This is a genomic window from Variovorax sp. J2L1-78 (assembly GCF_030317205.1).
Lineage (GTDB): Bacteria > Pseudomonadota > Gammaproteobacteria > Burkholderiales > Burkholderiaceae_C > Variovorax > Variovorax arabinosiphilus.
Genome location: NZ_JASZYB010000003.1, coordinates 394,114 through 451,784 on the forward strand (window position 1 = coordinate 394,114; position 57,671 = coordinate 451,784).

47 protein-coding genes (2 of these 47 only partly in view) are annotated in these 57,671 nt (G+C 63.5%); 37 read left to right on the plus strand and 10 right to left on the minus strand.

Features of this window, described 5'->3' with window-relative positions; translation table 11 throughout:
- Both QTH86_RS20400 and radC read right to left on the minus strand, forming a co-directional pair.
- Nucleotides 1–1,619, minus strand: the 5' portion of a protein-coding gene (locus QTH86_RS20400; protein ID WP_286621170.1) for a ParB/RepB/Spo0J family partition protein. The gene continues 388 nt to the left of window position 1, outside the view; 1,619 of the gene's 2,007 nt are visible here — the first part of the coding sequence; the start codon lies at nt 1,617–1,619; its stop codon lies off the left edge, out of view.
- Nucleotides 1,620–2,259: 640 nt separating this feature from the next.
- Nucleotides 2,260–2,769, minus strand: coding sequence for a RadC family protein (gene radC, locus QTH86_RS20405; RefSeq protein ID WP_286621172.1), 510 nt, complete (start codon nt 2,767–2,769; stop codon nt 2,260–2,262).
- 402 nt (nt 2,770–3,171) lie between these two features.
- On the opposite strand from radC, the gene QTH86_RS20410 reads away from it, so the two are divergent.
- The 4 genes from QTH86_RS20410 to QTH86_RS20425 all read left to right on the plus strand — a co-directional run bounded on the left by QTH86_RS20410 (nt 3,172) and on the right by QTH86_RS20425 (nt 7,034).
- Nucleotides 3,172–4,035, plus strand: a complete 864-nt coding sequence (locus QTH86_RS20410) for a DUF5131 family protein (RefSeq protein ID WP_286621173.1) — start codon at nt 3,172–3,174, stop codon at nt 4,033–4,035.
- Between the two features lie 34 nt (nt 4,036–4,069).
- Complete coding sequence (locus QTH86_RS20415) at nt 4,070–5,350, plus strand: three-Cys-motif partner protein TcmP (protein ID WP_286621175.1); 1,281 nt, start codon at nt 4,070–4,072, stop codon at nt 5,348–5,350.
- Nucleotides 5,347–6,087, plus strand: a complete 741-nt coding sequence (gene tcmP / locus QTH86_RS20420; RefSeq protein ID WP_286621177.1) for a three-Cys-motif partner protein TcmP — start codon at nt 5,347–5,349, stop codon at nt 6,085–6,087. Before QTH86_RS20415 ends, tcmP begins: the two co-directional genes overlap by 4 nt.
- A 251-nt stretch (nt 6,088–6,338) precedes the next feature.
- A complete protein-coding gene (locus QTH86_RS20425) occupies nt 6,339–7,034 on the plus strand; it encodes a helix-turn-helix domain-containing protein (protein ID WP_286621179.1) in 696 nt (231 codons plus the stop codon).
- Nucleotides 7,035–7,107: 73 nt separating this feature from the next.
- Here QTH86_RS20425 and QTH86_RS20430 read toward each other — a convergent pair whose 3' ends face one another.
- Genes QTH86_RS20430 through QTH86_RS20440 form a run of 3 tightly spaced genes read right to left on the minus strand, consistent with a single transcriptional unit; the run spans nt 7,108 to nt 11,759 of the window.
- A complete protein-coding gene (locus tag QTH86_RS20430; protein ID WP_286621180.1) occupies nt 7,108–7,983 on the minus strand; it encodes a hypothetical protein in 876 nt (291 codons plus the stop codon).
- Between the two features lie 48 nt (nt 7,984–8,031).
- Nucleotides 8,032–10,428 (minus strand): type I restriction enzyme HsdR N-terminal domain-containing protein, encoded by a 2,397-nt coding sequence (locus QTH86_RS20435; protein WP_286621181.1) that lies wholly within the window; start codon nt 10,426–10,428, stop codon nt 8,032–8,034.
- A 14-nt stretch (nt 10,429–10,442) separates the two neighbouring features.
- Nucleotides 10,443–11,759 carry a DUF5623 domain-containing protein gene (locus QTH86_RS20440; RefSeq protein WP_286621182.1) on the minus strand — a complete coding sequence of 439 codons (1,317 nt, stop codon included), beginning with the start codon at nt 11,757–11,759 and terminating at the stop codon, nt 10,443–10,445.
- Nucleotides 11,760–12,225: 466 nt separating this feature from the next.
- Between QTH86_RS20440 and QTH86_RS20445 the strand changes: the two genes are divergently transcribed.
- From QTH86_RS20445 to QTH86_RS20465, 5 genes are all read left to right on the plus strand, one after another.
- Entirely contained in the window at nt 12,226–12,948 is a 723-nt protein-coding gene (locus QTH86_RS20445; RefSeq protein WP_286621184.1) for a hypothetical protein, read from the plus strand.
- Nucleotides 12,949–13,039: 91 nt separating this feature from the next.
- The gene (locus QTH86_RS20450) at nt 13,040–13,627 is read left to right on the plus strand and encodes a restriction endonuclease subunit S (RefSeq protein ID WP_286621185.1); all 588 of its coding nucleotides are present in this window, start codon (nt 13,040–13,042) and stop codon (nt 13,625–13,627) included.
- On the plus strand, nt 13,620–15,092 hold the full coding sequence (locus QTH86_RS20455) for a type I restriction-modification system subunit M (RefSeq protein ID WP_286621187.1): 1,473 nt from the start codon (nt 13,620–13,622) through the stop codon (nt 15,090–15,092). Before QTH86_RS20450 ends, QTH86_RS20455 begins: the two co-directional genes overlap by 8 nt.
- Nucleotides 15,093–15,215: 123 nt before the next feature.
- Nucleotides 15,216–16,202 (plus strand): Abi family protein, encoded by a 987-nt coding sequence (locus tag QTH86_RS20460; protein ID WP_286621188.1) that lies wholly within the window; start codon nt 15,216–15,218, stop codon nt 16,200–16,202.
- A gap of 377 nt (nt 16,203–16,579) precedes the next feature.
- Nucleotides 16,580–17,683: a tyrosine-type recombinase/integrase gene (locus QTH86_RS20465; RefSeq protein WP_286647981.1), complete on the plus strand. Its 1,104-nt coding sequence runs from the start codon at nt 16,580–16,582 to the stop codon at nt 17,681–17,683.
- Nucleotides 17,684–17,918: 235 nt separating this feature from the next.
- Here QTH86_RS20465 and QTH86_RS20470 read toward each other — a convergent pair whose 3' ends face one another.
- Entirely contained in the window at nt 17,919–18,161 is a 243-nt protein-coding gene (locus QTH86_RS20470) for a helix-turn-helix transcriptional regulator (protein WP_286647982.1), read from the minus strand.
- 442 nt (nt 18,162–18,603) lie between these two features.
- On the opposite strand from QTH86_RS20470, the gene QTH86_RS20475 reads away from it, so the two are divergent.
- Genes QTH86_RS20475 through QTH86_RS20600 form a run of 26 tightly spaced genes read left to right on the plus strand, consistent with a single transcriptional unit; the run spans nt 18,604 to nt 40,407 of the window.
- Entirely contained in the window at nt 18,604–18,870 is a 267-nt protein-coding gene (locus tag QTH86_RS20475) for a flagellar biosynthetic protein FliQ (RefSeq protein WP_286647983.1), read from the plus strand.
- Between the two features lie 51 nt (nt 18,871–18,921).
- Nucleotides 18,922–19,737, plus strand: coding sequence for a flagellar biosynthetic protein FliR (gene fliR / locus QTH86_RS20480; RefSeq protein ID WP_286647984.1), 816 nt, complete (start codon nt 18,922–18,924; stop codon nt 19,735–19,737).
- Nucleotides 19,737–20,831 carry an EscU/YscU/HrcU family type III secretion system export apparatus switch protein gene (locus QTH86_RS20485; protein ID WP_286647985.1) on the plus strand — a complete coding sequence of 365 codons (1,095 nt, stop codon included), beginning with the start codon at nt 19,737–19,739 and terminating at the stop codon, nt 20,829–20,831. The genes fliR and QTH86_RS20485 overlap by 1 nt, the downstream gene beginning before the upstream one ends.
- Nucleotides 20,828–22,915, plus strand: coding sequence for a flagellar biosynthesis protein FlhA (flhA, locus tag QTH86_RS20490; protein ID WP_286647986.1), 2,088 nt, complete (start codon nt 20,828–20,830; stop codon nt 22,913–22,915). Before QTH86_RS20485 ends, flhA begins: the two co-directional genes overlap by 4 nt.
- Nucleotides 22,916–22,937: 22 nt before the next feature.
- A complete protein-coding gene (locus tag QTH86_RS20495) occupies nt 22,938–23,720 on the plus strand; it encodes a flagellar hook-basal body protein (RefSeq protein ID WP_286647987.1) in 783 nt (260 codons plus the stop codon).
- Between the two features lie 52 nt (nt 23,721–23,772).
- Complete coding sequence (gene flgG, locus QTH86_RS20500; RefSeq protein ID WP_286647988.1) at nt 23,773–24,561, plus strand: flagellar basal-body rod protein FlgG; 789 nt, start codon at nt 23,773–23,775, stop codon at nt 24,559–24,561.
- Nucleotides 24,545–25,597: a flagellar basal body P-ring formation chaperone FlgA gene (flgA, locus tag QTH86_RS20505; protein WP_286647989.1), complete on the plus strand. Its 1,053-nt coding sequence runs from the start codon at nt 24,545–24,547 to the stop codon at nt 25,595–25,597. The genes flgG and flgA overlap by 17 nt, the downstream gene beginning before the upstream one ends.
- Complete coding sequence (locus QTH86_RS20510; protein WP_286647990.1) at nt 25,594–26,196, plus strand: flagellar basal body L-ring protein FlgH; 603 nt, start codon at nt 25,594–25,596, stop codon at nt 26,194–26,196. The genes flgA and QTH86_RS20510 overlap by 4 nt, the downstream gene beginning before the upstream one ends.
- On the plus strand, nt 26,196–27,323 hold the full coding sequence (locus tag QTH86_RS20515) for a flagellar basal body P-ring protein FlgI (protein WP_286647991.1): 1,128 nt from the start codon (nt 26,196–26,198) through the stop codon (nt 27,321–27,323). Before QTH86_RS20510 ends, QTH86_RS20515 begins: the two co-directional genes overlap by 1 nt.
- A gap of 47 nt (nt 27,324–27,370) precedes the next feature.
- Nucleotides 27,371–27,751: a flagellar basal body rod protein FlgB gene (gene flgB / locus QTH86_RS20520; protein WP_286647992.1), complete on the plus strand. Its 381-nt coding sequence runs from the start codon at nt 27,371–27,373 to the stop codon at nt 27,749–27,751.
- A gap of 2 nt (nt 27,752–27,753) precedes the next feature.
- Nucleotides 27,754–28,197: a flagellar basal body rod protein FlgC gene (gene flgC / locus QTH86_RS20525; RefSeq protein ID WP_286647993.1), complete on the plus strand. Its 444-nt coding sequence runs from the start codon at nt 27,754–27,756 to the stop codon at nt 28,195–28,197.
- Nucleotides 28,194–28,535 (plus strand): flagellar hook-basal body complex protein FliE, encoded by a 342-nt coding sequence (gene fliE, locus QTH86_RS20530; protein WP_286647994.1) that lies wholly within the window; start codon nt 28,194–28,196, stop codon nt 28,533–28,535. Before flgC ends, fliE begins: the two co-directional genes overlap by 4 nt.
- On the plus strand, nt 28,532–30,019 hold the full coding sequence (fliF, locus tag QTH86_RS20535) for a flagellar basal-body MS-ring/collar protein FliF (RefSeq protein WP_286647995.1): 1,488 nt from the start codon (nt 28,532–28,534) through the stop codon (nt 30,017–30,019). Before fliE ends, fliF begins: the two co-directional genes overlap by 4 nt.
- Nucleotides 30,020–30,048: 29 nt before the next feature.
- Nucleotides 30,049–30,648, plus strand: coding sequence for a hypothetical protein (locus QTH86_RS20540; RefSeq protein WP_286647996.1), 600 nt, complete (start codon nt 30,049–30,051; stop codon nt 30,646–30,648).
- Nucleotides 30,645–31,463: a FliH/SctL family protein gene (locus QTH86_RS20545; RefSeq protein ID WP_286647997.1), complete on the plus strand. Its 819-nt coding sequence runs from the start codon at nt 30,645–30,647 to the stop codon at nt 31,461–31,463. The genes QTH86_RS20540 and QTH86_RS20545 overlap by 4 nt, the downstream gene beginning before the upstream one ends.
- Entirely contained in the window at nt 31,460–32,848 is a 1,389-nt protein-coding gene (locus tag QTH86_RS20550) for a FliI/YscN family ATPase (RefSeq protein ID WP_286647998.1), read from the plus strand. The genes QTH86_RS20545 and QTH86_RS20550 overlap by 4 nt, the downstream gene beginning before the upstream one ends.
- Before the next feature lie 11 nt (nt 32,849–32,859).
- On the plus strand, nt 32,860–33,342 hold the full coding sequence (locus QTH86_RS20555) for a hypothetical protein (RefSeq protein WP_286647999.1): 483 nt from the start codon (nt 32,860–32,862) through the stop codon (nt 33,340–33,342).
- A complete protein-coding gene (locus QTH86_RS20560; RefSeq protein WP_286648000.1) occupies nt 33,342–34,094 on the plus strand; it encodes a hypothetical protein in 753 nt (250 codons plus the stop codon). Before QTH86_RS20555 ends, QTH86_RS20560 begins: the two co-directional genes overlap by 1 nt.
- A complete protein-coding gene (locus QTH86_RS20565; protein WP_286648001.1) occupies nt 34,095–34,496 on the plus strand; it encodes a flagellar hook assembly protein FlgD in 402 nt (133 codons plus the stop codon).
- A gap of 33 nt (nt 34,497–34,529) precedes the next feature.
- Nucleotides 34,530–35,720: a flagellar hook protein FlgE gene (locus QTH86_RS20570; protein ID WP_286648002.1), complete on the plus strand. Its 1,191-nt coding sequence runs from the start codon at nt 34,530–34,532 to the stop codon at nt 35,718–35,720.
- Nucleotides 35,717–36,661 carry a FliM/FliN family flagellar motor C-terminal domain-containing protein gene (locus tag QTH86_RS20575; RefSeq protein ID WP_286648003.1) on the plus strand — a complete coding sequence of 315 codons (945 nt, stop codon included), beginning with the start codon at nt 35,717–35,719 and terminating at the stop codon, nt 36,659–36,661. The genes QTH86_RS20570 and QTH86_RS20575 overlap by 4 nt, the downstream gene beginning before the upstream one ends.
- On the plus strand, nt 36,658–37,083 hold the full coding sequence (locus QTH86_RS20580) for a FliM/FliN family flagellar motor C-terminal domain-containing protein (RefSeq protein WP_286648004.1): 426 nt from the start codon (nt 36,658–36,660) through the stop codon (nt 37,081–37,083). Before QTH86_RS20575 ends, QTH86_RS20580 begins: the two co-directional genes overlap by 4 nt.
- 4 nt (nt 37,084–37,087) lie before the next feature.
- A complete protein-coding gene (locus QTH86_RS20585) occupies nt 37,088–37,510 on the plus strand; it encodes a flagellar biosynthetic protein FliO (RefSeq protein ID WP_286648005.1) in 423 nt (140 codons plus the stop codon).
- Between the two features lie 56 nt (nt 37,511–37,566).
- Nucleotides 37,567–38,286 carry a flagellar type III secretion system pore protein FliP gene (gene fliP, locus QTH86_RS20590; protein WP_286648006.1) on the plus strand — a complete coding sequence of 240 codons (720 nt, stop codon included), beginning with the start codon at nt 37,567–37,569 and terminating at the stop codon, nt 38,284–38,286.
- A 12-nt stretch (nt 38,287–38,298) separates the two neighbouring features.
- Entirely contained in the window at nt 38,299–39,099 is an 801-nt protein-coding gene (locus QTH86_RS20595; RefSeq protein ID WP_286648007.1) for a sigma-70 family RNA polymerase sigma factor, read from the plus strand.
- 48 nt (nt 39,100–39,147) lie between these two features.
- Nucleotides 39,148–40,407 carry a tetratricopeptide repeat protein gene (locus QTH86_RS20600; protein ID WP_286648008.1) on the plus strand — a complete coding sequence of 420 codons (1,260 nt, stop codon included), beginning with the start codon at nt 39,148–39,150 and terminating at the stop codon, nt 40,405–40,407.
- Between the two features lie 14 nt (nt 40,408–40,421).
- Here the strand turns inward: QTH86_RS20600 and QTH86_RS20605 are convergent, their stop codons facing one another.
- Both QTH86_RS20605 and QTH86_RS20610 read right to left on the minus strand, forming a co-directional pair.
- Nucleotides 40,422–40,859, minus strand: a complete 438-nt coding sequence (locus QTH86_RS20605; protein WP_286648009.1) for a hypothetical protein — start codon at nt 40,857–40,859, stop codon at nt 40,422–40,424.
- 42 nt (nt 40,860–40,901) lie between these two features.
- Nucleotides 40,902–41,483, minus strand: a complete 582-nt coding sequence (locus tag QTH86_RS20610) for a tetratricopeptide repeat protein (RefSeq protein ID WP_286648010.1) — start codon at nt 41,481–41,483, stop codon at nt 40,902–40,904.
- Nucleotides 41,484–41,679: 196 nt separating this feature from the next.
- On the opposite strand from QTH86_RS20610, the gene QTH86_RS20615 reads away from it, so the two are divergent.
- Nucleotides 41,680–43,599: a glycosyltransferase gene (locus QTH86_RS20615; protein ID WP_286648011.1), complete on the plus strand. Its 1,920-nt coding sequence runs from the start codon at nt 41,680–41,682 to the stop codon at nt 43,597–43,599.
- Nucleotides 43,600–44,301: 702 nt separating this feature from the next.
- Complete coding sequence (locus QTH86_RS20620) at nt 44,302–44,433, plus strand: hypothetical protein (protein WP_286648012.1); 132 nt, start codon at nt 44,302–44,304, stop codon at nt 44,431–44,433.
- 102 nt (nt 44,434–44,535) lie between these two features.
- On the opposite strand, the gene QTH86_RS20625 is transcribed toward QTH86_RS20620, so the two are convergent.
- Together QTH86_RS20625 and QTH86_RS20630 are read right to left on the minus strand one after the other, a co-directional pair.
- Nucleotides 44,536–44,832 (minus strand): hypothetical protein, encoded by a 297-nt coding sequence (locus QTH86_RS20625; protein WP_286648013.1) that lies wholly within the window; start codon nt 44,830–44,832, stop codon nt 44,536–44,538.
- Between the two features lie 3 nt (nt 44,833–44,835).
- Nucleotides 44,836–57,671: the 3' portion of a LysM peptidoglycan-binding domain-containing protein gene (locus tag QTH86_RS20630; protein WP_286648014.1), read on the minus strand. 2,059 nt of this gene lie beyond the right edge of the window; the window shows 12,836 of its 14,895 coding nt (coding positions 2,060–14,895); its start codon lies beyond the right edge, outside the window — the gene reads right to left on this strand; it ends in the stop codon at nt 44,836–44,838.

Sequence of the window (57,671 nt, forward strand, 5' to 3'; positions counted from 1 at the left end):
AGCTGTTCCTGTTGTGGCATTGCCAGCAACTCAGCGAACAGCGCATTCGGGTCGTGGGGCAGGCGTTCAGCCCAAGCCTCTCGCACCTGCCGCATCCCCACAGCAGCCGGTGCCTCGGCCACGTCTGGGGCGTACTGCTCCAGCCTGTCTTGCGGATTGGCGGTGATGTTGATGGGCGAACCGTAGTGCGCGTCATGAATGACGCGCAATGCAAGCCGATGCACCACGGCGACCAAGGCCACCTGCGGGTGCCGAGCAACTTCCGCCTGAAGGGCGGCGGTTCGATGGGCACTCAGACGCTTGACCAGCCTCTCAGAAATGGTTAGTTTGGCTTCCTGCTGTTCGCCGCCCCCTTTGGTTTCGTCATCCGGACTGTGCCCATCACGCTCCTGCTGCCGCAGCGTCTTGGCCTGCTCTTCGCGCAGCAGCCCACGATGCACGATCACACCGCCCATGTGGTCGAGCGACACCACAGCCCCCGCCGCCGCCATCGTGCGTGGCGGATAGACCACCAGCGTGCGTTCGATGGCTTCGAGTTCGTTGCCCAGACCGTCCATCTCGTCCTGCGCAGCCTGCGCCTGCTCGTCCGTCATGTCCTCGTTCTCGTCGTCGAGGCGGTCTTGCAGCTTACGTTGCAGCGCTTCGAGCTTGGCGATGCGCTTGGTCTCGGCCTTGCTCGGCTCGCGCCGCTTGCTGCGCATGCGCTGGAACTGGTGCAGGTCGGCGTAGGTGGCACGCGGGGCCACGTCCACCCAACCCCAGCCCTCTGCCTGTACCTGCTCGGCCATCGGCGCGAGCCGGTCTTTCGCCAACGACTCAAGCAGGGCCGCGTCCGTGAGAAAGATGCCGTTCTGTTCATCCGCGAACAAGTCACGCCGCACAGCGCCGCCAGCCTGCTCGTAGACCGGAACCCCTACGAACTTCGCCAGCGCATCGCGGTTCGCATCGATTTCCTCGTGCGTGAGGTGATCGCGCAGCGCCTCCGGACTGCGCTGCCACTGCGGGGACGCATAGAACGCCGCTTCCTGTGCCGCATGGTCGTCGGTGATGGCAAGCGCCATCAGCTGCTCCAGCGTCACTGCATCAATCCGGTAGTCGGCCAGCAGGCGCGGCGAGACGTTGGCGAGCTTCAACCGCCGCTGCACAACCAACGGGGTCACGCCGAAGTCGGCGGCAATGTCCTCGATGGGCCGTCCCTCGGCCACCAGATCGGCGAAAGCCTCGAACTGGTCGGCCGGGTGCATGGCCTCGCGCTGCACGTTCTCGGTCAGGCTTACCGTGCGCGCCGCCGCATCAGACCCCAGCAGGCAGGCCACCTCGAAGTCCTTGGCGAGCTTGCGCCGCTTGACCAGCAGCTTGAGCGCGGCGAGGCGACGGCGACCGGCCACAACCTCGTAGTGCTCGCCATCAGCGGCCAGCACCACATTGAGGTTTTGCAGCAAGCCCACACGGGCGATGCTCGCGGCCAGTTCGGGAATCGACGTGCCGCCGCTCTTGCGCACGTTGCGGCTGGAAGGCCGCAGCTTGGACAGCGGAATCAGCAGCAGTTCCTGCGCAGCCGTGACGGCTGCGACAGCAGCGGCGACGGCAGTGGTTTCGTGAAGGGTAGCGGTGTTCATATTTGAAAACTCCTGTCCCGTGTCGGGACCTTGAAAATGAAGAAAAAAAAAGCGGAAGGGGGTTCAAGATGTCGGTGTCTGCATGCGCGGCTCTCCTGTGGTTCCCCACCCCAGCCGGATTCCAAGATTCGGAGCCCGGTGTTGGCTTCGGTGGGTTCGGCGCAGTGACCTGGGCTGGTCGCCGTTGCCGCCGTCTTTCCTGAGTTCATCGCCCGCGAAAAACCGGGCCGGCGGGGACTGGCCGTCAAGGAAACAAGCGCAGGGTTGGGGCGGCCCGCAGCCGAAGGCGAGGACACGGCCCTGCGCGCCTTGACGGCCAGGCCTCGGTGGCTACGGTCGCGGGATCAGCGATGAGGGAAGGGAAAGACGGATTCCCGGCCAACGGCCAGGGAAGCGACGGACCCACGGCCGCGCGGCGAGCGCCACCGCGTGTCGTGGGCACGCCTAGCTGGAGGTGAACAAGCGCGGAGCGCGCTTCGGCAATGTGCGCTGGCCGATCAGGCGCCGCCTGTTCGGCGGCATCGAGGGGCGCCAAGCTTGCGCGGCGGGGATTGGCTTTAGCCAGTCCCCTGGAGACCCCCGACCACGCGCGCAGCGCGCACGACAAAGAAAGAATCAAAGGGCCCGCAGGCCCTTTGTGTCACAGCAACCCGCGCTCCGCAAAGCTCAGCACGTCGCGGCCCGCGACGATCAGGTGGTCCAGCACGCGCACGTCCACCAGCGCCAGCGCCGCTTTCAGCGTCTGCGTCAGGTGCTCATCGGCCCGCGAAGGCTCGGCGACCCGTGATGGATGGTTGTGCACCAGGACCAGCGCCGCCGCATTGCGCGCCAGCGACTCCTTGACCACCTCCCGCGGATAGACCGACGCCTGGCTCACCGTGCCGCGGAACAGTTCGACGTATTCGATCAGCCGGTTCTGCGCATCGAGCAGCAGCACCGCGAACACCTCATGCTCCAGCGCTCCGAGCTTGACGCACAGGAAGTCGCGCACCACCTGCGGCGACGACAGCACCTCGCGCCCCTGCAACTGCTGCCCCAGCAGCCGCTGCGCGGCCTGCAGCACCTCGCCGGTATCGGCCGGCCGGTAGTCGCCCGCGACATCGCGGACCAGAAGAACGGAAGAATCAAAAGAAAAGAGATCGTGTGCCATCGTCGGCTCCGTGAATCGGGCGGGATTGCCCGAGACCGGCACCAGCACGGCGCAGCGCAGTGGTCAGGGTTCGAAGACGGCCGCCAGGACGCAAGCGCACAAGGTGCGCGCAGACCTTGACGACGAGAACGGCGTGCTACGGTGTAGGGAACAGCAAGCCAGCCCACCCCCTCACCCATCGGCAAGCGGAGCGCGCAGGCGGGAACGCAGAGACGGCCGGAGGCGTCAGGGATCAAAGCCGAATGGCCGCGACTCGGCACGAGGCGCGGGGCAACGCCCGCGAGCCCGGCGGCATCCAGTGCCGTGACGCCAAAATGGCGCCGCCGAGCAACCAGTTCCCGCCCACGCCGAAGCTGGATAAAACTACAGTAGTCCGTTACAATACATCACAGCGAGTTGCCAATGGGAAAAGAAACAAGCATCGAGTGGACACACCACACCTTCAACCCCTGGTGGGGTTGCGTGCGCGTGTCCGCTGCTTGCGACCATTGCTACGCGGAGACTTGGGCCAAACGCTTGGGCGAGGATGTCTGGGGTGCGAAGTCCGAGCGCCGGTTCTTTGGCGACGCCCATTGGAAAGAACCACTGAAATGGGATCGCGAAGCCAGGGCTCAAAACGTCCGGCGACGCGTGTTCTGCGCGTCCATGGCGGATGTCTTCGAGAACCGCAAAGATCTGATCCCGCACCGGCTGCGTCTCCTCGAACTCATCGATGCAACACCGCATCTGGATTGGTTGCTGCTCACGAAGCGAATCCATCTGGTTCGCAAGCAATTGCCGAAGGGCTACCAACTGCCGTCAAACGTTTGGCTCGGCGCAACCGTAGAGAACCAGGCTGCCGCCGGCAAGCGCTTGAAGTACCTTATGGAATTCACGACGCCATCGGTTCGCTTCCTCTCTTGCGAACCATTGCTCGGCCCCCTGGATCTGCGAGAGTGGCTTCAAATCGGCGCCACAGGAACGCGAGTGGACTGGGTCATCGCCGGCGGCGAGTCCGGTCCAGGTTCACGGCCTATGGAACCCCAGTGGCCTGAGGACCTACGCAAACAATGCAACTCAGCCGGCGTAGCATTTCACTTCAAACAATGGGGCCACTGGGCCCCCATTGAACAAGCCGCAAATGCTTTGACGGCGCGCACCGCGATCCATATCGTTCGGCGCGATGGCTCGGAGGTCAAGCTGGCTGCAGTCGGAAAAGGGAAAGCCGGACGCTCGCTGGGTGGTCGCCACTGGGACCAATTTCCAAGTCCAGGCAGGCCGGTTTAGCAACCACCGCCCAATACCGCAGAAAGGCTCGCTCTTGGCACAGAACCACTATGACTGGGCAGACGGACCTGCGGAGCTTGACGCGCACAGCCTGACAAAGCATGAGGTACTGGTCGGATATCTTCTTCGCTATTTCGAGCAGCGGACGCTCAATGCGCGCGGCCGGGAAAGACTGCGCATCACGCTTGTGGACGGGTTCTGCGGTGGTGGTCTCTACACGATCCGGGGAAAGCAGCAGGAAGTCCTTGGCTCCCCGCTTCGCATGTTGGCAGCTGTCGAGGAAGCTCGCGTCCTGATCAACCTGGGGCGGACCAAACCCATCGAACTGGATGTTCAGTACGTGTTCATCGACAAGGATGCACGCGCGCTTTCTCACCTCACCAAGGTTCTCAACGATCGAGGATACGGTGCTGAGATCAATCGCTCCATTCATCTCATGCGGGATGAGTTTGCAGCGGCATCGCCCGCAGTTCTGAAACTCGTCAAGGACCATACACCGCGCGCGACGACGGCCCTCTTCTTTCTGGATCAGTACGGCTACAGCGATGTGCCTGCACCGCTGATCCAGCGAATCTTCTCGGAGCTTCCTGGTAGCGAGGTGGTACTGACCTTTCACGTCTCTTCGTTCGCGACATATACCAACGACGAATTCACGGACCATGTCTCCGGAAAACTGGCCATAGATATCCGATCCGCGCTGGGCGGAAAGTCGATCGAGCAGATCAAGGAGGATGATGCCGATTGGCGCCGCTTCATTCAGGCAGCGCTGTACCAGGCATTGGTTCGCAATTGCGGCGCAGAGTATTTCACCCCGTTCTTCATTCGCGGCGAAGGAAGCGGTCACGGCGAGTACTGGTTGGTTCATCTTTCGCGGCATCCGCGCGCGCAGGATGTCATGAAGCAGGTGCATTGGAAGCACCAGAACCACTTTATCCACTACGGCGGCCCCGGCTTGGACATGCTCGCGACCCATACCATGGGTTTCAGACAGGAGTTCAATGGTGGCTTCTGCTTCGATGACGTTGCGCAGCGGCAGTCGGCCGAGGCACTGGTTCAACAACTCGCTCAAAATATCTTCAAGCGCGATCAGCCAGTCCGTATGGGAGAACTGTTTTCCTCTACCTGCAATACCTCACCCGGCACTTCGACTATGTACAAGGAAGCCCTCGAAGTGCTGGTCGGTGATCAGGACATCGTGATCAAGTCAGAAGATGGAACCGCGCGGAAGCGAGCTAGGTACATAAGCGATACCGACTGGATCGAACGCAGCCGTCAGTCGGCGCTGTTCAGTCGTCCGTCGGGAGATCAGGCATGAGTTTTCAGCTCGCGCAGGACGCCGATCCGCTGCCATTGTTACCTGTGGAACTGGGACGCGCTGGGGAAGGCGTTGGCCGTTGGGTTCCGGAGATGAAACACACCTTCCTGGCCAAGTATGTCGAGGGCACTCGGCGGGCCAGAGAGAAATTCAAGCAACGTGTGTACGTGGATCTATTCAGCGGTCCCGGTCGTATTCAGGTCAAGGGAGAGACGATGACGCGTCCTGGTGGCGCTCAGATCGCTTGGCAACACTCTCGTCGCGATGGCGCAGATTTCACGGCGTGTCTTGTCGGCGATCTAGACGCCGCGCGAGCATCGGCATGCGCCGAGCGATTGCTCGCCATGGGTGCACCAGCGCGCGCATTTCCGGGCGCCGCGGAAGCGACCGTCGATCAAGTGCTCAAGGTCATTCCCAGCAACGCGCTGTGTCTCGCCTACCTGGACCCGTACAACCTTGAGTACCTTTCATTCAGCGTCATCGAGAAGCTGGCGCGCCTGACGTACATCGACTTCGCCGTGCACTTCAGCACTATGGACCTGAGACGCAATGTGCTGATGGAATACAACCCGGAGCGTGCGCGCTTCGACGCTGCGGCACCGGGCTGGCGACAGCATGTGGATCCCGCCGCCTTCGTGCGCGGCGACGCCGACGAAGCATTCTTCGACTACTGGTGCGGCTTGGTAAGAGGCCTTGGCTTCTCCATCAGCCAACGTATGCCCCTTGTCCGCGACTAGGGAAATCGGCCCCTTTACCACCTGGTTTTCTTCAGCCGCCACGAACTTCCGAACAGGATCTGGGGTGATGTGGCGCAAGGTGTCAATCGTGAGTTCGACTTCTAGGGTTCGACTTGCCTTTCAAGCTGCTCGATGACGCGGCGGCGGTCCGCCGAGACGCCAGGACGGGTTGCTGTCGGGCCGCTGTCGTGGTGACGATGGTCACCCATTCCCATACTGCATTGCACCGACCAACGACAATGGAGCTGCAAATGAATGCCACCGAACAAGCGCCACAGGCGCGCCTGCTGACCCCTGCAGAACTGGGCCTGTGCGTCCGGCTGTTCCGGGAAGTGCGCCAATGGTCTCAGGAGCAACTGGCGGAAATTTCCGGCCTGAACGTCCGCACCATCCAACGGGTCGAGCAGAGCCAGGCGGCGAGTCTGGACACGCGCCGAGCACTGGCCCGCGCGTTCGATTTCGAGGACGTGGACGTTCTGAACAAGCCCTTCACGATCCCGACCGAAGCGGAACTCAAGGCTCAGAAGGAGAAGTTCGACCGCGAGCACGTCACACTGACCGCATTGCCCCTCACGACGGGCAAGCAGTTGGCGAAGCTTGTCGAACTCCACATGATGGATCTGTCAGAGCCCGGTTTCGAGCTCAGCCGCGAGGCCGACGAGACGTTCGCCGAGCTGGTGGACTACTTCCGCGACTACCGCGACTGCGCAGACGCGTACACCGAGACGACGAAGTTCGAGGTGTATGACGAGCTGCAGGCGCGGATCGACGCGCTGAAAACGCTCGGCGTCTCGCTGCGCTATGCCGAGCGCAAGATGCAAGTGAAGTGGGGGACGGATTCGGACGCCAAGCCCATGCCGGTCAGCGTGCTCTACGTTGTCGCGTTCCCGCTCGGCAAAGAGCCGGAGCAGTTCGCGACGCCGAAATCTGGCGGGATTCGGCTTTAGCCGAAGTCTCGCATTCGCAACTGGTCGCGCGAACGCCTCGTCGAACCTGGTTCATGGGGCTCACACGCACTGGTCATGGCGCGGCCAAGTTCAGTCCATGTCGCTGCCACGTGTTGACCGGCGAGCGAACGTAGTCACAACCATCCGCTCCCAGCAGCGCCACGACAAACCGGCAGACCAGTGCCCGCATTTCGAGCGTGAGGTTCTGATTGGCTCCCGCCCCATGGACGGCGAAGCCCAGGGGCTCTCCCATGAACAGGGCTTCATGCACCGTCTCGTTGCGCAGCGACGCGACTTCAGCGCCGGACGCGGGGTCAGCCCAGGCCGGAGTGGGCATGCCGAACGCATCGCACATCCACTTCACGCGGCCAGCATGACGAACGGGCCGGGTAGGTCTTTTGACGGCCTTGGCGAGTGCGAAACACACATCGATCGCCGTGTACAGCAGGATGAACCGCCCGAATTCAAGATGCCGCGGGTTCTGGCCCAGAAACAGAGCGTGGACGGCGGCCGCGATCAACCTGGCGCGGTCCGGGGACGACCGATGGAGCGTCCAGTAGGTCTCGGCCAGGTCGAGCGCGTCGGCGAGTCCCCGACCGAGCATCACGAAGTCGACGAGCTTGCCCGGCTTGATGGGCGTCGCGTCGACGAAACCGGCTTCCGTCGCGGTCAGCCGCATTCCCGTGAAGAACGACAAGGCCCACAGGTGGAAGGTGAGGTGGTCGTGTCCCTCGCACAGCGCGTGCGCAATCACGTGCGTTTTCGGGAGTCCGAAGACGCGAGTCGAGTACGGGCGTTGGTGGACGCCGCCGCCCAAATTGCTAACGAGCTGCGGCGGCGCATAGATCCAGTCCTGGTCCAAGGTCTCGCTGCTTTCGATGTCCGCTTTCGCCGAGGCGATGCCGGGCAGCGCCGAAATCGAAACCGGTCCCGATGACAACGCGATCAAGTCAGGGTGATAGCCAAACTCCATGCGGCATATGGACGTCATACGCAACTATGGAGCTTCCTCGGCTGGTCCCGCGAGCGTTGCTCGAAGAAGAGCACTGAGGGCGGGAAGAACATGCTGCGAGAGCTTCTCGTCAGCCCATTCGGACAGGCGGGGGATGTTGCGCATCCGTACCGTGCGCAGCGCGATCGTCAATCGGTGCAGCAGCGGCAGCGAGCCTGTCTCGAGTGCGGCATCGACCCAGGCATCGGCATGCGCCCAACGACGGGACAACAGGTCGGCCATGGCCTGTGTCGCTGCTTCGATCGGACCTTGATCCTGGCACAGGACGCGGCCGCCGTCGCCAAGATCGTGTTCGAGGTGGCCCAGCCCTTCTTCATTCACCCGGAGCAAGGGAAACTTGCATTGGCCAATTTCCAGAAGTACCCAGGCGTCCATCCGCTGGCTGTCGTCGCCGACCACCGCCGTAGGAAGTCTGGCAAATTGCCCCAGGATCATCCACGCGGTCGCATTCCCATAGGTGCGCGAGCGCTCCGCCCCGAGGTCCACGGGCTCGCCGCTGATGTCGCCATGGCGGTTGGACAGCCACACTTTGCCGTCTTCGATCTTCAAGTGAATCAGTCGACCGTTAGGCGCGGCCATCGCGATCAATGCATTCTCCATGAGCTCCTCCGTGGGCTCGCTGGAGAGTAAGCCTTCGATGATTCCAGAGCTGAATCCGCCCGTCCTGTCCGCCATGGCGCGGATCGCTTGAGCGCCGACCAGGTCACCGAGATATGTCGCGCCCAGGCGATTGCCTAGCCAGACTCCAGCCTCACGGGGATCGAGTTCCGCGCGCCGCTCAAGCTCTTCACCCGCAGCATCCGCCAGCTCCTTCAGAAAGGCGGCGGGAACGGTCGGCACAACCACGTCCTCACCCCCGGGGTGCCGATAGACACGTACCGCTCCAATCGAACTGAGTTCGCGCAGCGCGTCGCGACCCTCGGAGGACAGTGCGTCCTGCCGCACGACGAAGCCGTTGGCGGCTGCCAGGGAAAGTTCGGCGGAACGGGCGCCTGTGTCCGCAAGGGCGCAGCGTGCGAGCACGCGGTAGCCGCGCATGAGGTCTTCTTGCCCGGCAAAGCTGCGACGCGCCGCATCCACGAGTTCCATGCCCAGAGCCGGTGGAAGAAGCAGGCTGCGGTTCGGGTCCTGGTGCCGCGGATCGCGCGCGGCGGCGTCGTAGATCGTGCGCAGCACCCAGGGCGCGCGATAGTCCTCCGCGTACTCGGCGCCTTGCTGGAACATGATCTTGTGATTGGCCAAGTTGCGCTGAGCCGCTTGAAACTCCTCCAAGCCCAGGGCGCCAATCTCGATCGTCTCCGCGTTGGTTCCCAACGCCGTTGGCGTGCGGCCGTTACGGCCTTTGGCCAGCCGATCGGCAGCTTCAGTCGTCACGATGACATTGAGCTTCTTGCCAGGGCGCAGGCTCGCCAATTCCTCCAGGTCTGCGGCCATCGCCGTGCCGGGCTGGACATCATCGACGGCAAGTACAAGTGCCGGGCCGGCGAGCCCATTGGACATGCGCCGCAGCCACTGGCGAGCGTCGTTGGCAGTCAGGTTCCACTCCAATTCCGCGGCGAAGAGATTGGCCAGCGACTGGAACAGTCCAGGGCCTGAGCCCCGCAACATCAGGACAGCCAGGTCGTCGCTTTCTTGCGTGCGCAGCGCGACCTCACGCAGGCAACTGCTCTTGCCGCTTTGGGCCGCTCCCTCGATCAGCGTGAAGCCGGTGCCGGCGCGAGCCGACTTGATTGCGGCGAAGCTGCTCAGGCGGGGAAACAGCAGGAGCTGGGCGAAGGGCCGATCCGACGCTCCGGGAGGGTCGGTCATTTCAGCCAGGAGTGTGGCGGTGGCGGAGCGCACGATGGGCACCCAGACGCCGGTTTCCCTGCCCATCAAGGCCTCGGTCGCCCAGCGCATGTCGGCCGCAGCCAATTTGGCTGCGTTGACCAGCAGGCGCTGCACCTCTTTTGCGGCGTCTTCTGCGCCAGACCACAGCTGGCCCGTGTTGGCGTCGTACACGCGTGTCTCACGACCATTGGTCACCACGACAAGGGGTGGTCGCGGCGTCAACTGGTTCGCGTAGCTTTGCGCTTGTTCGTAGTCCGCGAGCGTAAGCGGAAGATCCTCCCGCTTGAGTTCCACCACGGCGAGCGGGCGTCCGCCGTGCCAGATGATCACGTCCGCCCGCCCGCTCTTTTCCCATTGGGCCGCACTGTCGAAGTCGTGCGTTTCATGCCCAAGGCGCACCGTGAAGCGCCTTTGCTCGGTCAGTTGTTCGCGCGGGATGTTTGGGAAGGCAGCGGACAGCGCCGCTGCCAACCGGCTCTCCAGCTCGGCCTCGGGACGAACGGAGGACGACGCGGTCGGCTGTGCTTGTTGGTCTTGTTGTGCGCGAGACATTGCGATGGTTTCCTTCAGGTCCAGGTCTGCAACGACTTCTGCGCAGCGTCGATCTTCTTGAGCAGAGATCGCAACGGGGGGCAATCCGGGTAGTGCGCGCTGAGCATTTGCTTCGCCTGGGCCAGACTGTCATCGTGACGCGCGCGTTCGGCCACCGGCAGTGCGCGCTCGAACGTCGAGCCCGACTCGTGGTAGTACAGCTCGAAGAACTGCTCGGAGGCCAACTCGGCACGGTTGTATTCGCGCTGCGTCCACTCGTCGAGTTCGCTGCGAACGGCGTTGACCCGGTTGTACACACCCTTGCGCTGGTAGGTGGCTGTCAGCACCGACTTCAGCAGGCGTCCCACCTCGGCATGCGCTTCGATCGGCATGCGCCCCTTCGGACGGCGCTGCGGACCAACGAAGGTCTGCACGTAGCCGACCGAATTGCGGGGCACTGCGGCCTTGCGCGTGGCCGGCGGCTTGTCCTTCGCGGCCGCCAGCTTGGCCAGGGCACCAGGGCTCACGAAGAACGGCAGCATGGGGGCTGATTCGCCGCGCCACGCCTCCTCGACGATGGGTGGCGGCAACCGGTCCAGCGCAGCGGTGATGGGCTCCAGCGCGACGCCCTTGGCGGTATCAGCGACCAGGTACAGGCGCGAGCCCCCGTCGGGGGCGTACATGCCCGGCCACGTCGACTTGATCACCGTGAATCCGTGCTTGTCCGCCCAGGCCTGGCGTTCGGCCAACTTCCCCTTTGCTGCTTCCTCGTAGGGTTCGTCGACGAACAGGTAGCGCTTGGTGTCGCGGTCGTACCAGACGCTGTAGTGGTCGCGACCCGGAATCGCGTTGCTGGATCGACCGCCCGGGAAGGCGCGGCTGTGGCTCTTCGAGGGCCGCAGCCGCGTGGCCCCCATGAACTGCAACGCGCGGGCTGCGGTGCAGACGGCGCGACGCGCCTCGGACTGCGTGCGCTGCAGGTGTTCGCGCGCCAGGTGGTCAGGGCCTTCGGCGCGAAAGTGCACGAGGGCGCGATGGTTCTCCAACTGGGCCAGGGTGATCAGTTCGTCCCAGGGACACGGCAACTCCAGCGACAGGGTCTCGCGGCCACTGCTGCCGCTCTCCTTGTCCTTCCAGTACGCCGTCAGGTAGACGCGGTGGCGAGGACGCCGAGCTTCCGTGGCCGGCCGGCCGGACAACACATTGTTCGCGTGGCGGATGTTCTGGTAGCCCGCGGCCTGAGCAGCGGCGTCCAGCGCCTGCAGATGGCGCACCCCGCGTTCGACCTTGAGGGACTTGGCGAGGCGTTTGATGCCGTCCAGGGTGGACGGACGAATAGCTTCACTCGACATGACAATGCTCCTGAGTTCATGACGAAACGTCACCCGTCTGCCGCTTCTCGAACCCGAACATGACATGCGGGAAGAGAGGGAGTGTCGGCAGTGCTGTCAACAGCTTTGCTATGACGGGTGGCAGGCTCCTGCCCGAAGCCTTGGCACCATTATCGCACCGGGCGCGCCGGTGTGCGATGCGACCCACTACCCGAGCGGCGCCGTGGCCGACTTACGGATCGGCCAGCCGACGCACAACTTCACTGCGCAGTAAACAAGGCCATTCGACCGAATATGGGCAGGGCTGGCGCAGGCGTTTGCGGCGCCACGCCGCCAGGCGTAAAATTGCGCCCGGCGCCCGCCAAAGCTCTGGACAGCTTGAAAAAGGCTCTCGTCAGTTCCTGTACATCGCTTCTGAACCCTCCGGGATACCGGCTGTTCGACAGCGACAAAACGTCCAGCGCTCGAACAGCAGTGGAGTATTCCCATGAGCAACTACGCTCGCTCGGCCGTCTACACGGCCTCCCAAGCACTCGTGGCGCAAGGCCTGACGGTCAAGCGCTCCCATCTCACCGAAGTCATTGCAGCATTGCTGGGCTACCGCACCCATGCCGCGCTGACGGCGGACGAGGCGGATACCACGCGCGAGTACCACCTCGATGACGCCGAGATCTACGTCCTCAACGTCCCGCTGGGAACAGGACGCGCGGTCGAATTGGGCCTGCAGAACGGTCCTGTGGTCGTTCAGGCGTGTACCGCCGCGTTGAAAGCCGGCGATGGCCAGGCCGGCGTGTACGAGAGCGTTGCCGACTTCTACGACTCGCATGCCCGCGAGGCCTTGGCGCAGGTAATCTCCGATTCGGACGACGTGGCCGGCGCGATGGCCGAAAGCAACGCGTCGTTCCCGTACGAGCCCGAAATGGAAGACGCGTGCCCCGCGACTTCGGACCTGTGGGCAGCACGGGACGAGTGGACCATCGAAGCCGCAGGTGACCTGACGGGTGAATACGACCCAGAGGGCGATCGCATGTTCAACGGCGACACGCTGAACTGCCGCGGCTGGCTGACTTATCGCAAGGCGGGCCGGGCAGGGCTGGTGTTCGGCGAGGCGGGTGGCTACGGCGGCGTGGACGACAGTTGGCGTGACCAGGACCACGAGGATGAACTGGCCTACCGTCAGAGCCTCGAAAGCGGCCCTGCGGCCGGGTGAAGACAGCCGAGTTTATCGCGGATGGTTCTACTGCTTGCATTTTGGCGCAAGCCTGTTACACTGCGTAAAACAGTAGAACCATCCGCATCGAATGAACCGCCCGCTCGGCGCCCTCGCCAAAGTCCACACCGCCGTCGTTTTTCGCGATCAGGCCCCCAAGGAGGGTCCTGACGGCAATGTGCGGGCATTGGCCATCCGAGACTTGGTGGCTGGCAAACCCCTGCGCTGGCACGAACTGCCCCGCCTGCATGTGCAGGAGCGGCACCTTTCGCACTGCCTTCAACCCGGCGACGTCGTGATCCCGTCAAGGGGTGACTATTACAAGGCCTGGCTCTTCGAAGGCGCCGAGGATCTTGTGTTCCCCATGGGCCAGCTCAGCGTGATCCGGCCGGACACCCAGCTGGACGCGCGCTACTTGGTCTGGGTGCTGAATAACCCGTCGACGCAGAAGCGCATTTCTCTGCTGTTGACAGGCACCACGATCAAGGCGCTGACCAAAGCTACGCTTCTTTCGCTGGAAATCGAAATTCCTCCCATGGCGAAGCAGCGCCAGATTGCCGAACTCGACCAGACGGCACAGGAGATCGTGGCCATTCGACATCGCCTGAATGAGATCGACCGGACCGAGACCGCCTATATGACGCGCCAAGCGCTGCAGGGTGGGGCCGAAGATGCTTGATCCCGCGCGACAAGAAGCCATTCGGTCTGCAGTTCTCCAGGCCTGCGACGCGTTCCGGGGGATGTGCGGGCCGATGGAGTACCGCGACCTTGTGCTGGCAATGCTGCTGGTGAGGTTTCTCTCTGACGTTGCGTCGCCGCACGGCGGCCAGGCCGCCGCAGTCCCTGGCGACGCCCCGTATTGCGCGCCCGACGAGTCCCGCTTCGGCCGCCTCGTCGCTGCGCGCGACAGCGCTGGCTTGGGCGAACGCATCGATGCGGCCCTTGCTGCAATCGAACGGGCCAACCCTGGCCTGCGCGGCGTTTTCCAGGGCATCAGCTTCAATTCGACCGTGCTCGGAAACGTAGAGCAGAAGGAGCGTGTGCTTGGCCGTCTGCTGGATGCGATCGACGCCAGCGCTTTGAACTTCGGCGAGGGCGACAGCTTGGCGAAGGAAGGTGCTGCCTTTGCATGTGACTCGCTGATCAGGCATACCGCAGAACTCGGGGGAAGGTGGGGCGGCGAGTTCTACACCCCGCCCGAGGTGTCCCAGTTGCTGGCGCGCTTGATGGAACCCACGAGCGGCGAGGCCATCGGCGACCCCTGTTGTGGAACAGGTTCGCTGCTGATCGCGTGCAGTCAGTTCGCCAGGGCGAGGTCGGGGGAGGATGGGTGTGCCCTCTTTGGCCAGGAGAAAAACGGCTCGACCTGGGCGCTGGCCAAGATGAACATGGTTCTCCATGGTGAGACCCATCATCAGCTTGAATGGGGAGACACCCTGCGCGACCCCAAGTTGCTCGATACCGCTGGCGGGCTGAGGCGCTTCGATGTCGTCGTCTCCAGTCCCCCGTTCTCGCTGCGCGACTGGGGGCACGAGTTGGCGGAGAGAGACGTCTATCAGCGCTACCGGCGCGGCGTCCCCCCGCGGATGGCCGGCGACTATGCGTTCCTCAGCCACATGGTCGAGACGCTCGCGCCTGGGACGGGCCGCATGGCGGCGGTCGTGACCTTGGGTGTGCTCTTTCGTACTGGGGCGGAACGGGAGATCCGAGAGCACCTCGTCCGCGAAAACCTGATCGATGCGGTGATCGCCTTGCCAACCAAGATGTTCGCTCATACGGCCATCCCGGTGGCGATTCTTGTGCTGCGCAAGCGGAAGGCCGATGACGGCGTGATGTTCATCGACGCCAGCCACACGTACCAGCATGGGAAGACGCAGAACGTGCTGCGCGAGTCCGACCTGAGCACGATCGAGGACATCTACCGCCGGCGGCAAGACGTTGCACCGTACGCACGCCTCGTCGCCCCAGCCGAGATCGCGGCGAACGACTTCAATCTTAGCGTGGCTCGGTATGTGGCGGCCGTGGCAGACGAGGAACCGGTTGACCTGGACGCCCTGCGAGCCGAGCGGATTCAGCTCAAGTCTGAGCTGGCGCGGCTGGAAGCCAAGCTGTCAGGGTTGCTGGAGGAGGCCGGTCATGCGTAGCACAAAGGAAAACGGCCGCTTACGCGGCCGCATCCTCTTTTGCGTCTTGGAGCCCAGCGTCCGTCCGAAGAGGGAGCTACTGAACCATGTTGCCCAAGCGCTTACAGGGAAAGTATAACACGCATGCTGAAATTGATCAAAGGCAACCCGGCGGGGAATCTGGCGCACATCCAGGCGCTTTCGCACGCCCGACTGAGCAACTACCGGAGCTTCTTCGGCGCCACCGATGACGGTGAGGCACTGGGACTCTACCAGTGGAACGACGACCTGAGCGCCGTACTTTTTCGCACAATCTCGCTGGTGGAGGTGGTGCTTCGGAACCAATTTCACCATGCCATGAGCCAGCGCTATGGCGCCGTAGGTGGCCAGGGTTCCAAGGACTGGTACGCGCACGTTGCCCTGAGCAGCCTGTCGAAGTCCAAGATCATGGACGTCACGCACTACAAGCAGGGTCAGCAGTTGCTGCCGCGCGTGCCTACTCCCTCACCCGATGACGTGGTGTCCGGCCTGACATTCGGGTTCTGGCCGCGCCTTCTCGATCTCACGGTCGATATTCACCAACAACCCGTGGCGTGGGGACCCATCCTCCTGGACGTTCTTCCCGGCCATCGGCAGCGACAGGCAAGCTACTGGGCCAAGCTGAAACACCGAGACGCCCTCTTTGCCAGGCTCGACCTGTGCAACGAGCTGCGAAATCGCATCGCTCACCACGAGCCCATCTGGAAGCTTGGACCACTGATGGTTGAGAGTCGTTCCCGCCATGGCTCGCCGGTGGCGATCCAGGCGCCTGCGCCCACGACGCCTGCCGATGCGCTGAACCGACTGCGTATGCTGTACGACCGTGTCACTGAACTGCTGGGCTGGTTGTCCCCGGCCGTGGCGGCCAAGCACAAGGTCAGCGACATGCATCTGCGCTGCCTGAACCTGCTGCAGATCGACACGCTGAGCGACTTCCGGCGCGCACTGCCGCCGGCCGAAATCGACCTCGCGACAGTACCTAACCTGAGATCCTTGCGAAAGGCGCTCAGGTACGCGGCGCGCCGCAAGCAGCCGGTGCTCATTAAGGATGGGCACCGTCTGATCGGGCACCTGACCTGCACCACGCCATGAGCTTGGTTGACCTGCCCGCGGCCAGGGTCCATGTGCTTTGGATCGTTGGGTTATGCTGACGTAAGATGGGCTACGAAGAGGCTGTATACTGCAGTTATCCGTGCAGTTCGTGGTACCCAAGGTGTACCCGCGAATGCAGGATTCGGTGAGAAGTTAGATTTGACGCGGCCTAGCGGGGTTTTTTGGAACCCGCCCCAGGCCACCATCTTTCTTTCTTAGTAGATCCCAAGTCAGCTCAGAAGTCCTTGTAAATCAAGGACTTAGCCTCAAAAAGGCGGCTCAAGCGGTGTCTCTGAATCCCACAACGTCCCGTTCTTGCAGGTACCCCACGGTGTACCCCAGACTGCTTTTCAACCGCAGTCGATTTTGGGTACACCATGGGGCAACTCACCGAGCTTCAGATCAAGGCGGCAGCGCCGCGTGACAAGGAATATTTGCTGGCGGATGGCGAGGGGCTCTACCTTCGCGTACGGCCGACCGGCAAGGTGTGGGTCTATCGCTACAAGCGGCATGGCAAGGAGGCCAAGCTCAGTCTCGGGCGCTACCCGGTCGTGACGCTTGCCGCCGCCCGCAAGAAGGTGCGTGCCGAAGCAGAAAAGCGATCCCACGGTGTCGATCCCCGTGAGGCGCGACGTGTGGCGGCAGAGCGTGAGCGCGTTGCACACCTCAACACCTTTGAGCGGATGGCCCGGGTCTGGCACGCTCAGGCGCAGAAGGATCGTGAATGGTCGGCCGGCTATGCCGAGAAAGTCATGCGGCATCTGGAACTGCATGTCTTCCCGTGGATCGGTGCGCTGGCCATGGAAACCATCGCGCCGACGGAGGTCGTGCGCTGCCTGCACCGCATCAAGGAGCGCGGTAATTTGGAAACGGCGCAACGCGTGCGTGAAGCCGTGCAGCATGTGTTCCAGTACGCCGTCGACGTGGGCGCCTTGGACCCGAGCAGGAATTTCGTGAGCGGCCGCACGGGTGGCTTACCGCCACCGCGTGCGCGCCACTACGCGGCCATCACGGACCCGCAGAAGCTCGGGCAGTTGCTCCGAGACATGCGTGCCTACAACGGCAACGTCATCACGCGTGCTGCTCTGCTGCTTTCACCACTTCTGTTCCAGCGTCCAGGTCAATTGCGGTTGGCGCATTGGGAAGATGTCGACCTCGATCAGGCGCTGTGGCGTTGCCCGCCGGAGAAGATGAAGCTGCGGGAATGGAAGAAACGCGACCCGCGGACGCCAGCGCATCTCGTGCCGCTGCCGACGCAGGCGGTCGCCATCCTGCGGGACATCTTGCCGTTGACCGGTCCCACGGGACCAATCTTCCGGAGCATGGCCAAGCGCTCCGAGAAAACGCGCTACATGAGCGACAACACTGTCAACAGTGCGTTGCGGACATTGGGTTACGACACCAAGGAACAGATCACTGGGCACGGTTTCAGGGCGACAGCGCGCACGCTGATTCGGGAACTGCTGGGATGGGACCGCTAAGTCATCGAGCGGCATCTAGCTCATGTGTCCGACGAGGAACTGGGTGGAAGCTACGATCGCACCACACACCTTGAGCAGCGCTACCGGATGATTCAGGTATGGGCTGACCTCTTGGATGATTTGGCGGCTGGTAAAGTTGTTGTGCCAATGAGCGAGTCGCTGCGCTCGAACGCTACGCCGATGCAATCACAGACGAGCAGAAATTCGGCCACCCCCATCGGGAACGCAACGGGGTTTAGGGTTCCGGCTTAGCCCGGCGGTAGCCCTGCGGGTCGTCGATCCAGGCTTGAAGCGCCGCGCTTGGCCAAGCCGAGGCTCTGCCCCCCAAATGAACAGGCTCAGGGAAGCGGCCCTCCGCGATGCGGCGATAGACCGTCGAACGGCTGAGCGCGGTAATGCGTGTCACGTCGTTCAGCCGATAGAAGGCTGGCAGGGCGTCTAAGTGGCGGGATGTGGGCAGAGACCGGGGAAATAGCATGGGCGGTTCCTGTTGAGCAACGTCGCAAGGATGGGGCGTAGGTCGGCTGGAGCCAACTCAGAGGAGCGTAGGCCGGCGTGCTTAAAGCAGCGGACAAATGGACGTGAGCGTTCCACCAAGTGGCTCGGTGAGCGTCGTGGGCGCCAGCAGCGTCGGTGCGCAGTTCGTTGGTGCTCGAACCAACGCTCCAATATCCGGAAGCATGACTGCCACATCTCGCTCGCAGTCATGGAACAACTTTGACCCCGCGCGTTGGAAGTTTTCGGCGCCCAGCCAAACGATCACACGGTTTGAGAAGAATGTCACAAATTTCCGGGAAACCTATGCCGTTCAGTTGGCATTCATAGTTAAAACTATATGTTAGTTCAGTTGCTTTTTGTATCATCTCCAGAATGGCCTGCGAAATGATTCGCTTCGACTGGCTGAATCGCATGGAGTGGAAATGCACGCGGATCTTGCGCTAAAGATGATGGCGGACCTTTTCTGGACCGGGCTCATCGTTTGTCTTCCACTGTTGCTTTTGACAATGGTTGTTGGGCTGGTGATTAGCGTGCTTCAGGTGGTCACTCAGGTGCAGGAGATGTCTCTCACTTTCGTGCCCAAGTTATTGACTGCAGGGGCGGTGATCATCGTGGCGGGTCCCTGGATGCTGCGAAAGCTGTCGCAGTTCACTATCCATCTGTGGAGCGGCATCCCCGCCATGTTCTGAGTGCTCGCGCCCTTGGAAATGACCGCTTCCTCGCCCAGAGCACCCCAGGCAATGAGTCTAGTGTTCCCAGAGCTTGGGCTCGGATGGATTGCCGGCGTATCCCTCGTCGCTCTTCGAGTTGCTGCGACGTTTCTGATGACGCCAGTTTTCTACGCCATGCCCATGCCGGCCACAGTGCGCATGTTGCTTGTTGCTGGAATGTCTCTGGCCATCGCAAGCGGCTTGGGCTTTGCCCCAGCGCTTTGGAGCGGCTGGGCCGCATACCTTTCTGCCGCGATGACGGAGATCGGAATCGGGTTGACGTTAGGCTTGGGCGTGCTGTTGGCGTTCGGTGCCTTCGCCGTGGCCGGCCAGTTGCTTGACGTTCAATTGGGATACGGGATCGCTCAGATCATCGATCCAGTCACCAGCCGCCCCGTTCCAATCCTGACCACCGCGTTCTCTTACCTAGCGGTGCTGGTGTTCTTCTTGGTCGATGGTCACCACGCCCTTCTGCGCGGCGTCGCGTTCAGCCTGGAGCGATTTCCTGTGGGGGAACCGTGGCCGCTTAGCCAGGCCTTTGGCCCGTTGCTGAAGCAAACGACGGGGCTTTTCAGCCTCGGTTTTGCCCTTGCCGCGCCGGTCGTCTTCTGCCTCCTGCTGGTCGAGTTCGTGTTAGGTGTCGTGAGCCGGAACCTCCCGCAAATGAACATGTTTGCAATGGGCTTTCCGGTGAAGATACTCGTTGGCCTCGTCGCGCTCTCCGTGTGGTTCGCTGGCATTGGCGGTGTCATGACGCGCGTCTATTCCAGCATCGCAACGACCTGGGAGTCGATCTTCATCGTGGAGCGACCGCCGTCGACATCCCCTGAGCGAGGCGTGCGCTGATGGCCGAGCAGGATGTCGATCGCAATCAAGCGGCCACGCCCTACAAGTTGCAGCAAGCGCGCGAGCGCGGGCAGGTCGCCAAGAGCCAGGACCTGGTCTCTGCCATCGTCTTCGGCGTCGCCGTTATCTATCTGACATGGCGGGGCTTTGATGCAGTCGCGGCGCAGTTCAAGTTCGACCTGGCGCTGTTGATCCATGCGGCGCGCATGGATCCCGGGGGCGCGACGTTGTGGCCGTTGGTCGAGCGCTCTGTTCGTGCCGCAATGACGCTGTGTGCGCCCTTCTTCGGGGCCATTCTACTTGCGGCGGTGATCGGCAACCTCGTCCAGACTGGGCCGATCCTCTCGACGGAGCCTGTGAAGATGGACTTCGATCGGATCAATCCAGTCAACGGCATCAAGAAGATCTTCTCCACGCGGGTGTTGTTCGATGCGGCGCGTGCCCTGGTGAAGCTCACCTTGCTGGCGGTGGTCGCATACATCGGACTGGAGGCACTGGCCGGTCAGTTCTATGCCCTGGCCTCGTTGTCGCCGATCGGCTACCTGCACATCCTCGTCGATGATCTGTCGAGCATCGGACTCAAGATGGCACTCATTCTGGGACTCATTGCGTTCGTCGACCTGGTCTACAGCCGACGAGAGTTCGCCAAGAAGATGCGCATGAGCCATCGCGACCTCAAGGACGAGGTCAAGCAGCGGGAAGGCGATCCACGCGTCCGATCGCGGCTGAAGGAGCTGCGGCGCGAGATGCTCAAGCGCAGCAGTTCTTTGCAGCAGACGCGTCATGCCGACGTCATCATCACCAACCCTACTCACGTGGCCGTCGCGCTAAAGTACGAGCACGGACGAATGTCCTCGCCGCAGTTGCTCGCGAAGGGAGCTGGACAACTCGCTGCAGCGATGCGCGAGATTGCCGCGCGGCACCGTATCCCTGTTGTCCAAAGTCCGGCACTGGCAAGGCGTCTCTATCGAGAGCTCCCTATCGATCACGCTGTACCGCCGGAGCTCTACGCACAGGTCGCTCGGATCATCGTTTGGGTGTTTGCCATGCGCGATCAGCGCGATCGCACCGGTGGCGAAGGCGGGACGGCGTGAACGCCTTGGCACGCGTCATCGGTAAGCACAGCGATATCGCGCTGGTGCTGCTCGTGCTCGGCGTTCTGGTTGTCCTCTTTGCGCCCATTCCAAGCGGACTGCTCGACTTCCTTATTCTGGCGAACTTCAGCTTCGCGTTCCTGGTTCTGCTATTGACCTTCTACATGGCAAGACCGGTCGAGTTCTCGACCTTTCCCTCGCTGCTGCTGATTGCCACGCTGTTTCGCCTGTCCTTGAACGTGGCGGCAACGCGGCTCATCCTGTCCGATGGCGACGCAGGTCGCGTGATCGGCTCGATCGGCGCATTCGTCGTTGGGGGCAACTACGTCATTGGCCTGATCGTCTTTCTCATTCTCATCGTCGTGCAGTACGTTGTCGTGACGAGCGGCGCACAGCGCGTTTCCGAGGTGGCTGCCCGATTTACGCTCGACAGCATGCCGGGGCAGCAGATGAGCATCGATGCGGACCTGAACATGGGTTTCATTGATCAGGCAGAGGCTCAGCGGCGCCGTAAGAACCTCGAGAAGGAGGCCGGCTTCTACGGCGCAATGGATGGTGCCAGCAAGTTCGTCAAGGGCGATGCGATCGCCGGCATCATCATCCTGCTCATCAATATCGTCGGCGGCCTGATCATCGGCGTGATGCAACACGGCCTGCCGTGGTCCGAGGCCTTGAAAACGTACACGCTGCTGACGATCGGCGACGGCATCGTGACGCAGGTTCCTGCGCTGGTGATCGCAGTCGGGACGGGCATCATCGTGACGCGATCGGCGTCGGATTCGAATCTCAGCCGGGAAGCGTTACGGCAGATCGGATCCTTCCCGAAGACGCTCTTGCTGGTTGCCATGGCGCTCGGCGGACTGCTTGCGCTGCCGGGCATCCCCGCGCTGCCAACACTCGCGCTTGCGGCATGTTTTTTGACAGCTGCAATGCTGCTTCACCGCGCTGCGAAGGCTGGCGAAAAGGCGTCTGAAGACGGTGCTATGGGTGCACAGGCGGCAGACGGCGCCGCGGCGGGCCCGGAAGAGAAGACGGCGGGCGAAGATCCATATGCCTTGCTGAAAGTCGAGCCTGTGGAGGTCCACCTCGGCAGGCACTGGGTGGAGTTGGTGAACCAGCCCGGCAGCGTTCTCATGGAGCGAATCGCGACCTTCCGCAAGCAGCATGCGCAGGAGTTCGGGTTGGTGCTGCCCAGAGTCCGCTTCAAGGACGCGCCCCGTCTTTCTGCAGATCGATACGAAATTCACCTGGATGGTGTCCTGGCAGGAAAGGGCGAAGCACGCGCCGACAAACTGCTGGCCATTCACCCGGCAGGCGACGTCACGACGATTGCCGGTGAAGCCACGAAAGACCCGACTTACGGGCTGCCTGCTCTCTGGATTGACGAGAGCCAGCGCAGTGCGGCGAGCCAAGCCAACTTCACGCTGGTCGATGCGCCGACCGTTTTCATGACGCATCTCACCGAGATGCTCCGACGGGAGTCGGCGTCGCTGCTGACCCGGGCGGAGGTGGAGCGCTTGCTCGCTCGCGTGCGGCAAGAGCAACCCGGCCTGGTCGAAGAATTGATTCCGACCGTCCTTTCGTCCAGCGACGTGCAGAAGGTTCTCCAGAACCTCCTGCGCGAGAAGGTCTCCATTCGAAATGTGGAAGCGATCCTTGAAACATTGGCTGATGCGGGACGGTCCACACGAGATCCGAGTCTGCTCACGGAGATGGTACGACAGCGTTTGGGCCATGCGATTTGCCATGGTTTGCTGGGTGAAGCGACTTCGCTACAGGTTCTGACGCTCGATCCGGCCATCGAGAGTCAGTTTTTGCAAAGCCTTCAGGCAGCGGCAGGTGCATCGAGCGCGCAGTCCTTTGTTCTCGAGCCGCGCATGACCGAGCAACTCATGAAGCGCATGGTTCAGCAGGCCGAGCGAATGATGAAGAGCAACCTGCTCCCGGTGCTCTTGTGTGCGCCGGAGCTGCGCCGTCATCTTCGAACCCTGGCTGAACGTGTGATGCCGCATCTTCGCGTACTGGCGATGACGGAGGTTCCGCACACGGTGGAGCTGAAGTCCTTTGCCGTGATTCAACTCTGACCCGCTCGAAAGTCAACAATCCATGAGTGATGTCCTCGCGATCAGTCTGCACGGAATGCAGCAGGAGATGGCGCGCGTGCAGCGCATCAGCATGAACATGGCGAATGCCACGACGCCTGGGTACAAACGAGATGTTGCCTATGCACTTCCGCTGGGGGGTGACTTCGCGGCGACAGTCGACGCGCTCCAGAACGACGGCATCAGTCGCCGGGCGGCGAGGTTCTCGGGCGCAGGGGTAGACGGCCTCGTGGTTCGCTCGGACACGCGACCGTCCACCCTGCGAACGACAGGCCAAAGCCTGGACGTGGCGCTTTCCAGCACAGGCTACTTCGAGGTCGCCACGGATGATGGGCCGGCTTACACCCGTCAGGGTAACTGGTCGCTCGATGCTCGCGGCCGACTCGTGACAGCGCAAGGGCACCCCGTCATGGGCCAGGGAGGAGAAATCGTGCTGACGCGTCCCAATCCCGTCATTGATGCCGCTGGCCGGGTGTTCGAGGCCAATGGCCGTGATGGCGCAGAGGCAGTTCCGGTGGCGCAACTCAAGGTCGTCCAGTTCGAGGGCCTCAGGGCTCTGCGCCCCTTGGGAAATGGTCTGGTGCACGCGGACCAACCACCGAGTCAGCTCCCGGACGGCGACGTTCAGGTGCGCCAAGGGTTTCTGGAGAACTCCAACGTCAATTCCATGCACGAGATGGTTCAGCTTATCCAGTCGATGCGGCATTTCGAATCCATGCAGAAGGTTGCACTGGGCTACGACGACATGCTGGGCAGTGCCATTCGCAAGCTTGGCGATGCGGCCTGAGCGACCCGAGCGAACTTCCTCCCCTACTGCACTTCACTTCGGAGCCAATCACATGTTCGATGCCCTCTACATCAGCGCCACCGGTATGCAGGCACAGCAGCTCAACGTTGACACGATTGCCAACAACCTGGCCAACGTGAATACGAATGGCTTCAAGAAGAGCAAGGTCGGCTTTGCCGATCTGATGGTTGCGGGCGCTGCACGCTCACCTGCCAACCTGGATGCGATGGGTTTGCTCGGCGGAGCCCCCAGAGTCGGAGCGGGCGTGAGCATTTCTGGCCTGAAGAAGCTCTTCGACATGGGGGATCTCAAGAAGACCGAATCTGCCTACGACATCGCCATCCAAGGTGACGGTTTCCTGGAGGTCTCGATGCCGGATGGCAGTAGCGCCTACACCCGGGGCGGGACGTTGCGTGTGAATCGAGAGGGTCTTCTCTCGACGTCGGGCGGGTTTCCCTTGAAGCCCAACCTTTCCATCCCCGGCAACGCGCAGGAGCTGACCATCGAGAGCACGGGGCGAGTGCTCGCAGTGGTCACCGGGCAGTCCACGCCAGTGGAGATTGGGCAACTCGAGCTTGTCAGATTCACCAATGCGTCGAATCTTCAACCCGAGGGTGACAACCTCTACCGGACCAACTCGGAGTCGGGTGAGCCTATTTCAGGGCGGGCTGGGGAAGAGGGGATGGGCAGTCTCGCCCAAGGCTTTGTGGAAGGATCGAACGTCAAACTGACGGAAGAGATGGTGAGCCTCATGGTGGCGCAGCGTGTCTACGAGGCGAATGTGAAACTCATTCAGGCCTCGGACGAAATGCTGGGAATGATCAATGGCCTTCGTCGCTAGGGCCATGGCGCCGCTCGGCGCACTGGTGTTCGCCGCCTTGGCCCCGTTTGCAGAGGCCCAAACCGTCGGGCAAGAGGTCCGCATCGAGCTGAAAGCCAATGTCGCGATCTCGGGACCGGACGTGCGGCTGGGCGACATTGCCTTCCTCACGACACGCGATCTGCCGTTGATGCGCCGCCTGATCGCGCTACCTATGGGGCCGGCGCCCCGCCCAGGTGCCGAGATGTGGCTCGATCGTGAAGCCATCGAGCAGTGGGTCTTGGCCAAGTCGGGGCTGCGAACGCTGTCGTATCTGTCTTCTCGGGACGTACCAACCCTGCGCTGGTCTGGTCCTCAAGGTATCCGCCTCGAAAGCGCCGCGCAGCAACTGTCGGGTGACGTGCTGACGGACGCGGGTCGCGCGTCGCTGGTCCAACAACTGTCCACGCAGGGTGTCCGTGCAGAAGTGCGGCCGGTTGGCGGTATGCGAGACCTGGTGCTTCCCGCTGGCACGGCGACATTGCGCGTACGCCAGCTGCCCGAGGGAAGCTTGCCATCGAATCGCATGGTGGTCTGGGTCGACGTCTGGGTTGCGGATCGTTTCGTCCGAACGGTGCCGGTGAGCTTTGAAGTCGCTGTATGGGCGTACCGTTCGGTCGCAACCGTACCGCTCTCGGCTGGTGCACCGCTCGATGCTGTCGTGCGTCAGGGCGGCATGCACGCTGAGGAGATCGATATCGCCAGGGCGAGGCCCTCGGTGAAGAGCGCATCATCCGCCACGATCGACGACACCTCCGTAGCGCAAGACCGGCGCCTCAAGCGCCCGGTGCGACCTGGCGAGGTGGTTGCCAACGGCCATTTGGAGACAGCACCCACTGTCGCGCGGGGGCACTGGGCACGACTTCTCGCTCGCTCCGGCGACGTATCCGTCGAGAGTCGTGTCGAGGTGCTCCAGGACGGCCGGCAAGGGCAGCTCGTTCGGGTCAAGGTTCCGGGCTCCCGCGGCGAGGTTCTGGCACGCGTCGTCGGGCAGGGCGAAGTGGAGCTCCAGCCATGAACCGCGCATTGTCACTGGGTGCCATTCGCTGCGGCCTTGTGTGTTCGCTGCTCGGCGTCTTGTCGATCCAGCACGCTGCGGCAGAAAGTCTCTATCTGGAAGGCGCCTTCCGCCCACTCACCGCCGATAACAAGGCCTTCAAGATCGGTGACGCGCTCACGGTGCAGGTCTTTGAGAACTCCTCCGCCACCAGCAGTGCCAATACGGGAACGCGCCGCGCCAACGACATCAGCGGGTCGGTGACGCACGAGAGCGGCAGGCGCGTCGGACAACTGGGTATCGGAGTGACCGGCGACTTCGATGGCGGCGGACGCACCCAGCGAACCAACAAGTTGCTCGCCACCCTGACCGTGACCGTGCTCGAAGTTCTTCCGAATCGGGAGTTACGCGTGGCTGGCGAGCAGTTGTTGACGGTCAACGACGAGGTACAGAAGGTCAACCTGGAAGGACGAGTACGCCCGCAGGACATCTCCGACGGCAACGTGGTGCTTTCGACGCGCCTGGCGGATGCTCACATTACCTATGTCGGCGAGGGCGATGTGTCGGATCGCGCGCGCCGCAGTGCCTGGCGGCGCATCGTGGATTGGCTCGGACTGTGATGAAGCGCATGATTGCAATCATTCAGAAGGCGCTCAGCGTCCTGCTCGTCCTTGGTGCATGCGCGACGGCGCAGGCCGATGTGATCCGCGTGAAGGACCTCGGCAAGATCAAGGGTTGGCGCGACAACGCGCTCTTCGGCACGGGCATCGTGACGGGCCTGGCCGGTACCGGCGATTCGCCCGGCAACCGCACGACGCGGCAGTCACTGTCCAACGTCATGTCGCAGTTCAATCTGACCATCGCACCGGAGGCGGTGCAGAGCCGCAACGTGGCCGTGGTGATGGTCAGCGCAATCCTGCCTACCTTTGCGCGCGAAGGCGATACGCTGGATGTGACGGTGAGCTCGTCTGGCGACGCACGCAGCCTGGTGGGTGGGACCTTGCTGCTGACGTCGCTGAAGGCGGCCAACGGTCGCGTGTATGCGCTGGGGCAGGGGCCCCTGTCGGTCGGCGGCTACCGCTATGACGCCAATGGAAACGTCGTTCAGAAGAACCATCCGACCACTGGCTCCATCCCGAACGGCGCCACCGTGGAGGTCGGGGTCGAGGCGACGATGCTGGATCCCCGCCAAAGTGTCACCTTCGTCCTGGCCGAACCGGACTACACCACCGCCAGCCGGGTGGCGAGTGCCATCAGCAGTCAACTGGGGGGCGTCTCGGCGAGGGCGCGCGACGCGTCGGGCATTGAGATCTCCGTGCCGCCAGGCCAAGCGGACGATCTGGTGCCTTTGCTCACCCGCATCGAGAACGTGACGGTCGAGCCGGACCGACGCGCCAAGGTGGTGATCAACGAGCGCACGGGCACCGTCGTGTCGGGCGGCGATGTGCGCATCTCCAAGGTCGCGATCTCTCATGGAGACATCAAAATCGCGATCGCAACGCAGAACACCGTCTCCCAGCCCATCAATGCGTGGAATGCCGGTCCGGACGTCCGCACCGCCATCGTTACCAATACCCGCATCGATGTCGACGAGCAAAACGGGGCAGGCTTCGTCGCGGGCTCCAACACCGTGTCCGACCTCGTTCAGTCCCTGGCACGCCTGAAGACCAGCACGCGTGACGTGATTTCGATCCTGCGTGCGGTCAAGGCAGCAGGCGCGCTGCACGGCGAACTCGTTGTGCAGTGAAGGCACCATCGAGCCCGCTTTTTCCTCATCCTTCAACCAGCCTCCCAATGACACACAGCATTGAAGCCGTCACTCGATCGGCGCTGGCACTCGCCTTGGACGCAGCCAGCCTGCGTCAACAGGTGAGTGCGGCCAACATCGCCAACGCCAACACCGTGGGCTATGTGCCGCGGCGCGTCAGCTTCGAAGATCAGCTTGCCGATGCGCGGCAGAGCGTCGATCGATCTGGCTGGATCGATTCGACGGCCCTCGCGCAAGTGAGCCCACGCGTCGAGGCGATTCGTGGGGCGACCGTCGGGACGCAGGTCCAACTGGATGTGGAAGTGGCGGAAATGGCGCGTAACGCGGTCCACTATCAGGCCTTGGTCAAGGGCCTGTCGCGTCATTTCTCAATTCTCTCCATGGCTGCCGGCGACGGCAGGAAATGACAATGGACTACAGCCAATCTTTTGCGATCAGCGCCGTAGGCATGGGCATCGAACGGATGCGGGTAGAGGTCGCGGCGCTGAACTTGGCCAATGCCAATACCGTGCAAGGTACCGATGCCGGGAGCTATCAGCCGCTGCGCGTCGTCGCGCAGGCCGAGACATTCGCATCCATGGTTGGGTTGGGCCCCGATCGGTCGCTGCCCTTTGCGGGCGCCGTACCGGTGGCGTCCATCGTGCCGATGGATGTCGAGCCGCGTCGGCTCTACGAGCCGGGCCACCCGTTGGCCGATGCGCGTGGCTTCGTGAGCTATCCCGCGGTGGATCCTGCCACCGAAATGGTCAGCCTCATGAGCGCCACGCGTGCCTACGAAGCCAATGTGGCGGCGATGAACACGGCCCGCACGCTGGCGCTCCGTGCGCTTGATATCGGTGGTGGCAACACATGACGGCCTTCCTTCCGGCAGAAGCCATTGCGGCGCTCTCCCCCGAGGCGATAGGTCTTCTCGGCAATGCGGCCTCGAGCTTGTCCTCGGCGCCCGCGTCCGCTGGCGCCCCAAGCGCGGGAACATCTTTTGGGCAGATGGTGAGTGATGGGCTTGGCGGCATCAATCGCCAGCTCGCGGCTGGTCAGGTCGACCTGCAGCGCCTTGCCGTCGGCGACGCGCAGAACCTGCATCAGATCATGATCAATCTCGAGGAGAGCCGCGTGTCATTCCAATTGATGATGCAAGTGCGAAACCGTCTTCTTGAGGCTTATCAAGACATCATGAAGATGCCGATATGACATTCTGGAACGGACTCAGTCACAAGGCACGCGCAGGCCTGCTGGCCGGCGTTGCCATCATCCTTCTGGCAACCGCCGTGGCGGCATGGTGGACCTTTCGCACCGACTACCAGGTGCTTTTCTCGGACTTGAAGCCGCAGGACGCACAGGCGATGACCAGCGAACTGGAGCGGCTGAAGGTACCTTACGTCCTCGGTGAAAACGGCAGCTCCATCCTGGTGGACAAAGCGTCGGTCCATGCCACTCGCCTGAAGCTCATGGGAAAGGAGATTCCGTTGCACGGCGCGGTGGGTCTCGAGCTGTTCAACAACACCGACTTCGGCATGACGGAGTTCGCTCAGAAGATCAACTACCAGCGTGCGCTTCAGGGTGAACTGACCCGCACCATTCAATCGTTAGCCGAAGTCCGCGAGGTGCGCGTGCTGCTCGCGCTGCCCGAACAGAGTCTTTTCAAGCAGGCGACCTCCAAAGCCAAGGCTTCGATCACCGTGGCGCTTCGGCAGGGACATGCACTGCGCGCAGAGCAGGTGACGGGCATCCAGCGTTTGGTAGCCGCTGCCGTGCCGGGCATGGCACGGCAGGATGTCACGATTGCCGATGACCACGGTGTGGCGCTCACGCGTGCCGAGGGCGATACCGAGGTGGAGGAAAGCAGTGCGCGGCTCGATCTCAAGCGAGAGACGGAGGCGTATTTGGTGCGCAAGGTCGAGACGGTGCTCGAACGCTCCTTCGGCCCGGGTCAAACCATGGCGACAGTCGACGTCCTGCTCAACATGGATCGGATCCGCACGACCACCGAGGATGTGTTGCCGGCGGCGTCCCGCACAGGGTTTCAGGCGACGGGCGTGGTTGTGCGAGAGAGCGAGTCGCTGCGCGATGCCGGCAGCCCTGTGGATGCCAAGTCGGGAGATGCCGGGGCGCGCCCCAGTTCGCAGCGCGAGGTGCAGTACGCGGTGGGCCGCCGCGTCGAGCAGGTGGTGAGTCAGCCCGGCTCGGTTCGCCACATGCAGGTTGTGGCCGTGGTCCGCAAGGCGTTGGACGCGTCGCAACTAGACCAGTTGCGCAAGGTGATCGCCGCGGCGGCTGGCGCGTCCCTCGATCGGGGCGATGTCGTTGTCGTCCAGTCGCTCGCTCTGGCGCCGGTCGGGTCCACCGCGCCGGCACGGTTGCCGGCAGATGTGTCAGAGGACCGGCTGAGCGACGCGCCATCGTTGCCCGCAGCGCTTCCGGCGGGCGCGCCCTGGCGAATGGAGTCGCCCTGGCTTGTGCTGGCGGTGGGCGCGTTGCTGGTACTGCTGATCCTTGCAACCCGACGGGCACGGCGCGTTTCGACCCAACCTGGGACGGCGGCTCCGCGCGCGCCCATGTCGGACGCCGATCGCGAGATGGCCTTGCGACGTGTTCGGGACTGGGTTCATGGCGGCGCGACTGCATCTGAAGAGCGTGCGTCCCGAACGGTGCCGCCATCGGGAGGCTCGGCGTGATTGGGCCGAGCGCCAGCACGCCTGCTTTCATGGAGGGCGCATCGCTCGAGACGGTGGGCATGCGCCGAGCCGCGCTCTTGTTGCACGCGATGGCTCCCGTTGATCAGGCATTCATGCTGCAGGCCCTGTCGGGGGCGCAGGCGGAAGCGCTTCGCCGACTGGTTGATGAACTGGATGCCCTGGGAATCGCACCTGACGCCTCCCTGATTGCAGAAGCCACAAGTACTGGCCTGGGCCAAAGGGGGGACGCTACCGCATCGTCGTCGGACGAGTGGAACCCTGGCGTGGTGGGTGAGGTCGACGCAATGGTTCGTCTCTTGAGCGCCGAACCGACGGCGGTCATTGCCTGCTGGCTAAATCTGACGGATGGTGCTCGGCGAGAACGCGTGCTGGCGGGGCTGGAACCCGCCCAAAGGCGTCGCGTGGAGGCGTTTGCTAGTGAGCAGCCGGCGCGTGCCGTCCCGCCCGCGCTGCGCGCAGCACTGCACTCGGCCGTCGTTGACGCGTTGAGGGTGGCCCAGCAGTCGCCGCAGACGGAACCGAAGGTGCGACACGCCGCGCCTAAGTGGGCGCGAGCCATCGACGCCATCCGCGCTGGGCAATGGCTTCGACGGAGGACGCGTTCGTGAGCGCGGCTCAGACTCGGCCGGTCCTGCGGGACGTCGAAGTGCGGGGGCGTTTCGAATTGCCTCTGCGGCACCTGCCCGCTCCCGCCGACGCTGCGCTGGGGACGGCAGCTCCCAAGGGGGCGGTGCTGTCGGTGCGTCTCGTCCACGCCGAAGAAGCGCACCGCCCGACGCACCAGATGGCGGACTTGCAGGAAGCGGTTCGGCGCGCTTTCGAGGACGGAGTGGTGCGTGGGCGTCAGGAGGCGCAGGCGCAAGCTGCCGAAAAGGCCAGGCAGCTCGCCGACGAGACGGCCGAGCAGATCGAGAGCGAACTGAATGCTCGGACCGAGCGCATTACGCTGGAAATCGCCGAGCAATCGAAGGTGAGCTACCAAGCCCGCCTTCAACTGATGGATGGTCTCCTCGCTGGCTTGCCGGCACAGATCGAAGCGCGCATCGCAGCGTCTGAAGACGACATGCTCGCGCTCTGCTTCGAGGTCGTCTGCCGCTTGCTGGGTGAGCAGGCCACGAGCCCCGAACACATTCGGGGCCATCTGCAGGCCGCAACACAGGCCCTTCGGTCCCGGAAGGTGGTCGCCATCCATTTGCATCCGGACGACTTGTTGGCGCTTCGGCAAGAGGCTGCGACCGCAGCGCACACGCTTTTCGATGATGATGTGCAGTGGGTTGCAGACCCCTCCATAGAGGTGGGCGGCTGCATCCTCCGGTCGGATGAGGGCGGGCTCGACGCTCGCTTCGAGACGCAACTGGACAGGCTGCGCTCGGTGCTCAAGGCTCAGCGCAGGGCAGTGCACTCGCAGGAGCCCCGGCTGTGAATGCCTTGCAACGCAGTCTTGCTGACCTGCGCAGCACGGAATTGCATCGCCGCATCGGTTGGGTCTGCGGAATGCAGGGCCTGGCGATCGATGCCACCGGACCGGACGTGACGGTCGGCGAGCTGTGCCGGATCGCCGTGAGGTCTCAACGCCCGGGTGGCGTGGCGCCAGGCGTGCTGGCCGAAGTGGTGGGCCTCAAGCCCGGGCTTGTGACGCTCATGCCCTACGGTTCGATCGAAGGTATCGCGATCGGGTGCGAGGTTCAGGCTCTCGGCGTTGAGTCGCAGATCGGCGTCGGGCAGGCGCTGCTGGGGCGCGTCATCGATGGCTTCGGTGAGCCATTGGACGGTCGCCCTCGTCCCGCCACCGGACTACGGCGGCCGCTCAAGGCGATGCCAATCAACCCGATGCAGCGTCCGCCCATTCGGCAAGTGCTGGAAACGGGCATACGCAGCATCGATGGCTTGCTGACGCTCGGGCAAGGTCAGCGCGTGGGAATCTTCGCGGGCAGTGGCGTCGGAAAAAGCACGCTTCTGGGGTTGCTGGCGCGCCATGTCCGGCCGCAAACCGGCTCTGCGCAGCAGAGCACGGTGAACGTGATCGCTTTGATCGGCGAGCGTGGACGAGAAGTGCGCGAGTTCATCGAGAAGCAACTCGGCCCTGAGGGGCTGATGCGGTCCGTGGTGGTGGTGGCCACCTCCGATCAGCCCGCACTGGCACGACTGCGTGCCGCCTACGCCGCCCTGGCAATCGCCGAACAGTTTCGTGACGAAGGGCGCAACGTCCTGCTCACAATGGACTCCATCACCCGTTTTGCCATGGCGCGCCGCGAGATCGGCCTGTCGGCCGGTGAGCCACCGACCGCGCGCGGCTACACGCCCTCGGTATTCGCCGAGCTGCCCGAGTTGTGCGAACGCTGCGGCACCGCGCCCGGTGGTGGTTCGATTACCGCGTTGCTGACCGTGCTCGTCGAGGGTGATGACATGAACGAGCCAGTGTCGGATGCGCTTCGCGCAATCCTCGATGGGCATATCGTGTTGTCGCGGCATATCGCCCACCGTGGTCAGTACCCGGCCATTGACGTCCTCAAGAGCGCCAGTCGGTTGATGCCCGAGCTCGCCAATGTTGACGAGCGCGCGCTCGCGGCGGCTGCCGTGAACCGGCTGGCCATCCTCGAGCGAAATCGACAGATGGTGGAGATCGGTGCGTACGAAAAGGGCAGCAATGCCGATCTGGATCAGGCCTTGCAGATCGAGCCCGCCTTGCAGGCATGGCTGCGCCAGAGTGCCGGGGGCGTGCCACGCGACCAAGCGCTGCAATCGCTGCGTGCGGCGCTGGGTGAGGCTGTGCCCCAACGATCAGAACGACCGGGCCAGCTCGTATGACGCGAGAGGCAATGACGCCGAAGGATGTGGATGTACGCGGCTTCGCCTATGCGATGGAGCCTGCCTGGCTGCGACAGCAGTGGCAGGTGGACAGGTCGATGGCTGCACTTGCGCGCGCGGAGAAGGCGCTCGACGACATCGATGCCGAGCTCGACGCCGTGCGTCGATTGCACGACGCGGGGGCGAGCGAGGCGGCCGAGTCGATGCATCTGCGGCTTGATCCCACCGTGCACCGCCGCACGCTGGCCTATCTCTCGATGCTGGGCGAGCGCATGTTCAAGCTCCAGGTCGATCGCAGCGAGAGAGAGAAGCTGTGCCTGGACTGCCGCAAGGATTGCATGGCGCAGCAACTGCGTCTCGAAGCGCTGAACATCCACAGGGACGATGCGCTCGCGGAGTTTGCCAATGATCTTCGGTTGCGAAATGCCACGGAGCAGGACCGCGACTGGCTGTCGCGTTCGCTGGGGCGAGCGACGTCCAAGGGAGAGATTTGATGGCTGCTGCGATTCCGACCGTGGTGCAGGCCAGCGCGACCCAGCGCCATCGCGCGGCCGCGTCTGGCGGCGAAGGCTCCGACAAGGACTCTCGGCAACTGGCGTGGCAACGCGAGATGGAGCGCGCGCAGCTCAGTGGGTGGTTCCGCGCTGCACCGCCCAGCGCAGACCCATCCATCCAGCCGCAGGCACCACGTTTCCGCGCCGCTGCGGGCGTCGTCGATCAGCTGCCCAAGGCTTTGCCTGCCCCATCGATCGCTTGGCTCTCGGCCGAGGCGCCGAATAGGAGTTCCGCGATGGCCGAGGGCGGTGGCGGCGGCGTGTCGACAATGGCAATGGCAATGGCACTGCAAGGCAGTTCGCCATCGCGCGATGCGCTCCTTCACGGTGCTGTGGACTTCTTGGAGCCGTCGACCACTCTGGCCCGTCAGGCAAGCCCCTTGTCCGGGCCGCGCGAGACTGAAGCCATCGATCGCGTCACCGCGCTCGCGTCCTCGACGAACCCGGCCCCCGAGACATCGCCCATCAGCGTACACACCGAGTCGGCAGCGGCGGGGGTGTCCGTCTGGTTGGGCATGCGGGAAGCCACACCGGGGTTGATCGACATGTTGCCCACTTTGGTTGCCGATCTCCGGCGCGGCTTGGAAGAGCGTGGGCAACGCTTGCACCAGGTCGTGTGCAACGGTCGACTGGTCTGGCGGGAAGGCCGGCCTGTCCGTGAATTTGAATCGTTCTACTCAAAGGAGCCTTGAATGGCCATCGACGCAGTCAGCAGTTCCGGCGCCTCCAACTTGCAGGCCAACAGCCTGGGGATGGCCGACTTTCTCAAGGTGCTCTTGACCCAGTTGACCTACCAGGATCCTCTCAAGCCGATGGACAACCAGGAGTTCATGGCACAGATGGCGCAGTTCACCAGTGTCGAACAGACGCAGCAGCTGAACAACAAGATCGATACCTTGATCACCAATCAGGCTGCGCTGCAGTCGGTCGGACTCATCGGCCGGACCGTCGATGTCACGACGTCGAGCGGAACACTCAGTGGAACCGTGAGTGCGCTGTCGCTTTCGGGTCAGGCGCCATTGCTCACCGTTCGCACCACCGCGGGTGCCACGGTGAGCGACGTCTCGCTCAGCCAAGTCGTGGCGGTCCGCTGAGACGCCGTCAACTTCATATCTTGAGGAACTCCCGTGCTTGAATCCATCTACGTCGGAATGACAGGCCTGCTGGGCTATTCGCGCGGGCTGCGTGTCATCGCCAACAACACGGCCAACCTGAACACGCCGGGCTTCAAGAGCTCGAGCATGCAGTTCGCCGACCTCTTCTACGGTACTGGAAATCCAAGCGGTGGCGCGGCGGGCCAGGGCCAGGACCGTTTCGGCTTCGGCCTGAACACCACGGGCACGTCCGTTTCCTTCAAGCAGGGCGATCTTCGGGCCACCGGCAACGACCTGGACATGGCTGTGGACGGTCAAGGCATGTTCGTGCTGCAGGATGCCGAGGGCAAGATCAGCTATTCGCGGGCTGGCCAGTTCAAGTTCGACCCAAACGGCGTGCTGGTCGACCGCGGTAGCGAGGCCAAAGTGATGGGGCTGGACGACAGTGGCGCCTTCGTCGAGATCTCCGTGGCCGGGCTGATGACGAATGCCGGAAAACCGACGTCTCGTGTGAAGTTCACCGGCAATCTGTCGAGCACGGCCACCGAGCAGACCGTCGGCAATGTCAAGGTCATGGATGCCTCGGGGGCGGAGCACCTGTTGAGCATGAAGCTCACCAACACGAATGCGGCATCGCCCGGCAGTTGGCGCGTGGATGTGACGGATGGTGGTGTCTCGGTGGGCAGCGGCCAGATCGTCTTTCTGGGTGGCAGGCCGTTGGCCGAGTCGGCAAGCTTCTCGCTGAACTATGCCCCTGCGGGCCAGCCCACGATGAGCGTCGCCTTCGACTTCGGCACGGACGTCACCTCGTTCGCCGCCGGCAACCTCTCGACGCTCGCGATGGGCTCGCAGGATGGCGTGGGTCCCGGGGCGCTGAGCGGTGCCAGCTTCAACGAGAGCGGTGTGCTGGTCATGGGCTACTCCAATGGTCAGACCACCCAAGGTGCCCGGCTGGCGCTGGGTCGCTTCGATTCGCCGGATGCGGTCGTCGCCGTCGGCGGCAATCGCTTCTTGCCGACAGACGGGCAGGCATGGCACATCGGCGTCGCAGGTGCAAACGGTTTCGGTGCCGTGCGCTCGGGCGTGGTCGAGATTTCCAATGTGGACCTCTCCCAGGAATTCAGTGATCTCGTGGTCATGCAGCGCGGCTACCAGGCGAGTTCTCAGGTGATCTCCACGGCCAATGACATGCTCCAGGAACTCTTCTCGATGAAGAGCAAATGAATACGCCGTCTGAAGCGATTGCGAGACACGGCTCGGCATCGGCGCTTCTGTCGTTGGAAGAGTCGGCTCGACGCGTGCGTCCACTTCATTGGTGGTCGCAGGATCAACAAGCGATGCTTCGACGCCGCTTTGCCGCACTTCTGCAGGCCTGGGGAAAGGATTGGCTCTCTGTCGAGCGCCTGCCGGACGAACTTGAAGTGGCAGTCATCGCCTCGCAAGAGGGGGCAACGTTGCCAGATACTCAGGCGATGTGGGCATACGACGATGCGCAAGGGCAGGATCCGCAGCGCATCACGTCGTCGGTACTCGCTGCGTTGACTCGGCAGCTTTTCGATTTCGACCCGTTGGCGTTGATCGCCACGCGGGCAGTGCCTCAGATCACGTTGACCGTGGCGCGCGCCGCGTTGGACGATTGGCTCGATCGATTACGCCGCCTCTTCGGTGCGATGCCCCTGGTCGAATCCAGTGATCCGGGCCGTCTTTCTTCGTCGGTGCCCAGTGCCTGGTCGGGGGCACTCGAGGTCAGAATGCCGTGGTGCGGCGGCGTCTGGCACCTCCACCTGCCTCATGAGGCGGTGGCAGCCATTCTCGGGACGCAAGGCGTTCATCCGTCCTCGCCCAGACCGCTGGTGACCGAGCCCATCGCATTGCAGCACGCACTCTCCGGAAAACACCTGGCGGTTCGAGTGATCCTGGACGGCACGCAACTGAGTCTGGGCCAGCTTCGCGAACTGCAAGTGGGGGACGTCGTGACGCTCGCGCACGCGCTCGACAAGCCGGCCGCGCTGGCGGGGGCGGATGGCGCGGAGATCTGCAGCGCCTGGCTTGGTCAGGCCGACGGCCGAGTCGCCGTCGAACTTGCCCCCCTACCGGCTGCTGCCGTTCCTGTCGGCGTTGCCGTTCCCACCAACATTCACCCATCCAAGGGACAGAGCAAATGACACAAGCTGTAGACAGCATCGCCGCGGACAACCGCGCCAGCACACGGCACACATCGACGCCTTCGGCCCTGGCCGAGAGTCGTGGGGCCGCCGGCGGTGGCGCCACTGCCCAGATCATCTCGCTGCCGGAACTCGACGCGGCGGCTGAGGGGGGGCGTCCGGTCCTGGAGGACTGGAATCCACTTCATCAGATCAAGGCCACCTTGCAGGCTTGCGTTGGCCAGGCGACCATTACCGTGGGAGAGCTCCTGGGCGCGCGCGAACGGCAGGTCTTGCGCCTGGACAGTGCGATCGATCAGCCGATTGATCTGACCATCGAAGGCAAGGTCGTGGCGCGCGGGCAACTCGTTGCCGTCGATGGACACTTTGCGGTTCGCATCACGGAACTGCCCGTTTCGCTCGATCTCGCGAAGAAGCCCTGAAACCATGAGTTCGCCCCTTCCCGCGACGGCGGACGGCACGGTGTCGAGCCTTCCACCGAGTATTCCTTTGAGGCGCGAGGGTGCCGGTGCAGACACCATGGCACCGCCGGGCGATGTCGCATGGCTGGTGGTGGCCGCGCTGATGCTCGCGATCGCTTTGGCCACCTGGTGGGGCCGTAGAAAGAGGTCGTCGTCGCTTTTCGGGTCGGGTTCAGGATCCTGGCTGTCGCGTCTGGGCCTGACCGATCGCCCCATCCAGCGGGACACGGTCGAGCGGATCTCCAGCACGCGCCTGTCGCCACGTCACAGCCTGCACGTCGTCGTCTGGGACGGGCGCCGCCTGCTGATCGGCTGCACGGACCAATCCATGCGACTGATCTCGGAAGCCCCTTCCGTGCAGAGCGCCAAGCCCGAGAGTGCCGCATGAACGCCAATGGTTTGTGCGTGCCTCGCGGCCCTGTGAGGGTTCGTGCTGGACTTGTCTTGATCGGCAGCATCGTCGCCTGTGGCTGGCCTTCGTTCGCTGCCCACGCTGCGGCTGCGCCGGCAGTGGTCGCTGCGGCGACCCCTGGAATGGAGACGGCGCAGGCCTTGCGCGTCGTCCTGGGCCTCACGGTACTGGCTGTGCTGCCGGCGCTCGTTGTGTGCCTCACCAGTTTTCTGCGCATCATCATCGTCTTGTCCATGTTGCGGCACGCGATCGGCATGAATGAGACGCCGCCGAACACGGTGCTGATCGGCCTGGCACTCTTCCTGACGACCTTCACGATGTCGCCGGTGCTGCAGAAGCTCAACGTGGATGCGTTCGAGCCCTTCATGGCCGGGAAGCTGTCGATCGAAGAGGGGTACGGCAAGGGGATGGCGCCGCTGCGCGAGTTCATGGTGCGCCAGACCCGTGAAGAAGATCTCGCCCTCATGGTGGAGCTGTCGAAGGCGCCCATCCCGCAATCGATGGATGAGATCGGCAACATCCAGCTCATCCCGTCCTTCATGCTGTCCGAATTGCGCGCGGCCTTCCAGATCGGGTTCGTGATCTTTCTGCCGTTCCTGCTGATCGACCTGATCGTCTCCAGCATCCTCATGGCACTGGGCATGATGATGATGCCACCCACCACGATCGCGTTGCCGTTGAAGATCCTGATGTTCGTTCTGGTCGACGGGTGGAGCTTGGTGCTCAAGTCGCTGGTGGCCAGTTTTCATTGAGCGCCTGACGCGATGCCTGCAACGAGCGATTCGATCTCCGATGGTGTCGATGCCGGGTCTGACCTGCCCGGCTTGTGGCATCGGTGGCGGGCGGACGGCGACAGAGACGCGCGTGAGGCGCTCATCCGCCACCATATGCCGTTCGCACGGATGATGGCCGCGACCGTGTTCTCTCGCCGCACCCACAACGATGTGGAGTTCGACGACTATCTGCAGCTCGCGTCGATCGGACTGGTCGAAGCGGTCGATCGGTTCGACCCGGATCAGGGCGCGCAGTTCAAGACCTTCGCGTCCAAGCGCGTCCAGGGCGCTGTGCTCAATGGCTTGGTGAAGCTGACCGAAAAGAATCAGCAGATTCATCTGAAGATGCGCCTGCGCCAGGAGCGCCTGGACGCCGCGAAGGACGCGGCACGTGAGACCACCGACGCGGGAGGGCTTCAAGGATCCGACAAGTTGTTCCGCTATCTCGCGGAGGTCGGCATCGGGCTGGCTCTGGGCTTCATGCTGGAAGACACCGGCATGGTCGATGCCGAGTCCTTCGATGGCGAAGCGCAGGCGCCGTCGCCGGAGGTGAGCTACTTTCGCCAGGCTGAAACCACGCAACTGCGCTCGCTGCTGCGCAGTTGCATCGCGCAGCTGTCCGAGCAGCAGAAGCTTGTCATCAGCTACCACTACCTCCAGGAAATTCCTTTCGACGAGATCGCCCAGACCATGGGGGTGACACGCGGACGGATCTCCCAGCTCCATCGCCAAGGTCTGTCGAAACTGCGCGAGGCCTTGTCGAACGACGTACGCTGCGACGTATCGTTGTAAGTCTCTTCCGGATAAATTTCCATTGACGCAAGCACCGCCCCCTTTTTCATGAACGATTCCACCAACACATCGAACGCAGCGCCCGTCGCCGTTGCCGCCCCCCGCCTGCAGGCAATGCGGCAGCGGCTGGACCGACTTGACGGATTCCTGCGCGAGGACCCGGCCAACCAGACACTGCTCGTCGATGCCTTCGAGACGGCGCTGGCGTGCGGTGAATGGGAGCGGGCGCACTTCCATCTGCGCCACGGGCAGTCGCTGCAGGTCGATGCGTTGGCATGGCGCTTGCGCGAAGGCGATTTTTTCCTGGCGCAGCAGCGTTACGACGAGGCGGTCGCGACGCTGGCGGCACTGGCGGGCACGCCTGGTGCACCCGATGGATTTGCGCATGTGCTGCTGCACAACCAGGCCTTCGTTGACTTCAGGCGATACCGATTCGGCGACTGTATCGCGCGACTCGAGGAGGTTCTGGCCGGGCCTCAGTCACTATCCCTGAACCGTGCCCCGGTACAGACGGTTCGAGCACTGCAGCAACTCTGGCTGAGGGCGCTGCACCAGCACGCTCAGCGTGCGCGAGGGGTCGCATGGGCACAGGAGGCCGAACAACACAATCGGCTGGATGTGCACGCTGGCGGCGTCGCCAGCCTGCTCGCGTTCGATGTTGAAGATTTCGCCAATGCCCGCCGCTGGGCACAGGCGAGTCTTGCCGCTGGGGAAGACGCCCCGGTCGAGGCTCTGGTGACGGAAGGCAGCGCGGCGCTTGCTGCGGGCGACCCGCAGCAGGCGGTGCAGGTCATCGACCACGCGCTACAAGCGTACCCCGGCGAAGGTCGCGCCTGGTCGGTTCGCGGATTCGCCCAACTTTACCTGGGCTCAATCGATCAGGCCGAAGCCGCGTTCGATCGTGCGGTAGAGCTGATGCCACGGCACATCGGGACGTGGCACGGGCTGGGCTGGACGCAGATGCAGCGTGGCGATCTGGGCGCTGCCCGGCGCAGCTTCGAAACCGCCCTGGCTTTGGATCGGAATTTCTCCGACACCCACGGTGGGCTGGCCGTGGTCCTCGCCTTGGAGGGCGCGAGACCCGAAGCGGAGGTGCACGTCGAGCTTGCACTTCGTCTGGACCGCAGGAGTCTGTCCGGTCTCTATGCACAGGCTCTGCTCGACGGCAGGGTGACGGATCAGGGCGAACTGCGCCGGCTCGCCAAGCGTCTGTTTGGCGACAGACCGGCGCCGTATGGTGGCCGCGTGGTCGACCTCTTGCCCTCACTTGGGGATGGCGAGCCCGGAGGCGTTCCCAAGGCCAGATGAGCTTGGGCGGGAAGCTAGCGTGACTGCCCTTTCGCAGGCGCGGCATCGGCCAATAGCAGGTCACCGGCTTCGCGCAAAGCCGCCTCGAGCGCCTTATCGCTTTCCATACGCTGCAGCACGGCGTTGACCATCCGATCGAATCCCTGGTCGTCGAGCCGATCGCGTCCGAAGGCCTGCGTGAGCACGGACTCGAGAAAAAGCCGAAAGGCCTTGCGCTGCCGCTGCGGATCATCGGGGGAAAGGGCACGCACGCGCAGCGCCACCATCTGCTCGATGCTTCGCCCTTCGGTTTTGTCGTGGGGGCGGCGTGGGGTCTCGGGCTTTGCGGTCGCCGAACGCGTATGGCGTAACGCGGCGTCAGCTCTGGTGGTTTGTCCCTTGGCTTGCGCGCTGAACTGCGCGCCGAACTGAGCGCGGATCATCGCTGCGAGCTGCGTGGAGGGATCGATCATCGCTGTCGCCGAGTCATGTACCTGTCGGTGCGCGCCGGGGCATCAATGACTGCGGCCCTGCTGTTGGTAGTTGGCCAGCAACACGTGGGTGTCGACCCGGGGTGCCTGCGATTCGGCTGTGTCGTCGGGCACCGCACGCTGCTGCAGTGCTTCGATGGCCGCGATCATCTTCTCGATGTCTCTGGACAGCGGTGCATTCGAGGTGTTGCGCACCAGGCCCTGGCGATAGTGATGCAGGGCTGCATCGAAGGCGTCGCGCGCCAGCGCGTCGAAACCCTGCACGAAATGCGGCAGCGGATCGCTCTCCGGGAGGTCCAGCAAGGGCTGCCACGTCAGCAGGGCGATCGCGGCGCGGCCTGCGGTGAACTGCACCAGGCCGAGCTGATAGCGGGCCATCGGGAAGTCCGGTGCGAGCCGCGCAGCGTTCGCGAAAGCCGCTTCCGCGTTGGCCATGTCGCCTGCGGCCGCATATTCGGCTCCCAGCAGAAACTGAGGAAGTCCGACGCTCGGGCGCGCCTGGCTTGCCTCAAGGAAGTACTCGATCGCGCGGGGTACGTCGCCAGCGTTGCTGAACTCCATAGCTTTGACCAACGCATGGTCGTACGCACTTGCATCTGGGGGCATCACCTTCTCTCCGGTTGTCATGCACAGGGCGCCGCCGAGGCGCAGCTGACATTGTCGTGTGGTGGGCGCACGTGCGCCCGCTTTGATGTGAGGCCTAGGGGCATTTAAGCCCTACGTTAAACACTCTTGCCCATTGACGGATGTATTGCAGGCCAAGCCGTACCGCTGTGGCTGCGGCGGGCGAAAGAGGAAATCCATGAAGCCGCACGCTGACGTCGACACCTCGGGGAATGAATTTGCCATCGCCCTGGGCGCCGGCGATTGGCGTCGTGCCGCAGCCCTGATCGAAGCCGCCCGATCGCAGGGGGCGTGGTCCGCCCCATGGGCCTTGCGCGAGACCGATTGGTACATGGCCCAACAGCGCTGGGATGAGGCGACAACCCTTCTCAAAGACCTGCTGTCTCGCCAACCCGAGTCCGAGTCGTATGAACTGGCCGTGCGCCACAACCTCGCATCCGCCGCACTGGCCCAGCGAGATGCGGCAGCCGCCGTGGCGTGGCTGTCGCCTTTTCTCGAGAAGCAGGGCGTGGCAGGGAATCTTCCTGCCGGTTTCGAAGCGACCCGCGTGCTCTGGGTCCGAAGCCTTCATCAATGGGGAGATCTTCCGCGCCTGATGCGTAGCGTCCTGCAACTCGAAGCTGCAGGCCAACTCGGCCCTGTTCTGGCAGGTACGGCCAGCCTGGCCGCCTGGGACATGGGCGATATGGAAGCGGCCCGCCGGTGGTGCGAGATGGCAAGCACCGCTTTGCCCCCAGAGGCACGTCCCCTGGAATCGCTCGCCACCGAAGCGTTGCTGATGCTGTCGGAGGGACATGGCGAAGAGGCAAGGACCATCGCGCGGGACATGGCGATCCGTTGGCCTCGAGAGGCGAGGGCATTCATCGTGCTCGGCTTCGCGGAACTGTCCCTCGGGGATGCCGGCACGGCTGCGCGCACCTTCGAGGCGGCCGCATCGGTAGACCGGCGCGCCGCGCAGGCATGGCGCGGGTTGGGATGGGCCCGTCTGCTGCTGAGAGATGCCGAAGGCGCAAGGAGAAGTCTTCTGACCGCTCGATCGCTCGATGCGTCGCACGCAGAAACCCACGCTGGCCTTGCGCTGGTGCTTGCCATGCAAAGTCGCAAAGCGGAGGCCGAGCAGTCCCTGGCTGAAAGCCAGCGGCTGGCGCCGGCGAACGCCTCGGCCCGACATGCTGAGAGCGTTTTGGCCGGTCAGCCGGGGACGCCCCTGGAAATCGGATCCCTCGTTGCGTCGTTGATGGGGACGGGCGGCGCTGGCGACGCTCGGGTTCCGCGCACCGGACCCGGCAAGCGACAGACCCGTCAGGAGGCGGTGTCGCGTGGGAACGTCGCGCCCCGCCCGCCTGCAGTGCGCCGGTACAAGATCGCCGTCGTGACGCCGACGTTCAACCGCCCGGAACTGCTCGTCCAGACCTTGCGCTACTTCCTCGCGCAAGACGTTGTCGACTCCGACAACCTGCATTGGTTCGTGCTGGACGACAGTCCGGTGCCGGGCAGCTTGGCGAGCCTGCAGGACCCCAGGATTCACTATCGGTGTCTTCCCAGCAAGATCTCGCTGGGCAGCAAGAGAAACCAACTCAATGCAATGGCGAAGGCGTGGGGCGCCGACTTCATCTGTTCGATGGACGACGACGACTGGTATGGGCCGCAGTATGTGAGCAGCATGGTCGACCTGTTGGTGGCCAAAGAGGACTGTCTCTTTGCGGGCAGCAGCCAAGACTATTACTACCATGTTGCCAGCGGCAAGGTGCTGCGGGTTGGCGCTTCAGGGCCGGGTCATAGCTGCAATGGGGTGCTGTGTTATCGGGTGGCCGCGCTCGAGGGCCGGAAGTACGACGAGGGAAGGAATTTTGGCGAGGAGCCGTCCTTTCTGCGCGGCGCGTTTGTGGCGCAGCATCCGGATATCCAGCGGGTTCACCTGGCGCTCGCTCACGCGCAGAACACAGTGGACAAGGATCCGATCTACTTGGCACCGGCGTGCCACACCGACCTGGAACTCTCGCGCTTTCCAATGCGGACCGAAGATCGGCTTTTCTACCTTTCGCTGACCGAACGACGGAATGAGGAGGCAAGGGCGCGGGAACCGTTCGTTGCTTGAGGTCGGGCAGGCGCATTCCGGTATTGGCAGTGCGCTCACGGTGCCCAGCGTGACGTCCTGGATGCCGGTCAACTCGCCACCGTTGCCGTACGACCAGATCGTCTGGCCCGGGTTGTTGTGGTTGTTGGTGCCGTAGGTCGAGGTCTGGCGGTAGCCCTCGGCACGGTCGTAGGCGTTGGCGTAGTTGGTCACGCTCACGCCATTGCCACCGCTGTAGTCGAAGACGGTGTAGCCCTGCAGGTTGCCCGCGGCGTCGTAGCCGCCCGCGCCACCCACGCCCGGGGCTGCACCGCCGCCCAGTGCCTCGTACACCGCGGTGTACTTGATCGCATGGTCGCTCTTGTACACGTCCTGGCGCAGGATCTGTCCGTTGTCGTTGTAGCGGTTGACGCGCGTTTCGCTGCCGCTGCCCGCCAGCGCCTGTCCCTGCCAGTTGGTGCCGTTGAGGGCGTTGATATAGCCCTGGGGCAGGCCGCCGGCCGGACCGGTCTGCACCACACGGCTGGCCGCATCGTAGAAGCGGGCGTCGGTCTGCACGCCGTCGCGCACCACGCTGGTCATGCGACGCATGCTGTCGTAGCTGTACTGCTCGGTGGTGTAGCCCACGCTGGTGTGGTACGTCGCGGGGACGTCGTAGTACATCGCCACGCCGCTCTCGTCCAGGCCGATGAAGTAGCTCTGGCTGTGTTGATCGGGCAGCCGGTGAAGGCCGCCCCCGCCAAGCGCGGTCGTTCACCGAAGTGGCAGCAGCAGATGGAAGCCATCGCGCAGTTGCCCAAGGCCAAGCAACGCTTCGTCAGTGAGATGCTGGAGACGGTGCTGGCCAAGGGCTGACGAACGCAGCACCCACAACGACGAAGCCCTCACGAACCTCAGCCATGCGGCTGGGTGGTGGGGGCTTTTTTGTTTTAGCAGCTATTTAAGACTGCATGAACATCAGGCCTCGCTCGGAGCACGTTGCCATTCCGAGTCCTTCGATTTGCGCCAAGCTCGCCACCCCAGAGGCAAATCTGCAAGCTCTGATAACGAATCATCAAGGTCGAGGGCGCTCTCCAATCGAATCACCATGGCATCAGATTCTTTAGCTTCAGTCGATGAACCATGGAATTGCCATGCACCATCATCGGCATCATGGAAGGCATAAGCAATCCAATCCATTCGCTCAACCACCCTACGAGTCGTGTAGACCACGGCACTCGGAGAATCTGCAAATTTCCATTCACGCATCGTCATCACCTATTTGTTCGATTTGGCTCTATTTTGCTCACTTGTAAGCACGGCGGCATTGCTATAGCTATTGGTTCCAGGGGACACATTGGGATCCGCTGGTTTGCGAGGAATCTTGTGATCAAACTGAGCGGCGTTTCTTGGTGTAGAAACCCCTGACTGGCTTTTTGGACTGTTTAGTGCCACGGCTCCGTCTTCGTCCGAACGGAACAATCCATCGTTGATGCGGGTATTTTGCTCTGCAATTTTGCGCTTCTGTGCTGCCGTAAAGGGCTTATCCACCCCAACGCGTGGTCCGTCCTTTAAGAGCGCGCCATAGTCAATAGGCCCCTTCCAAGGCGGGAGTTGTGGCCCGATCAACTCTGGTGACGGTCCGACAAGCTCGGCATTGGGTTGAACATTGCCACCGATTTTCACAGCGCCAACACTGTTCTTTCGCCCCGCCATGCCCATGACGTTGCCGAGCCCGTTCCCGATGCCTTGCCCGATCCCGCGCCCAGCCGCCAATCCCACATCCGCATGCGCCCCTGCCGCACCGGCAACGCCAGCCATCTCGTCGAAGATCCCTCGATTCGTGTTGCCAGCTGCAATATCCAGCTGCGCCCCCTTGGTCCACAGCCCGTTGTAGAAGCTGTCACGCGTGAAGTTGGAGCCCTGGATCGCCTTGTACTCCGCAGCGAACCCCTTCCACTGCGTCGCACTGAAGTCCGAAGCCTGTTGGTTCGAATAACCCACCAACTGCATTTCCCGCGAAGGATAGTTCGACAGCCTTCTTGCCTCGTTTGGCGAGTCGTTGCCTAACGGCTCCCAATGCCCCGCAGCAAAGGAGCCATCGACCATATCGGGTCGGACCCATCGGTCCGGGAAAGGCGCCAATGGCGTGCCGGCTGCACGACCTTCGTTGCTCATCACCCCGCTGCTGTATGCCGTGGCATCTTGCGCAGCAAGAGCTTGAGCACGCGCCAGGTTTTCAGCCCGCATCGAAACGACTTCAGCATCCGTAAAAGCAGGTGACTCATCAGCCACCCCGTTGATCTCCGCTCTGTATGTGCCGTCCGGTTGGCGCAGCGACTCGACCGAGCCAGGATTGATGCCTCCTCCGCCCGCATCCGTCATCACGCCCGAGCGCAGCACCCTCGATGCATCAGCGTAGAGGGTTCCACCGCCGCCATAGCTCCGACCACCCGAGCCGAGATCGGCAAGCAACTGATCTGCCGTGGTGGCCGACATGTCCGGGCTGAAGGAGCCCGTGCTCTGCGGCAGATTGGTCGAGACGCCGCTCCACCCGCCATTCAGAGCGATGAGGCCACCCAGCGGGTCCTCGCTCGCGTAGCTGCCCGAGCCCTGCCCATTGGCCGCAGCGATGGAGTCTCCCAATGCATTGCCAAAGGCATCGACCGCGACCTGCGTCACACTCACACGGCCCCCTCGCAGTACGGCAGTGGTTGCTCCGGCTGCGAGTCCGCTTCCAGCGCGCACTGCGAAGTCGCCCACTGGCGTGCCACCCCAGGCTGCATTGAGTTCCCCACCCACGGCCTTGCCGACACCCGCACCAACAGCGCTCGCGACCACGCTCTTCCAGTTGAAGCTGCTTTGCAGCCCCGTGGCAACGGCGACGCCCTGCGTTAGCGCGCTGCCTATGGCACCGCGTATCGCTGCATCCGCGATTACATTTCCGGTCGGCGCGAAGCCGCCCATCCCCGCGCCGACAGCGCCACCAACCGCAGAGAGCGCTACCTGCTTCCAGCTGAACCCGTCCTGTGCACCGATCGCATTACCCACGACCTGGCTTGCGACAGAACCGGCTGCTCCGGATGCCGCACCCCCCGCAACGGCTGCTGCGCCAGTCATCTGATCAACGCCGATGTAGTAGCCCGTGTAGACGGTGACCACCACCGCGACGACCACCATGATGATCTGCGCAAACCCACCGCACCCACCCTCATCCTGTTCCGGAACCGGCAGGTTGGGGCTGGTGTCCCCGACGATGCGCGTCGGGTCATAGGGCTTGAACGTCCCCGACGCGTTGGCCGAGCCCACGCGTGCCGGGATTGTCAGCACCTGGCCGGCCTTCAGGTCGGCGTTGCTGCCCAGGCCATTGGCATCGGCGATCAGGTACCACAGGCTCTCGTCGCCATAGGCGCCGCGTGCGATGCCCTGGAGTGTGTCGCCGGCGGACACCGCATAGGTGCCCGGGCTCGCGCTCGGGTAGTTGCCGTCGATGGGCCTGTAGCCGAAATTGAATTCGGCCGTGGTCTTGAAATTGGGCCGGGCCGGCGTCCCGCCGGATGCCGAGATGGTCGGGTTGTCCTCGTCGCGGATCTGCCCATAGCGGCCCAGCACCTCGCCGTTGACCACCAGTTGGTACTGGCCCTCGCCATTCTGCTGCGCGTAGACCGTGGTGCCGGCCATGTCGCTCACGAAGGTGCGGTTCATGGTGCCCAGCGTGACGTCCTGGATGCCGGTCAACTCGCCACCGTTGCCGTATGACCAGATCGTCTGACCCGGGTTGTTGTGGTTGTTGGTGCCGTAGGTCGAGGTCTGGCGGTAGCCCTCGGCACGGTCGTAGGCGTTGGCGTAGTTGGTCACGCTCACGCCATTGCCACCGCTGTAGTCGAAGACGGTGTAGCCCTGCAGGTTGCCCGCGGCGTCGTAGCCGCCCGCGCCACCCACGCCCGGGGCTGCACCGCCGCCCAGTGCCTCGTACACCGCGGTGTACTTGATCGCATGGTCGCTCTTGTACACGTCCTGGCGCAGGATCTGTCCGTTGTCGTTGTAGCGGTTGACGCGCGTTTCGCTGCCGCTGCCCGCCAGCGCCTGTCCCTGCCAGTTGGTGCCGTTGAGGGCGTTGATATAGCCCTGGGGCAGGCCGCCGGCCGGACCGGTCTGCACCACACGGCTGGCCGCATCGTAGAAGCGGGCGTCGGTCTGCACGCCGTCGCGCACCACGCTGGTCATGCGACGCATGCTGTCGTAGCTGTACTGCTCGGTGGTGTAGCCCACGCTGGTGTGGTACGTCGCGGGGACGTCGTAGTACATCGCCACGCCGCTCTCGTCCAGGCCGATGAAGTAGCTCTGGCCGTCCACGGTGGTCACACGGTTGCCCCACCACGTATCCTGGGTACGGTTGCCGTTCTTGTCGTACTGGATCAGGTGGCCTTGTTGGCCGATGTTGCCCGCCGCGTCGACGGCGTCGACCACGGTCTGGCGGTTCATCGCGTCGTACTGGTAGTACAGGTTGCTGTCGAGGCTTGCGTCCTGCGTCAACACATGGGTGTTGATGTGCGTGCGGTTGCCGACCTTGTCGTACTCGATGTTGATGTAGGCGCGCCCGTCGGCCACCCACCGCATGCGACCCAGTGCGTCGTAGGCGATGTGGTTGTCCTTGTACACCGTACCTTGTGCGAACCATTCCCGGATGCGATTGCCCGCCTTGTCGTACTCATAGCGCTCCAGTTGGCCGGTATTGCCATCGAAAATGCGGCTCACGTACCCTTCGCTCGTGTACTGGTAGTGGCGATTGGTGCCGCTGTCGTAGTTGAGCTTGCCGGCGTTGTCGTAGGTGTAGCCATATTGACGGCCGCCAAAGTCGCTGTGGGCCATGAGACTACCGAAGTAGCTGTAGCTCCAGGTCGCCATGTAGCCATTTCCGTCGACCTCGGCGATCTTGCGGCCCTGCGCATCGTACGCAGCCTGGGTGCTCTGGCCCATGGGCTGGATCGTGCGAACCACGTGGCCGCCCAGGTCGTACACATAGCGGATCTTTTCACCGTCGCCGTTGGTCTGGCTGAGCTTGCGGCCGGCTTGGTCCCATTCGTTGCGCTCGACGATCTGACCGTTCGTGACGAACTGCGCCCAGTTCGTCGCGGTGTTGACGGTGAAGATGTTGACGCTGCCGTAGCGCGTCTCGAGCAGGCGCCCCACGTTGTCGTAGGTGAAGCCCGTGGCGTTGTCCATGGCGTCGACGGTGACCACCTTGTCGCCGAAGGCGTTGTAGCCGTGCCGAATCACCCCGGTGTCGGCGTTGTGCTCCTCGACGAGATTGCCGCCCTGGTCGTAGACGCGACCTTGAACATGACCGTTGGCGTCCCTGACGGCGATTTGCCGACCCATGGCGTCGTAGCTGATCTGCGTGACGGGTGCATTGGCGCTGGCGTTGCCGTCGGCATCCGGCTGCTTCTGTTCGATGAGCTGGTTGTTGGCGTTGTAGCGATAGGTGGTGACCCAGCTGGCAGAACGCGGATCGCTGATCGCCAGGGCGTTGCCCCATCGGTCGACGTTCCGATTGATGACGGGCCGCGGCGATTGGCCGTATCCATCGATCCAGGGCGACTGGTTGGCCGGCGCGCCGGCGGTGCCGGTGCCGCTGATCATCGATGAGCCCGCGGCCGTCGTGTTGCTGGACGCGAAGCTGGGGCCCGCCGCTGGGATGGTGTGGCTCGGCGTATAGGGCGGCGTCGTGTCCACGCTCGACGGGGCGGTGGGGGCCCCGGGCACCCACACGTCCACGACCTGCCACTGTCGCTGGATGACCACGTAGGGCGTTGCCACGACCACCCCGTTGACCATGCTGTAGCCCTGGCCGTAGATCGGGTTGTTCGACTCGTCCTGGCCGACAACCACGGGGGCGCCGTAGACAGGATCACCCGGTGTCGAACTGATGATGAACTGGTTCGGATCCGCCGGCGTGACCAGGGTGCGAACCTGAACTTGAACCGTCTGCTGCTGGTACTGAGTTTCGTACCGGGTCACATAAATGGGATTGCCTGATTCGTCGAGAGCCTGGACCGGGTTCGTTCCGACCTGAACCTGGTAGGTGTAGGTTTCCTCGTGGTATCGGGTTTCGTACACCGGCTGATAGCCGGTGATGATGGGCTGGGACACCGCGACCTGGACAGGATAGGTCTCGGTCGCCCAGCCGGTATGGGCATAAACCCAGTCGTACACCGTGCGATAGTGCGTCTCGTAGGCCGTCGTGTAGATGACGTTGCCGGCTTCGTCCAAGGCTGGAACCCACTGACCCGATTCGTTCTGCACCATGACGGGCGGCCCCTGCACGGCCACGGTGTAGGCCTCGGTGCGGGGTACCTGAACCCACGTGTAAACGGGGACCGTCCGCTGCTCGTAGTGCGTCTCGTAGATCGTCTGGTACTGGATGTTGCCGGCTTCGTCCGTGGCGTAGATTGGTGCCGTTCCGACCTGGACCAGCGTACCCACGGTACGCGTACCGGTGCGCGTCTCGAACACCGGCGTGGTGATGATGTTGCCGGCTTCGTCGCGTGCCCAAACAGGGTCTTGCCCCACCACGACTTGCACCGGAACGGTTTGGGTGACCTGTTCGGTGTGGTAGGTGTAGTAGGGGATCGCCCGTACGGGTCCGTAGACCGGCCCAGACGATTCGTCCCCGGCAGAGATCAGGTCGCGCCCATAGCCTTGCCCGAAGATCGGGTTGCCGAACGGATCCTGCCCAACGACGACCGGAGGGCCATAGGTGACGCCACCCCCCGTGTAGCCGACGATGTAGCCGGAGGGGTCCGCGGGCGTGATCGTGACAGGCACATTCACCAACACCTGGGTCGGCGTGTAGTGGCCCGGTGTCGGCGGATTGATGGTCAGCACACCGAGGGCCTGCCCTGTGCGCACTGCGTTGTGATTCTGAGCGACGATCTCGTAGTCGTAGTTGCCCGGCGGCAATCCGCGCAGGTCAACCTGCTGTTTGCCGAGGCCGAGGCTCGATTCATTGGTACCGAAGAGAACGGTCTGGACCGGCAAGGTCTGCCAGTCACTGCTGCCTTGCAACCGGTAGCGGAAGGTGACCGTCGAGACGGGGAAGACACCATCGAGCGGCCATTGAACGACCGGTACGTAGGCCGCTCCACCGATCAGGTTGCCGGACTCGTCCGTCTCATAGATCGGAAAGCCCGATTCGTCAACGCCGGTGACGTTGCCGCCAAGTACCGCGAGATCCGCCGAGACGCCGAAGATGACCGGATAGTTCTGCTGCGGAACCGTCTGCGGCGGCCTGAAGCCGGTGCTCGCGATCTGCCCGGTCGCGTGGGCGTAGGGAACGCCTTCGCCGGGGTGAATCCAGAGAAGTTCGTAGTCATAGGTGCCGGCGGCGATGTTCGCAACGTCGACGCCGTCCTTGCCGTTTGCATAGCCACCCACGGCAACGGAAGTCCATGCGCCGGTGCTGCCCACGGGGCGCATCCGGAAGACCTGTTCGACTCCGAGTGCTGGCGGCTGCCACATCAGCTGGCCGCCGTAGAGGACGCCCTCCATGCTTCCGGGCGCCGGAAAACCGATGGCGCCGCCAATGACTTGAAGCGCAGGTGCCGAGAGCGTCAGATTGCCCGTCCCGACCACAACGCGGGTACCCGTCGTGCTGATCTCGGTTGCGCGGTATTCATACGTGCCGGCCGCGAGACCGCTGGCATCGAACCGGAGCTTGTCGCCGAAGTTCACCAGCCCTGCAGACGCCCAGCCGCCGTCGCCTGGCGTTCCGGCAAGGCGGATTTCCAGTTGAACCGTGGTGCTTGGATCGGTCGGCGTAGCGACGTCGATCACCTGACCTCCGTAGCCGAGTGACTGCTGGTTGGTGATCTGCTGCCAGTTCCCGTAGAGATCCTTCTTGTAGACCGCCATGCGGGTGATCTTGCTGATGCCCCCCGTCACGGCGTCGGGGTCTTCCCAGCTCAGCGTCGCGCTTTCGAGTCCAGGCGCCGCTGCGAAGATCTGCGTGTGGGTGCGGCTCTCTAGGCCCGTCGTGCCCACGACGTTGCCCGATTCATCGGTGATCGGGATAGGATTGTTCGACTCGTCGAGCTGCTGGCCGGCAACGGTGAGATATTCGATGACGACCTTGACGTCGCCGCTGCCCAGCTGGCTCAACGGAGCCCAGGACACCGAAACCCTGTTGGTGCCCATCCAGTCGGAAATGCCCGATTCGTCGCTCGCACGGGTCGCCGAGGAGGTGATAGACGCCTGGCTGTATGTGCGGCCGGTGGTCGGCCCTTGTGAAATTTCCTGATGCTCGACGCCGACGGTGCGGACCAGATGCCCCAGGGCGTCGTAGACCATGTCCGTCCGCCGCGTCGGTGCACCAAGGAGTTCAGCCGGTGCGGACGCGGTGCGCAGGTTCAGGTTTGCATAGGTGGCGCCGTAGCTGATCATTTGCGACGTCTGCAACCCCATCAGGTTGTAGAACGCCACCTTGTCCACGCCGTCGCCTGCATTGGTGCGCCACACGTTGCCGGCGTTGTCGTAGTCGAAGTATTCGCCGGCCTGTCCGTTGACGCTCCTGTTCGTCACCTCGCCGAAGGCATTGAACTGGCTGAGCGAATCGACGAGCCCGGCCTGGGCCTGACTGACGTTGACCACCGTGCCACCGCTGACCACGGCGGTTGAAGCCGGGTCGATCACATGGGTTTGCTGACCGAGCTTGTCGTACTGGTAGGCTCGGAACAGCGTGCTGGAGGCGCCGTCACCGTTTGTGAGCATCCGCCATTCCTTGGCGAGATGGCCCTGCGCGTCGTAGGAGCTGTATTTGCTCGAGCGCGCGGCATCCGTGGTTTGAGTCACATGGCCCAAGCGATCGTAGGCCGCAAAGCTGGCTCGATCCGCCGCGTCGGCGGCGACTGCATAGCTCGTTTCATTCGCGCTCGCAGCGCCACGGTTGAACTCTGTGATCACCAGTGCGTTGCCGTAGGCGTCCCGTCGGAACTCCGTCAGCGGTGTGAGCACGGTATTGGTGGCGGAACTGTATCGGGCCGGAGCCGCTACCGCCCGCACGCGGCCGAGCGCGTCAAAGTAGCTGTAGGTGCTCGCACCGGTGGCGTCCGTGGTGCGGGTGAGGTTGCCCACCGCGTCGTAGCCGAAACCGGTCACCAGCGTGCTGAAGGCGCCGACGCCGAGTTCGACGTTGACGCGCGATTCGCTGGTCTTTCTGCCAGCGAGGTCAAAGCTGTAGAGCGTGAGGCGGTCGCTCGCGCTGGCTGCCGTGCTCGGGACCCCCACTGCCGGCGACTGGGGGTTCCAGCCGGCGATCGCGGTGGCGAATTCCTGGTGAAGTACCTGATTCCCGACAGCATCGAAGCCCTGGGTAGTCAGATAGCCGAGCGCATCGACCGTGGCGACAAGTTCGCCCTTCAGGTTGTAGTACTGCGAGGTCCGCGCCCATTCCTGCGTCAGCGCATTGGTGAGCACCGCCACCTGTGTGACGCCGCCAAAGGCGTCGTACGTATTCACGGTGGTGCGGGCGCCCGTGAAGTATTGGTTGGCTTCCTTGGTCGAGTCGTAGACGAAGGCTTCGGACTCCCGGGTGCGGACGACACGACCGAGCGCGTCATGGTCCGTGAGCAGCCGTCGGTCCTTGGAATGGTCAACGCCCGCCGCACTGATGGCTGCCTCGACCTGGGCCGAGTTCAAGCTCGACGGATTGCCGCTCGTGAGGGCGGTGGCCGCAGCGAAGCGTGTCAGCTCGATGACATCGCCCCAGGTGTTGCGCAGGTAGCCGGTGACGTAGCCCAATGCGTCGACGTCATATCGCAACTGCCCGCGCACGTCGTACGCCTTGTAGCTGTAGTTGCCTGCCACGTCGCGATTGCTGACGGCATTGCCGAAGACGTCGTAGCGCGTCTCCGTGTAGAGCGTCGACAGGGTTTCTGTGCGTGCAGCCAGGCCAGACGCACCGTTGGTGACCAGGTTGTCGCCTGCGGGGTTGTAGACGCCGACCTCGGGATAGATCACCTTGATCTGATGGCCCACCGCGTCGTACGCGTAGGTGGTGGTCCGTTGCTCGGGGCGGCCCAGCGCCTCGGTGCGGGCCCGCAGGTTGCCCAAGGCGTCGTAAGCCATGCGGGTCACGAGGTTCGCGCTGCCGGAGTGCGCCGCATCGACGACCAGATTGCCTGCGCCGTCGAGCACGAGAGCCGTCATGTCGACCGCGGGCGCCGTCTCCTGGGTCATGCGACCCGCGGCGTCGTAGTCATAGCTCCAGACGGCGCCCAGCTTGTTGGTGAAACTGGTCTTCAGGCCCAAGGCGTTGTAACCATAGTGCTCGGAAGCGCCCAGCGGGTCGGTGCTCGTGCTGAGTCGCCCGGCCGCGTCATAGGCGAAGCGGTTGGTACGGTCGCCCGGGTCTGCTACCACGGCGCCTGCGATCGATGCGGCGGTGCCTGCGTTCGTCGCGGAGATTGCCAGCGCATACTCCGTCACCGTACTTAGCTGGCCGAAGCTGTCGTAGCTGTTCTTCTTGACGTAGCCGAGCGCGTCGACGCTGAAGATCAGTTGGCTCTCGGCATCGAAGGACCTCTTGGTGATGCGATCCGCACTGCTCGCGCTGGTCAGCGCGCGGAGGTCCCAATGGTCTGCAGACCAGTTGTTGCCCAAATGGGCGAGGTTGATGCGGTTGGCGCGTGCCGTGCTCCGGACGGCGTTGCCCACCGCGTCGAAGGCTGTCTCCGTCACGGCACCGGAACCGTCCATGACCGCGATTTGGCGGTTGGCAGCATCGAACATGGCGATGCTGATGCGGTCCTGGTCCAGCGGTGCGTAGGTGAGCGCGGATTCGACCTGCGCTCCCGTGAGCGCACCTGTTCTTGTAGGTGGCGCCAGACGTGCCGCAAATGCATAGCGAAGAACGATGTTTCCGTTCTTGTCGTATCCGGTCTTGGTGACCGCACCAACGGCATCGATGCCAAAAATTTGACGGTTGGCCCTGTCGTACACCGCGTCAGTGATCCGGTCTCCGGCCGCGGGAGGTACGGTGCTAGGCTGAGCCGGCGCCGCCACTGGCGTGGCGTAGTCGATGCGCTTGGTCAGGTTGCCATTCTTGTCATAGAGCCGCTGCGAAACGGCACCGACGCCGTTGGCGCTCCATGTGAGCCGATTGGCACGGTCATAGACAAGGCGATCATGCGCGTCCGTTGCGACGTTGGCGACAGCGACGAGCGCTGCGTCCAACTGGGCGGCCGTGGCAGTTGCGGAAACGGACACGGCCGTGGCGTAGGCCGTGCGCTCCACCACATTGCCGTTGCCGTCGAAAGACTGCCGGACGACGGCGCCTGTTCCGTCGATCGTATGCGTCGCCCGGTTGAGCACGTCGTAGACCACGCGAACACGCTGGTCGTGCATGGCGTCGACCGCAGGACTGGGCACGCTGCCGGCGACCCAGCCCGAAAGCGCGATGCGCTGTGCATATGCAACGCGCTCGATGACATTGCCATTTGGGTCGTAGGTGAACTTGACGACTTCACCCAGGCCACTCACCGTGGCGACCAGCCGACCGTCCTTGTCGAAAACGCGATGTTCGACATGATCGGCGGCGGTGTTGGCGACGGCCCTTGACTCGATGTCCGACAGGCTTGGCGAGGTGGGAAGCCCTGAAAGCGACACCGCCGCTGCGTAGACCTGCGTTCGCACGATGCGCCCTTCGGCGTCGTAGTCGTCGCGCTGGAGTCGGCCCAGCGCGTCGAGCGTGAAGATCAGACGGTCGTCGGCGTCGTAGACGAATCGGGTGAGATTGCCGTTGGGATCGGTCTGACCCGTGACGTTGCCGTTCTTGTCGTAGCTGAAGGTGCTCGTGAGGTTCAGGCCGGCGGGATCCACCTGCTCCTGGGTTCGACGGCCCAACGTGTCATAGCTGTAGCGAACCGTGGTGCCACCAGGACTCACCACGGTGAGCGTCTTGCCCCGTCCGTCGTAGGTGTACTGCGTGACCAGATTCAGGCCGCTCGGATCGACGCTCTGACGAATGAGCTGACCCTTTCGGTCGTACTCGAGCCGAGTCAGCGTGCCGTTCGGATCCGTGACGCCGATTTGCTGGCCCTTGGCATCGTATTCGTAGGTGGTGATCAGGCGGAGGCCACCCGGGTCGACGATGCGCTGCAGAAGTCGGTTGGCGCCGTCGTAAGTGAACTCGACCGTGTTTCCGTTGGCGTCTACAGTCTGGCTCAGCCGATTGGACCGGTCGTAGGTATTGGTCGTGGTCGTGAGCGCCGTGGTCGTCGATAGAAGGTTGCCGTTGCGGTCGTAGCTGAAGCTGGTCGTATTGCCATTGCCGTCCACGACCCGCTGCGTCTGGCCCTGGCGGGAATGCACGGTCGTGATCGTGATTCCCTCGGGCGAGGTGATGGCGACGCTGCGCAACGCCTTGTCGTATGCGAAGAACGTCGTGTTGCCGAGGGCGTCGGTCTGCGACAGCACCTGATCGAAGGCGTCATAGCTCGCACTGCGCAGCGCATTGAGCGGATCGCGCGTCGTGATCACACGGCCGAGTCGGTCGTAGGTCTGCTGACGGACGTTCCCGTTGGCATCGACGCTGCGGGTGGTGCGCCCGAAGGCGTCATAGACCGCGCTGCTGATGGCATTCACGCCGGACGCGTCGAGCGCTGTGCCGGTCACCAGACCGCGGCGGTCACGCGTGGATGTCTCCGTCAAGGTTCGACCGTCGCCCACTGCCTGCGAACGAACAACCGTTTCGCCGAATGCGTTGTAGTTGAACTGCGTTGCGTTGCCGAGCGCGTCGGTGCTTGCGGACAGCTGACCCGTGGCGGCGTAAGTGAAAGTCTGATGGCTGTCCACCGCGGGATTGCGGATCGTGTTGACTGCGTCGTTCAATGCGGTACCGATGGTTCCATCGATCACCCCGCCTCCTAGCCCTGCCAGAACCGACGCGCTGATACGTGTGCCGTACTGGACCGTCGCGATCACTTGTCCCAGTGTGTTGTAGGTGCGCTCCTGAACTTCACCCAGGGCATCGATGGTGTGGGTGAGATGATCGGCGTAGTCGTAGTAGAAGCGCGTCTTGTTGCCGTAGCCGTCGACGGTGCTTGTCCGCCGGCCTGCGGCGTCATAGGTGTGGGTCAGCCCGTACTGCGCCCAGATCGCGTCGATCTGCGCCTGGGTCTGATTGCCGGTCAGGAGCGCGCTGCCTTCGCCGGTGAGTTCCCCAACAAGCCGGCCCTGGATGTCGTAGCGAGCGGTCAGCGTTCGCGCTTCCGCGGTGCCCGCCGCGCTGGTGGTGCGCACGAGGTGGCCGACGCTGTCGTAACTGTATTCGGTTGCCGTTCCCTCGTAGTTCACCGAACGAACCGTTCGGCCCAGACTGTCGTAGGTGACCACGGTCGAGCGGTCCTCGGGGCGAGAGGCCGGGCGAATCTGGGGAACGGTCAGCGCGTAGTCGATTGCCGTCGTCAGGAAAGCCTGATCCACGCGCGTCGCGTAGCGCACTGCTTGGGTGACATTTCCGGCTGCGTCGTACACGCGCTCCGTCAGATACCCCTCGGCATTGATCTCCGCCGCGATCCGGTTCTGCGCGTCGTACAGCCATCGTGAGCGCTGGTTTTGCGGGTCTGCACGATCAAGCGTTGCCAGCAGAGAGGGCAGGGAACCCGTCGCACGCTGAGCAGAGGCCGTCGCGACGCCGTAGGCCAGCTGTTCAACCAATCGGCCGCCGGCATCGTAGGTGAACTCGACAAGGTAGCCCTCGGCATCGAGCGTTGCGCGCAGCAGGCCGTCACTGTCGTAGAAGCTGCGGCTGATCCGGTCGTTGGCGGCATCGCTGGCGGGCTCTGTCTGGGCGAAGGTCGGCGCAGTGCCCAGCGCGCTGGTGTTGATGCGCGTGCTGCGCTCGATCACCGCCACCACACGCGACGCGCCGTCGTAGACCGTGTCGGTCACGGCGCCTGCCGAATCGATGGAACGCACCAACCGGCCGGCCTGGTCGTAGATCTTCCAGAGCCGTTGATCACCTGCGCTGGCAGCCGGTCTGAGCGGCGTCAGCAGGTTCGCAGGCGCCGCCGCTGGATTGGCGAGCAACTGGGCGACCATCACCGGATCGGTGG

Bases quoted from the DNA above. Each gene is read 5' to 3' on its own strand.
- QTH86_RS20425 (WP_286621179.1), top strand. From the start codon at position 6,339: ATGAATGCCACCGAACAAGCGCCACAGGCGCGCCTGCTGACCCCTGCA.
- QTH86_RS20445 (WP_286621184.1), top strand. From the start codon at position 12,226: ATGAGCAACTACGCTCGCTCGGCCGTCTACACGGCCTCCCAAGCACTC.
- QTH86_RS20465 (WP_286647981.1), top strand. From the start codon at position 16,580: ATGGGGCAACTCACCGAGCTTCAGATCAAGGCGGCAGCGCCGCGTGAC.
- QTH86_RS20495 (WP_286647987.1), top strand. From the start codon at position 22,938: ATGAGTGATGTCCTCGCGATCAGTCTGCACGGAATGCAGCAGGAGATG.
- QTH86_RS20575 (WP_286648003.1), top strand. From the start codon at position 35,717: ATGAATACGCCGTCTGAAGCGATTGCGAGACACGGCTCGGCATCGGCG.
- fliE (WP_286647994.1), top strand. From the start codon at position 28,194: ATGACGGCCTTCCTTCCGGCAGAAGCCATTGCGGCGCTCTCCCCCGAG.
- QTH86_RS20605 (WP_286648009.1), bottom strand. From the start codon at position 40,859: ATGATCGATCCCTCCACGCAGCTCGCAGCGATGATCCGCGCTCAGTTC.
- flgG (WP_286647988.1), top strand. From the start codon at position 23,773: ATGTTCGATGCCCTCTACATCAGCGCCACCGGTATGCAGGCACAGCAG.
- flgC (WP_286647993.1), top strand. From the start codon at position 27,754: ATGGACTACAGCCAATCTTTTGCGATCAGCGCCGTAGGCATGGGCATC.
- flgA (WP_286647989.1), top strand. From the start codon at position 24,545: ATGGCCTTCGTCGCTAGGGCCATGGCGCCGCTCGGCGCACTGGTGTTC.
- QTH86_RS20565 (WP_286648001.1), top strand. From the start codon at position 34,095: ATGGCCATCGACGCAGTCAGCAGTTCCGGCGCCTCCAACTTGCAGGCC.
- tcmP (WP_286621177.1), top strand. From the start codon at position 5,347: ATGAGTTTTCAGCTCGCGCAGGACGCCGATCCGCTGCCATTGTTACCT.
- QTH86_RS20410 (WP_286621173.1), top strand. From the start codon at position 3,172: ATGGGAAAAGAAACAAGCATCGAGTGGACACACCACACCTTCAACCCC.
- QTH86_RS20470 (WP_286647982.1), bottom strand. From the start codon at position 18,161: ATGCTATTTCCCCGGTCTCTGCCCACATCCCGCCACTTAGACGCCCTG.
- QTH86_RS20585 (WP_286648005.1), top strand. From the start codon at position 37,088: ATGAGTTCGCCCCTTCCCGCGACGGCGGACGGCACGGTGTCGAGCCTT.
- QTH86_RS20580 (WP_286648004.1), top strand. From the start codon at position 36,658: ATGACACAAGCTGTAGACAGCATCGCCGCGGACAACCGCGCCAGCACA.
- flgB (WP_286647992.1), top strand. From the start codon at position 27,371: ATGACACACAGCATTGAAGCCGTCACTCGATCGGCGCTGGCACTCGCC.
- fliR (WP_286647984.1), top strand. From the start codon at position 18,922: ATGAGTCTAGTGTTCCCAGAGCTTGGGCTCGGATGGATTGCCGGCGTA.
- QTH86_RS20595 (WP_286648007.1), top strand. From the start codon at position 38,299: ATGCCTGCAACGAGCGATTCGATCTCCGATGGTGTCGATGCCGGGTCT.
- QTH86_RS20540 (WP_286647996.1), top strand. From the start codon at position 30,049: ATGGAGGGCGCATCGCTCGAGACGGTGGGCATGCGCCGAGCCGCGCTC.
- QTH86_RS20440 (WP_286621182.1), bottom strand. From the start codon at position 11,759: ATGTCGAGTGAAGCTATTCGTCCGTCCACCCTGGACGGCATCAAACGC.
- QTH86_RS20455 (WP_286621187.1), top strand. From the start codon at position 13,620: ATGCTTGATCCCGCGCGACAAGAAGCCATTCGGTCTGCAGTTCTCCAG.
- QTH86_RS20625 (WP_286648013.1), bottom strand. From the start codon at position 44,832: ATGACGATGCGTGAATGGAAATTTGCAGATTCTCCGAGTGCCGTGGTC.
- QTH86_RS20475 (WP_286647983.1), top strand. From the start codon at position 18,604: ATGCACGCGGATCTTGCGCTAAAGATGATGGCGGACCTTTTCTGGACC.
- QTH86_RS20560 (WP_286648000.1), top strand. From the start codon at position 33,342: ATGGCTGCTGCGATTCCGACCGTGGTGCAGGCCAGCGCGACCCAGCGC.
- QTH86_RS20555 (WP_286647999.1), top strand. From the start codon at position 32,860: ATGACGCCGAAGGATGTGGATGTACGCGGCTTCGCCTATGCGATGGAG.
- QTH86_RS20610 (WP_286648010.1), bottom strand. From the start codon at position 41,483: ATGCCCCCAGATGCAAGTGCGTACGACCATGCGTTGGTCAAAGCTATG.
- fliF (WP_286647995.1), top strand. From the start codon at position 28,532: ATGACATTCTGGAACGGACTCAGTCACAAGGCACGCGCAGGCCTGCTG.
- QTH86_RS20515 (WP_286647991.1), top strand. From the start codon at position 26,196: ATGAAGCGCATGATTGCAATCATTCAGAAGGCGCTCAGCGTCCTGCTC.
- QTH86_RS20615 (WP_286648011.1), top strand. From the start codon at position 41,680: ATGAAGCCGCACGCTGACGTCGACACCTCGGGGAATGAATTTGCCATC.
- QTH86_RS20435 (WP_286621181.1), bottom strand. From the start codon at position 10,428: ATGTCTCGCGCACAACAAGACCAACAAGCACAGCCGACCGCGTCGTCC.
- radC (WP_286621172.1), bottom strand. From the start codon at position 2,769: ATGGCACACGATCTCTTTTCTTTTGATTCTTCCGTTCTTCTGGTCCGC.
- QTH86_RS20510 (WP_286647990.1), top strand. From the start codon at position 25,594: ATGAACCGCGCATTGTCACTGGGTGCCATTCGCTGCGGCCTTGTGTGT.
- QTH86_RS20450 (WP_286621185.1), top strand. From the start codon at position 13,040: ATGAACCGCCCGCTCGGCGCCCTCGCCAAAGTCCACACCGCCGTCGTT.
- QTH86_RS20485 (WP_286647985.1), top strand. From the start codon at position 19,737: ATGGCCGAGCAGGATGTCGATCGCAATCAAGCGGCCACGCCCTACAAG.
- QTH86_RS20600 (WP_286648008.1), top strand. From the start codon at position 39,148: ATGAACGATTCCACCAACACATCGAACGCAGCGCCCGTCGCCGTTGCC.
- QTH86_RS20460 (WP_286621188.1), top strand. From the start codon at position 15,216: ATGCTGAAATTGATCAAAGGCAACCCGGCGGGGAATCTGGCGCACATC.